The following is a 57,671-nucleotide window of genomic DNA, read 5'->3' as shown; positions in this document are numbered from 1 at the left end:
GGTTGAGCTATCCTGTGGCATAAGATTAAAAGTTGTAACTAAAGTTAATAATACCTTTAACATACCAGCCCCAGCAATTGCAGGAATAAGTGGTGCAAAAGATCCTGTTATTATATCTATTATTCTATTGCCTATGCTTTGCTTTTCACTATTTTCTTTATTTATAGAAGCTTTTGATAAATCACCTAATTTTATCATTTCATTGTAAACATTACCTACTTCACTTCCAATAACAACTTGAAACTGACCACCTTTATTTATTGATCCCATAACACCATCAATTTTTTTTAGTCCTTCTTCATCTACATTTTTAGCATCTACTAAGGAAAATCTTAATCTAGTTACACAATGTGTTACATCCTTAACATTAGCTTTTCCACCAACTTTAGCTAAAACTTCAGTTGCTACATTTTTATAATTCATTTGTTTGTTCCTCCGTTTCTTTTTATTGATATTTTTATTTCGCTAGCTACTTTTTTCTCTATCATGGTTATATTATATAATTGTAAGCGTTTTAGTAAATCTCATGCTTTTATCCAAATTATTTATTTATTTTAACTAACTATATAACTGTTAGATTAAAAAATATATAAAGATATTAAAATTAATACTGTTAATTTTAATATAAAGAATAAATAGCAAGTAATTTCATATTTTAAAATTACTTGCTAACTCTAAATTTTATTAAAACACATATTTTCATCTAAATATGTATATCTTTTAAAGAAATTTTATTCAGTTACAATTTCTTCATCATTTTCACAAACAGTTTTTCCCATTTCAGGAATTGGTAATACTGTTAAAGCTGCTAAAACTGTAGTTGCTGCAAGAATAAAGAAGTAAACAGCATATCCATCTCCACCCATTAGAGAAATCCCTATTGATAAAACTACTGGTGTTGCAAAACTAACAATTGCTGAACCTAATTGTGTTGTTGTATTTATAATAGCTATATCTTTACCAGCATCTTCTTTTGAAGGAAGAACTCTATTTACAAGTGCATTATCAACTGCTCCAAAAATTCCATATACAAAATTAAACATAAAATAAGCAGCTATTACAAATGGTATACTCTGTGTAATTCCAAAACCTATTAAGCATGAACCAGATAATAATGCTGATCCTATTACAAATATTTTTTGTTTCTTTAATTTATCTGATAAGAATCCACCCAATATTCCAGATCCCACCATTAATAATATTGCTGATGAAGTAGTTGCATTAAGCTTCATAATTTCAACTTCCCCTAGTTGAAATCTTGCTATATAGTAAAGTGTTAAAATATTTAAACTTGAATTTGCCATCGCCATTAATAATTTAGTAAGTAATGCCCATGTAAAGTTTGGATATTTCTTTACACTTGGATAGAAATTCTTTAAACCTTTAACAAAATTCTTGTTTTGTTTGTCTAAGTTGTTACCTTGATAACAGCTATCTTTAAGAAATAATACTGAAACAAGTGAAACTATAAGTTGTACTGCTGCTATTACCATAAGCTTTTTCTCAACAGGCACTTCTGCATATGCCCCTACTAACATAAAACCAACCATAATTCCCAAAGGTCCTGCTGCACCAAAAATTCCTGATATTTTTCCAAATCTACTTGGATCAACTTGTTCTGGCACCATTGCATAGCATGATAAAAATACCATTCCATAAAAAAATTGTATTAAAATATATGCTAAAATCAAAATCGGTACTGAAGGAGCATAAGCAAGCATAATCATTGATAATCCGCCAAATATACTTCCACCAACTATCCAAGTTTTTCTTCTTCCAAATTTAAAACGAGTTTTATCTGCCAAAAATCCACCAATTGGATTCAATACTACTATTGCTACTCCACTAATACCAGCTGCCAAACCATAAATCGCTGTAACATTTTGAGGTCCGACTAATTTAATTATAGTAAATTGAATAAGTCCTGCGTTTACTAAAATAATAGCTGGTAGAGATGTAAATAAAATTATTGATGCTACTATAATCAATCTTATAAAAGGCGTTTTTTGTTGTGTACAATTTTCCATATTTATTATCCCCTTTGTATTAATTTTTTTAATGTTTAGCGCCAAAAACGTTTTCAATTTATTTTTTAATCCACTTCACCCCTTTCATAATAAAATTATTAATTAACCAGTGTTATGATATTGCAGCTTCGAATGCTTTAGCTATCTCATCCATGCAGTCTTGAGCTTGAGGATATACCCCGAACTTATCAATAAAGGCGTGATCAACACCATTATATCTAATTACTTTTGTTTCCACTCCATCTCTTATTAGCTTTCTTGCATAGGCTTCAGCCTCTAGTGTTAAATAATCATATTCTGCAGTTACTATAAGAGTTTTTGGCATATCTCTCAAATTTTCAGCCAAAAGCGGAGATACATATTTATTTTCAGTTTCTTTCACTTCATCTACATAAACTGCTGAAATTGGCGGGAAATTTGTTATCATCATTATTGCATTTTTCACCAATTCATAATCATACTTTATGTTATATAGATTTAAATCAAATTTGTAATCTTCAACTTCATTTTCTGTTAAGAACACTCCTGGATAAAGCAATGCTTGGAATTTTATCATTTTAGTTCCTAAATCTCTGTCCATTAAGGCACATACTGTTGAAAGATTACCTCCAGCACTATCACCTGAAATACCAATCTTTTCATTATCAACATTTAATTCCTCAGAATTTTCATAAAGCCATTTCACCGTATCTAAGCAATCATGAAATCCTTGTGGAAACTTATGTTCTGGGCATAACCTATAATCAACTGAAACTACAACTCCCTGTATCTTTTCCGCTAAATATTTACAAGGATTTTCTACAGTCTTTGTACTTCCCCCACAAAAAGCTCCACCATGTATAAATACTATTGCAGGCATTTTATCTGATTTATTAGTTGTATAAACCTTTACATTGATGGTGCCATTTCTTCCTTCTACAACCTTATCGCTTATACCAATCCCATTTGATATATCAAGATTTGTATATCCCATACCTTGTCTCATTATTTCTATAGGCATATTTTCAAATAGCCTTTTAACCTCTATGGATTGATCCTCCATTTCTTTTGCCATTTCTTCAATTTCTGCCTTTACTCTAGGGTCAAATCCGCCTTCTATGTCAAGGTCAGGGATATGTTTTATCAACATATCCAAGCCATGAACATTTCTTAATTCAGCTTTCTTTTCTAAAAGAGATACTAATTTGTCTTGTTCAGCTTTATTATAATTTTCCATATACACCTCACTATAACTAGTTTAATAACCACTTAATAGCTTTCTCTATATATTCATCCCAGAACTTCCAATCATGAACACCTGGACCTTCTTCATAAGTATGAGCAACTTTTTCAGATGTTAGAAAATCTCTAAATTTATGATTATTTGGTAATAAGGAATCTTCTGTACCACAAACTAGATATAATCTTGGCATATCTCCATTCTCAATATTAATCTTCTTAACTAGAGCTTCAAGGTCCTTATCACTACCTTTTATATTTTCTACTTTACCGAATACAGCTTCATAATAACTTTTCCTTCCAAATTCAAAAGGATGCTCCTCTGTTGAAGTTACTGCATCATCTATTATAAGTGCAGATGATAAAGCTGCTATTGCACTAAAATTGGTATAATATTTTAACCCATTTCTAAGGGCACCATACCCTCCCATAGAAAGACCTGCAATGAAAGTATCTTGTCTCTTATGAGATAAGTTAAATAGTTTTCTAGTTTCTTCTACTAGTTCTTTACCAATATACTCTCCATAATAACTTCTTAATGCTTCATGATCTACATAAAATCCATTTTCACCAGAAGGCATTATAACTGCTATATTATGTTCTTCAGCATATAAAGCAATTCTGCTCTTTACAAGCCAGTCTGTAAAATCTCCAAAGATTCCATGTAATAAATACAAGGTTTTAAAGGGTTTAACTTCCTTTGCAGGTCTACCTGGAAATACAGCTCCATCTACAGGTATTATTGCTTTATATGAAATCTGCCTTGCAAGTGCATTTGAAAAAAAATTAACATCTATTATAGCCATAATTATCTCCTATCTCCTAACTGATTAGTTGTTTTATCTATTCTATAACTGTAAATTCGCCCTCAAGACCTTCTTTTGAATTTGGTCCTACGCAAATTTTAAACAAACCTGGCTCAACAACATAGTTCATATTATTATCATGGAATCCAAGCTCATTAACATCGATATCTATGTTTACAGTTTCACATTGACCTGGTTTAAGCATTACTTTATTGAATCCTTTTAATTCCTTAACTGGTCTTACTCTGCTACCAACAACATCTGAAACATAAAGCTGAACTATTTCTTCTCCTAGTACACTTCCAGTATTAGTCACATCAACACTAACAACTAATTTATCATCTTTTGAAACTTCACTAGAGGATAAAACTAAGTTTTCATAATTGAAAGTTGTATAGCTCAATCCAAATCCAAAAGGATATAATGGTTCATGTGGCCCATCTATATATTTTGAAGTAAATTTAATTTGTCCTGCTGGTCTTCCAGTCATTGTGTGATTATAATAAACAGGTACTTGCCCAACTGAATTAGGGAAGGTAGCAACTAATTTTCCACTTGGATTGTAATCACCAAATAACACATCTGCTATAGCATTTCCACTTTGTATTCCAAGTTGCCATGCTTCTAAAATAGAGGTTGCATTTTCTGATACCCAAGGTAATGATAAAGGTCTACCATTAATTAAGATTACAATCATTGGCTTTCCAGTCTTACTTAATTCTCTTAATAATTCTTCTTGTCTTCCAGGTAAAGTCAAATCTATTCTACTAGCGGCTTCTCCACTCATACTACAGCTTTCACCAACAACAGCTATAATTACATCACTTCCGCTTGCTGCCTCTATTGCATCTGCAAAATATTCTTTATCTCCATCCAAATCACAGCCTTTAGAATATACAACTTCTGTTCCACTGCTTACTGCAGCTTTGATCCCAGTAACCACTGGCACCGCATCTTCAGCTCTTCCTACTATTGCCCATGTTCCTAACATTTCTTCTGCACTGTCTGCAAGCGGTCCAACAACTGCAATTTTCTTTAAGTTTTTCTTTAGAGGCAGCATGTTACTATCATTCTTTAAAAGAACAATTGAACGACATGCCATATCTCTTGCAACTTTTATATGTTCTGCACAAAGAATTGTTTTTTCTTCTTTTTCTTTATCTGTTCTATATGGATTATCAAAAAGACCCATAACAAATTTTACTCTTAACACTCTTCTAACAGCTTCATTTAACACTTCTTCTGATATTTTTCTGTCTTTGAATTGCTCTGGTAAATCTTCTCTAAATGTTCCATGACTCATATCCATATCAAGTCCAGCTTCAATTGCTTTTCTACTAGCTTCTTTTCTATCAGCTGCATGTCCATGAGTTGCACATTCAGCAACAGAATTGGCATCACTAACAACAAATCCATTAAATCCAAACTTTTCTCTTAAAACATCTGTAAGTAGATATTTATTGGTTGTACAAGGAACTCCATTTATATCATTAAAGGCACTCATAAAAGTTGCTGCCCCAGCTTCAGCTGCTGCTTTAAATGGAGACAAATAAACATCATGTAAATTTTGAAGTGACATATCTACTGTGTTATAATCCCTTCCACCTTCTGGTGCACCATAAGCTGCAAAATGTTTTGCACATGCTAAAATACTTTCAGCACTTGATAAATCTCCTCCCTGGAAGCCCTCAACTCTTGCTGCTGCTATAACACTTCCAAGATACGGATCTTCTCCTGCTCCTTCAGCTACTCTTCCCCATCTTGGATCTCTTGATATATCCACCATTGGTGCAAAAGTCCAGTGAACACCTGCTGCTGATGCCTCTTTTGCTGCTATTCTAGCTGTTTCTTTCATTAATTCTGGCTCCCAGCTACAAGCTTCTGCTAATGGAATTGGAAATACCGTTCTATATCCATGAACAACATCTAAACCAAATATTACAGGTATTCCAAGTCTTGATTCTTCAACTGCAATCTTCTGTAATTCATTTGATTTTTCAGCACCAGTTACTCCTCCCATTGAACCAATCAAACCTTGTCTTATTTCATCTTCATGATAATTTCTCTCTAATTGTTCAAATTGTTCTGGAGTCATTTCACCATTGACTAACTTTTCAATGATTTCATCAGGTGTCATTCCAAATGCTCCAAAAAGCGATGGAGATATTTGTATTACCTGCCCAATTTTTTCTTCTAACGTCATTTTGCCGATGAGTTCATCTATTTTTTTTTCATAATCTTTATTTATAAATTCTTCTTGTTTATTCTTATTAAACATTAAAATTTCTCCTTTTATTAAAATTCTCATGAAACGTTTACTACTTCCTAAGTATATATCTGTAACCGTTTTTTCAAATCTCATATTTTTATTTAATTTTATTACTGATTTTAAGTATTTGTATAATTTAAAATTTTGCAAACAAAAAAGATTAAAATCATTAACACTGATTTTAATCTTTTTAGCTTCTTAATTAATCATAATCAATCTCAAAAGTTAATAATCTAACTTCATGAGGTTGTAACTCCAAACCATAGCTAAGTTTTGATTCAGTAACATCCAGATATTTTATATCTAATTCTGGTATACTAACATCTTTTAAATAAGATATTTCATCACTTCTTAAGCGACTATCTGCATTTAACTTCATCCACTTATTTAATATACTTCCATATAACTCATTTACCGTATAACTTTTCAATCTATATCTCCCATTTGGGACATTTTTAATTAAAAAGGAAATATTGAGTTCATTTTGATTTTCATAAATAGTCATAATTTTTTCCAATTCAATATTTTCTTGGTAATCTAGAAAATATGAATTATTAAAATGTTTGTAATTGTGACATATGATTGTAAATATATTATCACTATTTTTGGTTATTATATAATTCTTACCTTTTTGAACCATAGTTTCACTAAGTTTCTCTAAAAAAGAAAATGCATAAAAAGATGGCTTTTTCATACCATTTTTACTTACAAGGCCAGTTCCTCCTTGTAATAATAAATTTACATCTAAATATTCCTCTGATATATCTGATGCCATCAAATAACATACTGAGTCAACCTGATCAACACAATCAATTATATTCTTGATTACATATGCTGCTTTAAAGCAACTATCATTTATATAATTACGACTTGATACAGTTAAACTCCACTCACTAATTATAATCTCTTTACATGGAAATCCTAGATTTCTAATAGTTTCTTTTATACAATAAAGGTTATTAATCAGAAAATCTTTATCATTAGAATGATATATTTCTTCTTTACCATTTTTTATAATAGTGGAATATGGATATATATACATTGAAATAAAATCTGGCTCCGCATTTAAGTTTAACCATTGCTCAAAAAATTCAGCCGGATTTGATCTTCCAAAATGATCCCCTGGACCTCCAACTTTTGCATTAGGAGTAATTTTCTTTATAGTTTTATAAGTAATCTCAAAAATCCTAAAATACTTTAAATAGTAATTTTCATCTTCAATATTTGGTTCAATAATTTTATATGTTGATACTTCAAAATACCACTTTTCAACTTCTTCTATTCCATATCTACTAACACAATGAATAATAAAATTATTTAATAACTTTTCCCACTGCTCAATACTTCTGTACTTTACAGCATTGATTTCCAAACTAATAATTTCTAAAACATTTTTGGAAATACTCTTTGCTTTTGGACTTAAATCTATAAAAGGTTTAATTTTATTATTAACAAAAAAATCTAGTACCCTATCTATTTTAAAGAAATTATACTTTTGCCCTCCACTTTCTACCTTCATATCTTCATTAAAAATCCCGAAGAATCGAGCATATTCAAATTTTAATTCATTTCTTATCATTAAAATATGTTCTTGTAGGATTGATTGTAAAATATCATTAGCATATCCAACATTTAAAAATTTATTATAATGCTTTTTAAATTTTTTTTCTTTATTAATATCTATTGTTACCTTAACTTCTTCTTTCGATGAGACAATTTCTAATTTATTACTATCATTTTCATTTGAAGATATATCAGTATCTTTTATAATTTCATTATTAATTTTATCTTCTATTTTGTTCTCACGTTTAAATTGTTTCCTATATTCATTAGGTGTAATTTTATATACATCTTTAAAATATTTGTTGAATAAAAAGGTTGTTGAAAAACCATTTTCTAGTGCTATCCTTGTTATTGGTTTATCTGTATTAATTAATTCTTCTAATGCATAATTTAATCTTACACTATTTAAGTATTCAGTAAATGTCATTTCTAAATACTTTTTTATAAATTTAGATAAATAAGGTATTGATAATAACTCCTTATCTGCAAAATCGTTTAAAGTTATTGGTTTTCTATAATTTCCATTAATATACTCTTTTATTTTATCTATTCTTTCAACATATTTGTTTTTAGGTATCTCATCTTTATCCACAATATATCATCACCTTTTCCCATGTACTACTTATACCTGGCCGATATTTTAAATATTGAAAGAAGTACTCCAACCTAATTATAATCAATCTCTAAAGTTATTACACGTACTTCATGTGGTAATAACTTCAAACTATAATTTAAGATTTCTTTAGAAACCTCTACATATTCAAGCTTAAGCTTTGGTATGCTAATTCCTTTTAAATAATCTATTTCATCTGTTTTTAAATGATTATCTGTATCTAATTTCATCCATTCATTAAGCACACTTCCATATTCTTCATTTAATATATAACTCTTAACTCTATACTTTCCATTTTGAATATTAGAAATACTGAATGTTACCAATTGTTCATTTTCATCTTCATAAAAATTTTCTAACTCACTTAAAATAATATTTTCTTCCGAATTCAATAAATAAGAATTATTAAAATGCTTGTAATTATGACATATCATAGTAAAAGAATTATTTCCATTACTTGTAATAATATAATTATCACCTTTTTGCACTATATTTTCACTAAGCTTTTCTAAAAAATAAAATGCATAAAATGAAGGTTTTTTTATACCATTTCTACTTATTAGACCACTTCCACCTTGCAATAGTAAATCTGTATCCAAGTATTCACCAGATATGTCTGACGCCATCCAATAACCTAATTTATCAACTTTACCTATGCTATCCAATACATTCTTTATTATATATGCTGCTTTAGAACAACTGTCGTTAGTATAATTTCTATTAGATACAGTTGAATTCCATTCACTAACAATTATTTCATCAGGCAAATAACCTAAATTGCCAATATTTTTTTCTATGCTCTTTAATTTATTTAAAAAATAATTTTTCTCACTAGAGGTCTGTACTCCTGTTGCACCGCTTTTTATAAGCGTTGTATATGGATATATAAAAATTGATATAAAATCAGGTTTGGCTTTAAAGTTTTGCCAATCTCTAAAGAAAGCTAAAGCATTTGATTTAGTGAAATTGCCTCCTGGCCCCCCTACCTTTGTATTAGGTAGCATTTCTTTTATTTTATTATAAATAACATTAAATATTTCAAAATATGTTACGTTTTCATCTTTGTCAGTGCCAGCAATACTTATATTTTCATTTCTAGAAACTTCAAAATACCACTTTTCTACTTCTTCTTTTCCATATTTGTTAATACAATGAACAATAAATTTATGTATTAATCTTTGCCATTCTTCCAAGTTTCTAAATTTAATAACTTCTATTTCAAGACTTAGATCTTCTTCTGGATTCTTAGAGATCTTTTTTGCCTTAGGCATTAAATCTATAAATGGCTTCATTCCAGTACTCATTATAAAATCTAATATTTTATCAATTTTATAAAAATTATAATCATTTTTTTTACTTTCAATATTCATATCTTCATTAAAAATACCCCAAAAACGTGCATATTCAAATTTTATCTCATTTCTTAATATTAATATATGCTCTTGCAATAATGATTGCAAAATATCACTTGCATATCCAATATTTATTATTTTGTTGTAATGTTTTTTCATCACTATCTTACTATTACTATTAATTTCAAGTTTTAATTCATTTGTTGATTCATTGTTTAAATTTTTTTCAGCATCAATTTGAGCTAAATAGGATTCTATTTCTTCTTTTACTTCTATAATATTTTTATCATTTATTTTATTAGTCTTTTTAAATTTCTTTCTATATTCACTTGGGGTCATATTAAAAGTTTCTTTAAAACATTTATTAAATATAAAAGTTGTAGCAAATCCATTCTCAAGTGCAACTCGTGTTAATGGTAAATCAGTATTTATTACATCCTCTAAGGCATAATTTAACCTTATACTATTTAAATATTCCGTGAAAGTGATTCCTAATTGTTCCTTTATAAATTTAGATAAATACGGTACTGATAAAAATTCTTTATTGGCCAAATCATTTAAAGTAATTTGTTTATTATAATTCTTATATATATAATTTGTTATTTCATTCAATCTATCTGAATGTTTATTTTTGTTACTACTTGCTGTATTATCATCAGTAATAGAAAATTGATTTATTAATTTATCAATTAATTCAAACTGTAAACTTATTAATGTTAACTTTTTTTCATTTTTCAACATACAGTCTAATATATCATTTATGTTTTTTCTTAATTTTGTAAAATCATTCTCATGATCAATTACAGAATTACAGTTAAATTTCACTGCTCTATATTCTATAACTTTACATAATTCAATATAAGAAATATTTATACAAATTAAAATAGCATCATCCAAAGTTTTATATTTATATCTATTATTTTCATTTATTAATAATAGATCATCTTTTTTCATTATATATTCGTTAGACTCAACTTTAACAAATACCTCCCCTTTTATGACATATAATAATTCCAAAAAATTATGAAGATGTTTTTCCTTTTCTATTGATTTAAATATATCTATTTTCATGATTGATTCATTAAACATTGTATAAACCACCTTCTTATTTTTTAATAATATAGAAACAGTTTTGCTTTAAATCTATCCTTCACCTTTACAATATCATAACATTTAAAAGGAGTAAATTTCTCTAATAGATCTACTCCTTCTAATTTTAAGACTTACTTTACTATAGCGTTAGTGTAATCAACTATATTTTTTTCATACTCTTCATCCATAAAACTCGAATTCAATAAGAAGTCTGCTGATGACTGATTCATTGCCACAGGAATATCAAATAAAACTGCTATTCTCAATAGAGCCTTTACATCTGGATCATGAGGCTGAGATGTTAATGGATCCCAGAAAAAAATCATAAAATCAACTTCTCCATCAACTATTGCTGCCCCTATTTGTTGATCTCCACCCAAAGGTCCGCTTCTATATGATTTAACAGGTAATGATGTTTCTTCTGAAATAAGCTTTGATGTAGTTCCTGTTCCACATAGAAAGTGCTTTCCTAAAATAATACTATTTTTTTTGACCCAGCTTATTAAATCAGTTTTTCTATTATCATGTGCTATTAATGCTATTTTCTTTTGCTTTTTAATTTTGTTATTCACAATATCTCTCCTTTAAGTAATTATTGTAGCAATTATTTATTAGCTTTGATATGCTCTACTAAAACTTCTGAATTTGCTGAAATTTCTTCAACTGTAGCAGATAATTCTTCTAAGCCTGCAGCTTGATTAGTAGAAATCCCCCCTAATTCATTTATTGTTTTAATAATAACTTTCATGCTCTGACTCATTTGATTTAGCGCTTCTGAAATTTTTTTAGAAGATTCAGCACTATTTAGTGCTAATTTTCTCATTTCACCAGCTACCACCGAAAAGCCTTTTCCATATTCTCCAGCCCTTGAAGATTCAATTGCTGCATTAAGCCCAAGAAGATTAGACTGCCTTGCAATATTTTCAATTAACTTTATGGCTTCGCTGCCTTCATCAATTAATTTTTCTGTATTTTCTGTATTTTCAATTAAGAAATTTACTTTCTCTGACAAATTAACTGCTGAGTTTGCTATATCTGTTGTTGTTATTTTTGTTTCATCTAATGAAAGCTTTAGATGTTCTGTAGCAGTTACAATTTCATCGTATTCCTTCATATCCATGCTTACACCAAACCAGCCAACAACCTCTTTTTCTTCATTAAAGATTGGAGTTGCAATAGCCTTAAATGAAAATCCATAATGAGCCTTATCATATATGCTTGTAATGCTTTTTTTCCTTTTGTATATGTTTTCATTGATGCCATTTTTATTCATAACTTCATTATCTATAACTTGCCCCACATACATAGGTGATTTTGCTTTTGTTCCATCCAAAGCATATATACATTGTTCTTTATCACAAATATTTATTGCTGCATTTCCTTCAAATAACTCACTAATCACTGATGCCGCATAAATCATTTTTTCGAATGCCTTTTCCATTTTAATTAACCTTCCCTTCGTAATCCATATAGATTGAAACTTTCCTTAAGTACACTTTATCCAATCAAAAAATTAAACCAAACAAACTGAGCATATTTGTTACAACAGCTCAGTTTTAAGTAATTTTATTCAAGTATTATTAATCTATAAGCCTCTAAAACATACCATTATTATGAAAAACTTCATCTGGTATAATTTGTCTACTTATTCTCCATAACCTTTATATTTTTCAAGTAATTCTTTCTTATTGGGAATTTGTCCTGGTCCAACTGCTTTTGTTGAGATTTCAACTTGGTGCTCTAATTTACCAGCATAGAATAATCTTGAACGTTTTTGCTGAGCCTCACTAAAGTTTACTTTAATTTCACCATCAACTAAAGCTAAATCTCCGCTGATTCCACAAACTGGACATTCTACTACATTTTTATTATGAATTACAGTAAGCATATCACAGTGACATACTGGACATACTCCTTCGTCAGCACCTCTCCATTTGTTTCTTTCTTCTTCTGTTTCACACTTTATAGCATCTGCTATATTTTGTCCCATTACTACCATACGGTTCATTACTTCAGTGTTTCCAACAACATGTTCATGAGCCATAGCACCAAAATATTCATATTTATCTACAACATTAGTTCCCATTGATATTGTAAATTCATACATAGATGGCATAGCAAATGATAACCAGTTTTGTGTCATTGCTCCACCAACAGTAATTAATGCACCTACTCTTGGCTTAAATGATCTTTCATCAGGTAATTTTTCTGCTGGCCTTCCAGCTGCTATTCCAGCTTTTTTGGCTTCTGTTCTAAATGCAAGGTCATGAGAAGGCCCTAGTCTATCACATACAGTTTTGAATTTACCTGTTGGCGCTAATACATATGTAGGTGATCCAACTATAACTGCATCACATTCCATTAATGCTTCATCTATAATGTGCATATCATCCTTTAAAACACAATTTCCATTTCCACCTTGTAATAAACTCATTACACAAGCAATACAACCTGTACAATCTGCAATATTTAAATCGTCAGCACGAATGAATTGTATATCTGCTCCAGCTTTTTCACATTCCATTAATGCAGTTTTAATCATAACTTCAGTATTCCCCATTTTTCTTCCAAATGAAATACCTAATACTTTCTTTTTAGACATATATTATATTCTCCCTTTTCACTTAATATTAATTTTTTTCAAACATTATTTTAATTAACCATCAATGCTCAATGGTCAAGATTAGTGATCTAAAATCTGATCATTGAGCATTAACATCTGTCATATTAGATCTATTCTATAACAATTTTTCTAATTTTTGTCCCTTCAAATGGTACTGGTATATATGCTACTCTTAACACTGTTGTTAATTTAACATCATGTTCACCTTTAGAAAGTCCGCCTTCTCTTTCGACAAAAACGGTAGCTTCTTCTCCATATTCCCATCTATATGTAGTAACTGTTTCCATTTCATCTAAAGTGAAATAATCTTCTCCATTTGGACTAAATTTAATGTTTTCTCTTGGAACTTCAACACCATCTACTTCTACTCTTACATCATGTACCATAGATACTGGTACTCCTCTGTAGTAAGTAATTAATGTCTTCATTTCAAAACCATCAATTTTCCCATCTTTATTTAATACGTTTTTACAGCTATTTTCACTAAATACGTAATTATCAAACATGCTGCTTTCCTCCTATCTTCCTAGCTCTTCAATATATTTCTTTAACATTTCTTGATGCATTTTTACTTGTTCAAGTTCTTTAACTTCTGCACCTTCAAGAGTAAATCTATTACCTTCATATTCAGTTGAAATATATCCATCATATCCTTTTTCATCTAAATATTTAATAAATTCATCATATGGAATTGAATATTCTACGCCTTCTTCAGTCATTTCATATACTTTTCCATGAATGTGTTTTACATATGGCATATGTTCATCTAAAATGCTGAAGTCACTTGATTCATATCCATCACAGAACAATGTATACATATGATCAAGTTCTGTTTTACATAAACCTAATAATTCTTTAGGTCTTCCACCATGTTTTGTAAAGAATTGCTTTGGATCAGTTCCTTGTGCAAAAATATCATCAACATATTTAATTACTTCTTCATTTACACCTAAGCTTCTAAAATACTCTGTTGCTACTCTTGGATGTCTTCTACAGAAGATTCCTGCATCAACAACTATTCCTAAGTATGGTGATTTTGTTTTATGAATTACATCAATAAATGCTTTAGTCATAGGATTATCAAAACTCATACCACCATGAATTTCTAAAGCTAAAGTTACATCATACTTTTCTGCATAAGGTAATGCTGGTTCTATGATTTCTGGAGGTGTTTTTGATACAAGTCTAACTAACTTAAAACCTAAACGATGAGCTAATTTTATTTCTTCAATTAAAGCATCTGTTGATTCCTTAGTAGTTAAAGTTCTATTTTTATATAAACAAGTATTTATAAAGATATCATTACAAACTGGTTTAACTTTATATTCAGCCATAAGCCTATCCCATTCTTTTAATGTTTCTTCTGATGGATGAGGAGTTCCTTTAAGCATTTGATCACTTATGAATTCCATTTCAGCTCCCATTTCTTTTAAGAATTTGAATATATCTCCTAACTTCATTTTTCCTCTAGCATATTGATCTTGTAAGCTATAAAAACTTACTGAACGTTTAATATTTGACATAAACTATCTTCCTTTCTTTTATCTATTTCATTTTCTAATGTTTAAACACTGTAATATATAAAATCTAATGATTTTGTTATCAAACTGAAATTTTTCAATCAATTAAGAGTTCAAGGTTAAGAGTTAAGATTTCTTGACTCTTAACTTATCAGCTATAAATGCAATTAATTGGAAATCATATCCTTAATTATTAAATATACTATTACTCAAAGTCTATTGATCTGCCTGTTGCTGCTGATTCTCTAACTGCTTCCATTACAGCAAGTACTCTTCTTACTTCTGGTATCTTAACTAATAACTCTTCTTTTCCTTCAAGTGCCTTTAAGTAGTTTTCGAAGAACATAATATGAGCAACATCTACTTTTGGTAATTCTTCTGTAACTAATAATCCTTCTGGTGGTGGTCCAAAAGAACGAGTAGGACCTGAAGCTGTCATAGTTGTTTTCCCTGGAACATTTGTAAGAAGTCTTGTTGTTCTTGCAATTTTCCCTTCTGGCTCAAAACCATCACAGTACATACTGCCTGTATCTCCACCAATAAACCAATGTCTTTCAAACCACTTTGGCTTATCAGCTAAGAAATAAGTTCCAAGTTCAACTTCTCCAGTTATTCCATTTTCAAATCTAAATAAAATTTTAAAGTAATCATCTACCTCTTCATTTATAACATTTCTTAAATCAGCATATATTGTCTTTATTGGACTATCCACCATATAAAGCATTTGGTCTATTAAATGAACTCCCCAGTCATATAACATTCCGCCCCCATATTTTTTGAATACATGCCAATCATGCATGTTTCCATTAATTCCATATAACATTGATTGAATTGTAAATACTTTTCCTAATGCTTTTTGATCATATACTTCTTTTGCAGTTCTAAAATCTTCGTCAAATCTACGTTGTTGATGTACTGTAAATAATACTCCCGCATCTTTTACAACTGCTATCATTTCATCATATTCTGCTACACTCATAGCTGCTGGTTTTTCACAAATTATGTTTTTACCTGCTTTTGCTGCTTTTATTACAGCTTCTTTATGCACATGATTACTTATTGAAATTACCACAGTGTTTATTTCTTTAATTTCCAATAATTCGTCAACGCTAGTAGTCTTTATGACTCCTTCAGTAATTGCATCTGACATTTTTTCTTCATCTATATCACAAATTGCTACTACCTTTATATCTTCCATAGAATCAAACATTTTTTCATGAATATGCCCCATAAATCCAAAGCCTATTATTCCAAAATTAACTTTCATTTTTAATTCCATCCTTTCTTTAAATAAAAATACTTTTGCAGAATTCTCTTTAAATCTGCTTTGTTTAGATTACAAAATTTCTTAAATATCTTGCTGATAAAATTGCTGACTTCTTGCATTCTTCTATTGAACCTTCAAAGGCTTTATCTTCAACTTCTATACATGTGTAACCTTTGTAACCTATGTCTGTTAGAGCAGAAACATATTTACCCCAATCTATGTCTCCAAGCCCTGGTAATTTAGGTGACATATATTGAAGTGGTGTAGCCATTATTCCTACATCATCTAATTTATCCTTGAAGATTTTTATATCCTTATAATGAACATGGAAGATTTTATCCTTAAATTCATATATTGGCTTAATATAATTAATGTGTTGCCATACAAAGTGAGATGGATCATAATTTAATCCAAAGTTATCACTATTAAGTATTTCAAATACTTTTCTCCAAATAGCTGGTGTTGTCATTAAGTTTTGTCCCCCTGGCCACTCATCATTAGTAAATAACATTGGACAATTTTCAATTGCTATCTTCACACCTTTTTCTTCAGCATATTTTACAATTGGAGGCCATACTTCTTTTACTACTTCTAAATTTTCTTCAACAGTTTTCTTTGGATCTCTTCCTAAGAATGTTGTTATCATACTTACGCCAAGCTTATTGCTTCCATCTATTAATTTGTAAAGATGTTCAACATATACTTTTCTTTTTTCTAAATCTGGGTCCATTGTATTTGGATAATATCCAAGAGCTGATATTTCAATGCCTTTTTCTTTACAATAATTTTTAATATATGTGACTTTATCTTCGCTTAAATCTGCTACATCAATATGAGATACCCCAGCATATCTTCTTTCCGCTTTACCTTTTGGCCAACAGCAAACTTCTAGACATTCTAAATTATTTTCAGCTGCAAAATCAACTAATTCTTCAAAGGTTAAATCTCCTAAAATAGCACTGTTTAATCCTAATTTCATAATATACATCTCCTTTAACTTAATTTATATAAATCTACATATCTTTTAGAAATTTTTTAATACATATTCTTTTCACATGCTTATTGTACCTTTTTTAATATTGTAAACGCATTCTTTTAATTATCCATTTCTATCTTTAATGTTGTTTAAATCAATTATTTTTTTTTAAAAGAAAAGAAAAGTTAAAAAATCGAATTAATTTTTTAATCTTTTCTTACTTATCATGAATTTCAACCTTGTATACTAAACAATAAAAAAATAAGCTGATGCAATACTAACTCTGTCAGTTTTGCATCAGCCTCAACTTATTTATACTTATTCTACTTTAAGTGAAACATTGTCAATACACACTTTTGTTAATGCAGGATTGCTTGTGTTCCCAAAACAAAATTTCAGTTGAGCAACGTCATCCTTAGGCATTGTAAATTTTATAATTACATGTTTCTTATCTGGTGTAAGGGACACTGTTTCTTCCGCATATGAATGATACGTAGCATTTTCCTGAATCTCAGCTACTATATCTCTAGCTTCATCAGACCAAGCATCAAATTCTAAAACATACTTTTCACCATTGAATAAACTTATATCATTACTAAATAACATCACATCCCAAGCCGCTGATGTACCTAATGCTGTTACATCAATAGCTGCTGCTTTATCTGCATCTTCTGTTATACTAAAAGTTGCTGCAGCTGGAGTTGTAGCAAAATGTCCCCAATTGCCGAATTCTGAAGTAAAATCTCCGTTGGTAATGAGATTATCATGATTTATTGTTCCTGCTGCTGCTTTTATAGTTTGACTTACTTTTATATCATCAAAACCATTGGCCTTTACAACAATATTATAATCACCTTTTTCAGTAAATACACTCTTATCCAAGGTTATTTTACCATCTGCTACTGTATATAAGCTTTTATCAACATCATTTCCATTTTCACTTATTTTGCTGATTGAGTCTTTCCAGCCATTGTCTCCACCTGCATAAGCAATATTAATATCATTTCCAATTGTATTGTTTGTATTGTCTGGTACTAATGTTGCTGGCATTTTAACCAGTGCATCTTTTACTTTAAGTGAGACATTATCAACATATACTTTTGTTAATTTAGGATTACTTGTATTACCAAATAAGAATTTCAATTGTGTCGTATCATCTTTAGGCATTGTAAAATTTAAAATTACATGCTGTTTATCCGGTTTAAGTGCTAAGGTTTTTGAAGCATAAGAAGTATAATTAGCATTTTCCTCAATCTTTGCTACAATATCTCTAGTTTCATCAGCCCAAACATCAAATTCTAAAGTATAGTTTACTCCTTTTGATAATTTCATATCATCACTATATAACATTACATTCCAATTTTCTGTGCCCAAAGCTTTAACATCAATAGCTGCTGCTTTATCTGCATCATCTGTTATGCTAAAATCTGCTTTTGAACCAGCTTGATTATCAAGAGTTTGCCAATAATTATATCCTAAACTAAAATCTCCATTTTTAATTGGATATAAATCCACACCATCGTAATTTACATTGTTATTTGTTGTTCTTATAAGTTTAATATCATCAATAAAAACTTTACCATCAGCATTTCCCATTAAAAATTCTGTAATCGAATTTGTATCAGTTTTTCCTTCTGGCATAGTAAATTCATATTCATATTCTTGATCTGTAGTTGTTAAATTAAATGTATTTTGTGAATATGTTTGTCCATCTTTTGATACAAATTTTACATCCATTGTTCTGTCTTTAGATGCATGCGCTTTAAATGTAAGTTTATATACATCGCTTTGTAGCAAGTTAGTTCCTGTTTGAGATAATATAACACCATTTTTATCTCCTGCAACTGGTATTGTTACTTCAGCTTGTTCTTTATCCTTTTCGCTTTTAAAGGTAGCACCTTCACCTTTAAAATCCCAGAAACCTACTCTATTATCTCCTAAATTAAAGCTTCCATTATAAATATGATTTCCATTTTCTAATGGCTCTTTTGCTGTACTTGCATTATCCTCTACATCTGCATCGGTTTCTGTTACTTCTACATCATTAAGATGAATATTAATATCATTAGTTAATCCAAGATTGAATTCTAGTCTACCATGTACATTAGGAGTATCTTTCATTACAAATGAGTATTCATATTCTTTTTCTTCATTTGTAAGATTAACTTTAAATGCATCTGAATATTTCTTCCAACCTCTATCTGAACCACCACCAAATTGTGCTTCTACGGTTGCTGCTTTATCTGCTTTTGCTTTAAATTTTAATGTATATTTTTTATTAAGCCTTAATGGAACATGATCAATTAGCTGTACCGAGTAATTTTTATCTCCTCCATTATCTATATTCAAATCTAATCCATCACCTGAATTATTAAATGTAGCTTTTCCTACACCAGCAGTTAAGAAGTTCCAATTATCAAAAGAAAGTTCCCCATCTGTAGAATTTTTTATATTTTTGAACTTAGGATCAATAATGTAGCTTCCATTACTTAAAGGAGTTCTTGCACCTTTTATTGGTCCAGCATAAGTTGCTGGATTATCATGTACTGGATATTCACCATTCAAATCATATACTCTTACATAATCTACTTTCATTTGTGCAGATTTAAAGGAATCATCTGGTTGTAAACCACCATCATAATCTCCTCCTACTGCCATATTTAAAATAATATGAAAATTTCTATCAAATGGAGCTGGGTAAGCATATGGAGCTGGTTCATTAGCTCCTTGACTAAACCAATTATTAGCAGTGTAATATAATTCTCCATCAACATACCATCTAATTTCTCCTGGATCCCACTCTACAGAATAAATATGCTTACCAGTAATATCTTTTCCTGCTGGGAATGTATAATGACTACCACTAGATGTGTTATTAGGCCATTCCTTACCAAAATGAATTGTTCCCCAAACATTATTAAGAACTCTTCCTTTTGCCTCCATAATATCTATTTCTCCACCGGCAGCCCATCTACCATATATATTATTATCATCTGGTAACATCCAAAATGCTGGCCATAGTCCTTGACCTTCTGGCATAGTAATAGCAGCTTCTATTTTTCCATAAGTCTTACTATATTTACCTAAGGTTCTGATTCTGGCTGACGAATATTTATATTCTTTATCACCATATTTAATTGGCGTTTCTTCTTTTCTTGCTTCTATAATAAGGTTTCCATCTTCAACTTTCGTATTCTTATCAGTATAGAATTCTTTTTCATTATTTCCCCAATCTACTGCATTATATTCAGTTCCATTTCCATATTGATAACTCCATTTATTAGGGTCTAAGCTATTCCAATTAAACTCATCACTCCACACTAACTTCCACTTATCCTGTTCTTGATTAGTATTTATAATATTTGATCCTGGATTACCAGATGAGGATTTATTTGACGATGATTTTTTAGATGCTGTAAGAGTTGGTAAATTCTCAGTATTTGCTGGTTCATCAGCTTGTTTCGTAACACTAACTCCTTTACCATCAAATGTTTTAGACACCTTTGGTATTTCTCCAACTGCATCTCCATTATTGCTAAAGTTATATTCCTTATTATCTATCATAACTTTACCTGTTTGCATTGCTCCTGATGCTGCAAGGGAGTATACTTTTCCATTAACTTCAACTATACCAGTTTGCATTGCTCCTGATGCATCTGTATAATACCACGTTCCTTTATCATTTATCCAACCAGTTTTCATTGCACCTGACCCATCTGCAAAATACCAAGCCCCCTTGTCATTTATCCAGCCTGTTTTCATTGCTCCTGTTGCATCTGCAAAGTACCAAGTTCCATTATCGTTTATCCAACCAGTTCTCATTACTCCTGCTGAATCGAAATTATACCAAATTCCATCTATTAACTTCCAATTTGTAGCCAATTCATTATTATCTATATAACTCCACGTACCATTTTCTGACGACTTCTTCCATTCAGCACTTGCACCGCTTGATAAGATTGCTGGGATTATGCTTGTTGCAACTACTGCAGCTATAACTTTTCTCAATTTAACTTTCTTCATCTATGGTAAATTCTCCTTCGTACTATTTTTTGTGTTTTCATTAATTGCTTATGATTACTCGCTTATAAATTTTAATTTAAAATTTCACAATTTGTCATACTTCAAAGCCAACTTTCTATAGCTAACCATATATTTCTACTGAGGATCATACGCTGCCCAATCATAATATGCATTAATTGGGGTTACTCCATTATAGGCACCTAACCATGAATCTACACCTTTTCCAGGCCATAAATTCATCATGATTTTACCAGCATGTGTTGGAATATTTTTAGTTGCTCTATAAACTTCTTTTCCATCTACTAACCACGCAATATACGTTGGCTGCCAGTTAAACGCATAAGTATGAAAACTAGAAGATGCATCAAAACCTAAATTATAAAGATACTCATGATTGCCTACACCATTTGTATAATAGTTGAATTGTACCTTTGTAGTATCTTTACCTAAAAATTCAATATCAATTTCATCCCAAGGAGTACCGTCTGTTGGTCCGGTATAGGTGAAGAATGAGGAAACTATGCCAGTATTTTTCGCTGGTTTCATTCTTACTTGGTAAAGCCCATAGCTATAGGTATCCTTTGAACGATATTCTCCACCTGCATATGGCTTAGCTCCCCCTTGGGTATCTTTATTAAGGGTAAGATTCATAACTCCATTGCTAAAATTAATATTACTAGCTCTCCAAGTACAATTAAACATGTCCTCATTTGACCAGCCATCTGATTTTGACCAAGCTGTTGTATTGTAAGAATTAAAAGCCTCACCAAAGTGTGTTGTAGTCAATGCATAAGCTGTTGTTTGACTTACAGCTCCTACTAAGAAAGTACCTACTAGAATTCCTAATGCTGCAATTTTTAATTTTTTCATTTTCATACATTTTTCCTCCTAAAAATCAAATTACTAACAAAATTTGTATTTAAGTATCATTTATCCTTTAACAGCTCCTGCAGTCATACCGCTAATAAACTTCTTTTGAGATAATATTTTTTCTTCACTTTTTTACCCCCTTATTTCTTTTGACACCTTTATGATATATTAAAATAATGTTTACTAGAATGGTACAAAATTACGATAACCTATTAAAAAATTACTAACTTTAAACATTTACATAAAAAACAAAAAAGAAGAGATCCTTATTAAGAATCTCTCCTTTATTTTAAATATTACATTTTTTATATTCAACTGGAGTGTAACCGGTATACTTTTTAAAGAGCTTACCAAAATATGCTGTTTCCTTATATCCAAGCATATCACTAACCTCGTAAACTTTATAATCATACTTCTTTAATAATATTTTGGCTCGTTCCATCTTTGCTCTTGTTGTATATTCTAAAAAATTTTCTCCTGTTTGCTGTTTGAATATTGAACATAAATAATTCTTACTTATATTAAAATTATTTGCTATAGCTGTTAATGTAATATCCTCATCTATATGATTAAGTACATATTCACAAGCTCTTTGAACTATATTATCACCCTGATTTAGGTTGTATTCCTTTATAATCAATATTAGTTTATTTATATTATCAATTAATTGTTTCTCAATATTCTCCAGTGTTTCAACTCCTAAAAATCCAATGTTTGTTATTTGGCTTAAATCATATATATCTTCTAAAAAACTATATTTTTTAAGCACATTATTATAAATATTGTACACTACTTGAGTAAACGCAATATTTATGCTAAAAATATCAAAATTCAACATACTTGCTATTTCACCAACTAGTTCTCGAAGCATATTTAAAGAATCATCTCTCCCTATAAGTATTGAATTTATTAATGCCTTTTCCTTTTCAATTGGATAAACAAAATTTTTCTTTCTTATTTCTGCTAATTCGGTTAATTGAATTAGTTTATTAGTTCCAAGCACATATTTGTATTTTAATGCCTCTTTAGCATTTAAATAACTTTTGTAAATACTATATAATTGATCATAAGCATTTCCAACCCCAATATTTAATTTTATCTGGTAGTTTTCACTGCTAATTTTAAGTATGTTCTTTAAAACTGCAACAAACTTTTGATTAAAATCGGATAGCTCAATATCTTTTTCCATTTGTACAAGAATGATTTTTTTACCAAAATCTCCATCTAACACAGAAAAATATTCTATATCACTCTTTTTCAATTCTTTCTCTATTAAATCATTAACCTTATTATTTAAATAACTCCATTCGTCGTTTTCAGTTAAATCTTCACTGCTTATAATAATTTCATTAATCTCAACAATTGCAACTTGAACTTTACCTTTAACTAAAGGAAGATTATACTGCGAAATATATTCATCAATAAGCATTAAATTTTTTCCCCTTAATAAGTCATATAAAATTTTTTCTCCCGAAATAATTTTATTTACATTATATTCATGATCCTTTTTTTCTTTCATTGCCAATTTATCATAAGCATTAATTAATATGTTTTTCAGTTTTTGAGCATCTAATGGTTTTAATATATAATCAAAGGCCCCAAGTCTTATCCCCTCTTGTGCATATGAAAATTCATCATAGCCACTTAATAATAGTACTAAAGTATCTAATCCATTTTCTCTAATTTTTCTTAATAACTCAATTCCTGTTATTTTATGCATCTTTATATCTGATATAATAAAATCTATGTTATATTCTTTAATTAGCTCAAGTGCATCTTCTCCATCTCGTGCTTCACAAGCTATCTTAAAACCATATTCCTCCCAGTTGATTATTTTTTTTAATCCTTTTCTGATAATTGGTTCATCATCTACTATCATTACCGAATACAAACTTTTCCCCCCTTTAAAATTCTTATTTACTTAATACTTCTAATGGATTATCTATAGAATTTGGCAGCTTAAGTGTTATTTGTGTATAACCCCCTTCGTGAGCTTCAATCATAATACCATATTGTTTACCGTAAAAAAGCTTTATTCTATCACTAACATTTTTAAGTCCAAGACCATATTTTTTATCTATATTTTCGTTTATATGATTCTGTAACTCCTGAACTTTGTTTATATCCATTCCCTTTCCATCATCTTTCACATTTAAATATAAATATTCTTCATCAATAGCAACAGATATGGAAATAATACCATTTTCACTCATTAATTTTTCTGAAATACCATGCTTCACTGCATTTTCCACTAAGGGTTGAATAGTCAATTTTAATATTTTTCTGTCTAGAAATTCCGGCTCAATATTAATATTTAAAATTATTTCAAAATCATATCTTAGAGTCATTAATGATATATAATTTTTAATATGACTTATTTCTTCACTCAGTGGCACAAACTCACTATTCCATTTCATGTTATATCTCATCATATCACCTAAAGCCGCTAAACAATCAGATACCATGTAATTTTCTTCAACTAATGCCATCATCCTAATATTCTCAAGAGTATTATATAGAAAATGTGAATCTATTTGAGTTTTTAATGCTTTTAGTTCTGCTTCTTTGGTTATTATTTCTTTATTCACGCTCTCCTTAATCAATATATCTATAGTTTTCATCATTTGTCTAAAATTATGGGCAAGCACTCCAACTTCATCATTACCATAAACCTCTATGCTTGGCATTAAATCTCCAGTTCTTACCTGTTTAACTGCAGAAATTATTTTGTATAATCTTTTTAGAATAGTTTTAGTTGCGAAAAATACTACTACTGATAGAAATATCAGCAAAAAAATTGAACTCCAAATAGCAAGATATTTAGAATTTTTAATTTCTTGAGAAATGTTATTTAATGGGATAACACTTATTAAGTAATTGTTTGGAATAGGTGACTCTTTGTATAGTATAATATAATCTTCACTACCTTGATTATAATTCACTTCTCCTTTTTCATGTTCCAATTTATCTTTAATAAATTCCTGAAACTTTTTTTTATCGAAATTAAATTTTTTAAGCAGTGTACTATTTTCATTTGTTTTCATATCCATATTTTCTTTATTTACTAATAATATTTGTCCACTTTTCAACTCATCTTTTTCGTACATTTTTTGAAAAAAATCCTTGGAATCCATAGTTACCCTGCAAATACCATAATACTTATCACTTGAATAAGTAATCCTTTTATTAATAGAAACTACTACATCTTTTGATTCATCATTTAAAGTTGATTTAACCACAATATCATTATCATAATGATTAATATTCCAATATTCTGAACCATTTTTTTTAATAACTTTTTTATACCATTCATTATCCATAATTCTGTCTATTTTATAAAAAGTAGGCCAAATTTCACTTATATTAGAATTGCTAGTAAATATATTTATTTGTTTAATTGTTGGATTACTATTTTGCAGATTAATTAATTGCTTATAGGTTGTTTCTTTAAACTCAATTAGTTCTTTTGCTTCTTGATTATCAACTCCCTGTAAATATCCTATTACTTGATTATCAGATTCTATAGTCTTAATTATATTTCTCATTATATAAACATTCTTTTCAACACTATCATATTCAGTGCTGATATCATAATTAGCTCTATTTACTGCATCATGTTTTGCATTCTCTGAAAGAGAACTAAATATATATAAAGAAAATATTACTATCGGAATACCAATAATGAATATATACATGGTAATTAATTTTTTTATTAAACTTTGATCACTTAATGTTTGCTTAATTTTTTCCCACGAAATAACAGCTTTATTTTTCATTTAAGCAACTCCTATTTTAATTCATCTAATTACATTTAGCTTCTTCTTATTTTCCTCATATTTTTGTTGAGCATATTTTTGTATCTTATCCCAACCTTGTTCTTTTCTATATGAGATAAATTCATTTAGTAGTTTATCAAATTCATTCTCGTTCTTAGCAATAAGCAGATTCTTTAATGTATTTCCCCATTTTTTGTTTATTCTCACAAAAGCTATTCCTTCCTCATTATCTCCATACGGATAAATGTTATCAAATAAGGAATAATTATACGTCTTCCCCTTAGCCCAGTCACTTATTATACTTAGTGGCTTCTCTTTTTCTGGCATCCATTTCTGTATTAAGTCACCATCTGACAGCATCCAATAGGTATTTGCCGCACCATATTTATTATCAAAAGCTATTCTATCTTTGTTTAGCAAATCTACCACTTCTGGTTTAAACTGTTCCTTTCCATTAATTACATCCCAAGTTAATCCTTTTATTCCCAAATACAAATCTTTATTTCCTTCTTCACTAATTAAATAACTTAAAAAATTTATAGCTCTCTTTGGATCTTTACAGGTCTTTGAAATCAAGGTAACTGTCCATCCAGAAATACTATCTCCTGCTAGTTTAGGCTGATCTAACCTAGAGTTTGAAGGCCCATCTATAGCCATATATACTTTATTCTTATCTCTAGAGTATAATTCCAGTTGCTGAGCTGACATGTCAGAGCTTTGATAGAGCATTGCAAAATATCTTCCTTCTGTTATCTTTTCTTCTATCTGAGCTCTTTTATCAACAAAAATTTCCTTCGATAGCAATCCTCTTTCATTAGCTTCTCTTAAAGTTTTTAACCATCCTATATATTCTTTATCTATATTTTTATCATATACTTTTCCATTCTCTTCTCTAGGAACATCTAAAAAATTAGGCAAAATACTATCTAAAGAAAGATTTCCATAATCATTGAACTCATGAAAGCCTATAGGTATCAATTCATGGCCATCAACTTTCGAAAATTCTTTTTTTGCCCTTTCAAGGGCACTTAAAAAACCTTGTGGTGTTCTCATATCAGGTTTTCCTAAAGCTTCATATATATCTTTCCTAACTAAAAATGTTTGATTTGATGGCTTTTCTTCTTTGTAATCGCTAAAATCAGTTACTGGACTTGAAAAGTTTGGATAGCAATATACATTTCCATCGCTTTCTCTATACCATTCCAATTTTTGTTTATCTGCAACTCTCATAAAATATGCATCATATTGTTCTGATATCTTATCAAGCGGTAATGCTAAACCACTCTGAATTATCCTTTTATATCCATAATCTTGTGAACTTAATGTAATAAGATCTGGCAATTTACCAGTTTCAATCATAGAATTTAATTTTTCTGTCTCATCACCGCTTGGAGTTATTAAGTTTAAACTAACACCAGTTTTCTCAGAAACATATTTTGAAACAGGATTTGTCCCCCATTTAGTTTGAAACCAAGAAAAATCAATATACCAATCAAAAGTTATGGGTGTTATATCCATATTTTTTCCTTCTTCACCATAGGTCTTATTAACTACACTCTCTATTTTTTTATCAAATAAAAAACATGCTGTAAGAAGCATAGACATTGCAGCTAAGGCTATAATACCTCTATAAACCTTTACATTTTGTTTTCTCATATATACTCCCCCCCTTTTGCAGTATAAAAATATTGCTAAACGGTAATTTAAAACTTTATTTTAAAATTATACTTTTTAAAAAATTATAAGTCAATTGCTTAATATCCTATTAAATCCTCTATATTATTTCCATAAAAAAATCGCAGGCGACTGTGGAGCCGGAGATTTTTTTTACGCATCTGCCTTTTCGAACGCATGTGAGAAAAATCTGGCAGGCGAATAAGATTTATTTTTTATTCTTTTTTACACACAAAACCTACTTAATTGGCCTTTTCAATAAGTTATCCACAGATTTAACTTTATTATAAATTCCTAAAGAATAAAAAATAATAAAACCACTATTAGCAATTTATGATTACTTATGGTGATTTTATTATTTTAAACTAAATATCTTCTATAACTATTAAATTACTTTAAATCCATCTATTTTATCTACTAGTGTTTCTACTGATTTATCTAATTGAACAGCTACACCTGAAACCTCTTCTATTGAAGCAACCATTTCTTCTGCGGATGCCGATATTTCTTCTGTTGAAGCAGAAACCTCTTCTGCAACAGATGCCACTCCTTCAACTTTACCTACAACTATATCTTTTGCTTTAATTGCATTTTTAACCGAATTATATGTTTCATTAACAACAGGAGTAATATCTTGAACAGACTTTAATATATTATCAAAGGATTCAATTGTTTTTTCAATAACTTGAGCCTGCTCACTAATTAGCTCATTCATTCCATTCGAAGTAACAATAACTTCTTTTGTTTCTCCACTAACTAAATTTATTAGATTCATTATTTCGGAAGCTGATTTGCTGGATTCTTCAGCTAATTTTCTGACTTCATCTGCAACTACTGCAAAGCCTTTTCCTTGTTCCCCTGCTCTTGCTGCTTCAATAGCTGCGTTCAAAGCTAAAAGATTAGTTTGTTCTGAAATCTCATTAATAGAATCCGTTATTTTCCCTATTTCACTTACAGTACTACCTAAACCATTAATCTTATTAGTAACAAGTGTAAATGACTGCTTAACATCATTAACTGATTTAGTTAATGATCCAATAAAATTTTTTCCTAAAACAGCTTTGTCTTCAGCTTTTTTGCTACTTATATTAACGTTCGAAATTTTATCATGAATATCATTTAATTCATCATTAAACATATCTAATTGTTTAGTTATATCCAATAGCTGGCGAGTTTGATCCATTGCTCCATTAGCTATTTCTCCAATAGCTGCAGAAACTTCATTTGCAGCTACTGACATTTCTTTAGAATTATTTGTTAAGGTATTTGATAAATTACTAACGTCTCCACTGCTTTCTTTAACTCCAGATATTGAAAATCTCAATTTTTCCATAGTATTATTTATTTTAGTTCCCATGATGCCAACTTCATCATTGCTTTTAACTTCAATCTTAGTTGTAAAATCACCTTCATCAATAAATCCCATAGCCTTAACAACGCTATTAATGCTATTTGTAAATCTTCTCGACATTATTACTGCAAAAATAATTGAAATAATCAAAGCTATTAAAACTATAATTCCCATTAAACTAATAACTTCTTTTGATGTTCCCATAAGTTCAGCTGTTGGTATAACAGATAAATAAATTAATCCTATATCATTATTATTGTCGTATGCGACTATTTTTTTTACTCCATTATATTCATATTCACCAATTCCAGATTTTTTGCTTAATACTTCCTTGGAAATACCTATATCTAAAAAATTCTTTTGAAATATTTCATCTTTATTAGGATGTAAAGCAGTTGTTCCATCTTCTTGTATAGCAAAAATATATCCTGATGATCCAATCTTAATATTAGTAACATATTTATCTGATATCTTTTCTAAATCCACCGAATATATTACATATCCAATTATTTGCTTATCATTATTTAGAATTGGAACACAAATTGCAACTATTGCTCTTCCTGTACTATTACTTGCTCTAACACTAGAAACTACTAATTTTTTTGTTTCTTTAACTTTTGCCAAATAATCAGGCATTGGTGATTTATCTTTGTCAACTCCTTTTTTCAAAGCATCTGTTAAACGTCTTTCGTCTCCACTAATTACTATTATGTTTGCAAAAACTCCATATCTCTTTAACTGATCTCCAAAACTATTTGATACTTGTTCCTTCAACTCTTCAGATGTAGTGTTATTAAAATACTGTATTAGGGTAGGATCTTTTTGGGAATCCAAAGCTAAATTTTTCAACATTTCTATGGTACCATTCATAGATTGTTCTGAAACTAACAATTCTTCATTTAGCCTAGAGTAAGCTTCCTTTTTATTTGAGTTTTGAACAATTGAACTAACTATGACTCCTGAGATAACTAATGGTATTATTGCAAAAATTGTAAATAAAATAATAAATTTGTTTTTTAATTGCATATTTCCCCTCCTGCTTCTTTTTTCCTTTTATACCTTTATTACAATTGTACTACACGTATGTATACGCTATCAACAATATTAATTATTTACTAATTTTATTTGATTAAATTTTAATAAAATTAAATTTTAGCAAAAAAACACTTATATGAATTTATTTTAATGAATATTATAAATTCACATAAGTATTATCTTAACTATTGCTTAAATTTTAAAAGATAGACTAATATAATAATGCAATTAGAAATCACTATTCCTCACCATATTATAAAGCATTCCTTCTTTTAAAACATTGCTATTACCACCTACCAATGCATAAGCAAAAGGTAAGGTTGTAGCTGGTCCCCTGCTAGTGATTAAATGATCATCTATTGCAACTATATCTTCAACATAGTTTGCTTCCTTAAACAAAGCAGTATATTTTTCACCAGGGTATGAAGTTATTGTACGACCTTTTACAATTCCTGCTTTCTCCAAAACCATTGGTGCTGCACAAATAGCTGCAACAAACTTTTCAGGTACTTTATCAAAATATTTAACTAATTCAATTACGCTTTCATCATCTTTCATATTTCTAAATATCATTATAACAAAGGAATATTAATATAAAAAATATCTATATACTATTACATATATACATATTTATGTATATATAATTTGAGGTAATATATCCTATGGACTTGAAACAACTAACCTGCTTTCTTGAAATAATAAAGGAAGAAAATATAACAAAAGCTGCTGAAAAACTTCATATAACCCAACCACACTTAAGCCAACAACTAAAACTATTAGAAGATGAATTAAATACTCAATTAATTCAAAGAACTACCCGAAAATTTCAAATTACAGAATCAGGTAAACTTTTACAAAAGCGTAGTGAACAAATGATAAATCTATTAGAAACTACAATAAAAAGTATTTAGAGGCCACTTTAAAATGGCCTCTAAATACTTTTTATTTTATTGTACTAAGATTAATTTTCTATTATGTGGTGCACTGCTAAGAAGCGTGTCCATAGCTGGTGGAAAATATGAAGAACTATATTGATAAGTTAATTCAATATCATGAGTTCCTGGCTTTAAACCGCCTTCTTTTCTAGCTGTAAGGGTTGCTGGTTCTAAAAGCCCCCAATGAACATCTCCTAATTTAAGCATTTCCTCTTGCTCATAAGTTACGCCACTTATAGTCCATGTAATTTGATCTCCTGAAAAAGTTTCTCCATCTACTGTAATAGTAGCGGAACGTAACTGCGAAAGCCAAAGTCCTCTGTAATATAGTGATCTAATATTAAATTGAAAACCAGTAATTTTTCCTTGATTCTCAACATTTCTAAAACCTCTTGATTGTATACATTCTCTATCTAGCATGCTTTTTCTCCTTTCCCTATTCTCCTAGTAATTTTTTCATCATTATATGTTGTCTTCTTACCTGTATAGAAGGATATCCAGCCTTTTTTGCATATGGTCCTTCGTACTCACTTAACATATACCCATCCCATTTTTGTTCTATTAAAGTATTTATGATTTTTTCATAAGGTATTACAACTTCCTCACACTCTTCTGACATCTTTACAAATTTTGCATGACAGCAATATACATATGGAAGTAATGGAATAATTTCTTCTACTTCACTATGATTACCTGGTGGTTGTACCCAATCCCCTGGTCCATATTCACTTGCATCTAAATACTTAGTTTGGAATACACCAAAATCAATGTTCAAACCAAAATATTTAGTACCTGTTTCCTTAATAAATTCAACAAATTCTTTAACCATTTTAGAATTTAAAAGAGTAGGAGCATGAATTTCAGGACACATACGAACATTATATTTTTCAGCTAAAGGCAACGCCATTTTTATAAACTCTCTCCAATTTGTTACTGGTGTTAAATCATCATCAATAACCCCTAACTTAGTACGAAGAACAGTGAATCCTAATCTATTAGCAATTTTAAAATCTCGTTCTAACATAACAAGAGATTCCTCAGATGTAAGTTCTCTACCCATATACAAACGAGAATCTACCCAATGCCCGTATTCAACAGGTACAATATCATATTCTATAATAAGTCTATCCCATTTTTGAAACCAATCCTCACTAGGGTTTGGGTAACCTTCTATATAAGAATTTGCTAAAATTTCTAATCCTCTTGCACCCATATCCTTCATTTCAACAAACATATCTTCTAAATTCATAGAAACACCATAATCTCCATTATAGCTATACAATGATACGCCTCTTTTTGGTCTTCCTTGTTTTTCAAGCTTATTATCCATATTATAAAATTCCTCCTTTTTGTAATCTCTTATTTTAAACTTCTATTAATCAATTATTAAAGTTAAATATAATTGACTTTTGTTATAATTTATAATTTTTAGCACACCCTTATTCTACTCTTTTCAACATTGTAAACGCATTCTATTATTTATTCACTTCTATTAGCAAACCCGATTATTTTTCATCTTCTATCATACAAATTTAAATAATATTAAGATTTCAATGTGAAATCCTAATCACTTTTATTAATAGTTAACTAAAGTTCTTATAAATTATCCAGCCGCATTTAAAGAATTTAAAATTTAAAAATTAGCTATTTAGCAAATATTTTAACAAATAGTAATTTGCTTAATTCCTAAGGCATATAGAATAAAATATCACATATATATCTGTTTAAAATAAATGTTGGTAATGTTTAGAAACTTAATATTTAGGCAATTATTAAGAGGATTTGAATATTTAATTTATATTTTAACAATGAATTGAGGTAATTTTCTTGATAAAAACTGATACCAATTTTAATTTATTAAATTCTCATATTACTGCATTGATAAAAAATGATATCTATTTAAATAGAATTGTTGAAAAATGTCCTACTTGTGAGTGAAAACACTACATCAAATATGGATCATTTAAAGGAATTCAAAGATATAATTGTAAAGAATGCGGCAAAACCTTTTCTAATGTAACAAAGTCCTTATGGAGTTATTCAAAAAAGGACTCTAGCAAATGGATCAGATTTACTGAATACGTGCTTGAAAGAAAATCTTTAAGATTTTGCGCAGAAAAATTAGAAATAAGCTTAGTTACAGCTTTTTATTGGAGACATAAAGTATTGCAGGGACTTAACAATGAGAGCGTTCCATCAAATTTAAGTGGAGATGTACATATTGCTAAGAAATTAATTCCCGAGAATTTTAAAGGAAGCAAAAATATTACTATAAATGTGCGCCACAATATATGGGTCGTAGCTGCAAAAAGCGGTGAAAATTCTATTATAGCTAAACCAATTTCAAGATGCCATTGGCATTTACCTAGCTTTAATAAAAAAATTTATTATTTAATTGATGAGAAAGCTTATATAGTGCCATATGGTGATCGATATATTTCTTTAGTAGCAAAAGCACATAATAAAAAGCGTACAAAAGAAGTTCAGAATGATAAAATAATATGGTCATTCCAAATTATTTTAGAGAAATGGTTAAAAAGATATCATGGTGTTGCTTCAAAATATTTAGAAAAATACCTTTCACTTTTTATATTATTTCTTACAAAAAAAGAAATAAATTATATGGAAATATTCAAAAAATTATCTCTAAAAAACAGATTTATTAAGACACATGATATAGGAATATCCAATATAAACCCAATTGGCGTAGTGCTATAATTCATATGCCTTATGTTAACAACAATTATTTTAAACATTTTCACATATAAAATAAAAGTTAATATCTTATTTCTTATTATTTTTTATTTTATATTATTTGACCTTATTGAGTTATTATTATACATGTTAGAATACTTCATAATTAAAATGTTAAAATCTGTTGATGACATTTAAAAATTTTGTAAAGAAACAATAATGGCGTTTGCTAATCAAAACACCTATTTTTTATTATTTAAATCTTAAATTCTTAAACCAAAGATATCTTATTATATTCAACATCATTTACAGTAATTCTTTGTGACCGTACTTAATGCGTTGTTATTTCACAGGGCAATTGTTTTCACTTTGTGTATTTCTGCTGAACTAATTATCCACTACGATTTGCTATATTCAAATGTAATATCATACAAATTAACTTCATGTGGTGAAAGACAGCTTTCCACTATTAATTCTTCTATACTTTCCACATAGAAAACTTTCTGTTTAGGCACACAAATTTGTTTTAAGTAATCAATTTCATCTTTTTTAATATTGTAAACAGAATTCATATTTAGCCATTCATCAAAAATACTCCCATGCTCTCTATTTAAAATATATTTCTTTATACGATATCTTCCTTTTTTTACTCCGCTTAAAGTTATATTTATATTTAATTTTTGTTCATTCTCAAAAATATTATAATATTGATCTAAATTTACTAATGCTTCCTCACTTAAACAATAAAAATAACTAAAATGTTTATAATTATAAGTAATAATTTGATAACTATAAGAAGATTCTTTTGTTATAACATATCCATCACCCTTTTTTATCAAACTATTTCCTAGTTTCGCCAACATTTCATAAGCATAAAAACCTGGTTTACTTATTCCATTAGCACTTATTATTCCCATATCTCCATATAATAGATTTTTTGAATCATTTAATTCTCCAGATATATCAGAGCAAAACCAATATCCAAAACTATCTGTTTCATCTAAAGTATCTATTATATTTTTAGTAATATAAGCGGCTTTAAATATTGTGTCATTAGCTGGATGGCGATGAGATATACTAGAATTATATTCAGTAACATGAATTTCTTGGATTTCAATTCCTGCATCTTTAATCATTTTTCCAATTTTTGTAAGCTGTACTTTTGAATAATTTCGATCTTTTGAAGGAAATAATCGAGTTTTATATTCATGTTCTTCACTTATCCTATTATTTATCTTCTCAATTTCTTCAATTTTATTATCTTCTACAAGTTCATATGGATATAATGATACTGATAAAAAGTCCAGTCTAGTATTTGTTCTTTTTAACTGATTTAAAAACTCGCCAAACCATTTTTTATTTACCTCTGTATTAAAACCTGGTCCTCCTACTTTAGCCTCTGGTACTATTTTTTTAATTGTATCATGATAACACTTAAATTCTTCTATATACTTATGAAAATTTCCATTCCAGAAAACATAATCAATTTCTCCTTCTTTCCAAAATTCAAAATACCATTGTGATACCTCAGTTATTCCATATCTATTAATACAATGTACAATAAATTTTTCTAACAACTCTAAAGATTTCTTGAAATGTTTTTCTTGTTTTGAAGAATTTCTAAAATACATAGCTTTATTCGAAGTAATACTTAGAACTTTAGCCTTATTTCCCAACTCAATAAACGGTTTTAAATTTATGCTATACAAGAAATCAATCAACTTATCTATTTTTGTAAAGTTATAATTTACTTCCTCCAAAGTCTCTTCTCCATAACTAAGCATTTCATCACTGAAAATGCCTTGGAATCTGGCATACTTAAATTTTATTTTATTTTGTATATGCATTAACTGCTGCTGAAGATCTGATCTAAGACCATCTTGAGCATAGCCAAGATTAATTAAGTTTCTCCATGAATGTGTAACTTGTTTTATCTTGTCTACATCAGCATTTACTGTAACACTTTTCACTAAATCATCTTGTGGAAATTTATTATAGTTTTCCACTTCATAAGCTACATATTGAGTCAACTTTTCTAACGCTTGATTATAATCAACTTTAGTTATTTCTAATTCTATTTTTTCATCTTTGTTACTTATTTCTTGTTTTTTTCTAATTTGAGTACGATATTCAGCTGGAGTAGTATCATATACTTCCTTAAATATTTTATTAAATGCGGCCAAATTAGGGAATCCATTATTCATTGCAACTACAGTTACTGAATTATCTGTTCGAATAAGTTCCTTTACTGCTTGAGACAATCTATATTCATTTAAATATTTTAATAAAGTCATATTCATATGACTTTTAAAAAACTTAGATAAATATTCAGGAGTTAAATATTGAGCATCAGCTACATCCTGCAAGGAAATTTGTTTATAATAATTTTGTTTAATATAAGTTAATATACTATTTATTCGTTCAATATGCTTACTATTTTTAATTTCTAAAGTTTGCATTTTATACTCTTCTACAATCGTAAAATTCATATCTAATAAATAAATTAAATCATATAATAAAGACATCACTTTAAAGTCATACCTGTTCTTCTTAATAGAATATTCGTACATTATCTTGGATAATATTTTTCTAATATTATTGTAATTTTCATTTGCATCAATAGAAGAATTGCATAAAAATAGACTTTGCTCACCTCTCATAACATTATTGGCGAAATCATTGTCAATTTGCATTGATAAAACAATATTTTCCTCTTCACCATAAATCTCATATATATCCCCATTATTAATTAACAACACATCAGATTCTGATAATTTATAGTTTTTATTATTTATAATAGCCTTCAGCTCGCCTTTAAGAACAAATAAAAATTCCATATTCTTTTGAACATTTGAAAAAATTCTTTTAACTTTATTTAATGTAATTACTATTGGTATACTATTTTCATTAACATTTTTACTTGCATTCCCCACATTAAACGCTCCTTTTTAACTCTGTTACTACACCTTCTCCATGCTTTCTAATCAAAATATTAATTTCCATCTTTCTTCCTTGCATCTTTTTTGATTAACTACATCACCAAGCAGCATTCTAATTTCATCGTTTAGATAGTTATGTATAAAATATGTATCCAAACTCATATTAAATTTATTAATATTATAGCTATTTCCATCAGTTCTATCCTAAAATGGTGCAATTGTAAGCATAATAAACATTGCTATAATTTTCTCATAAAAATAATATAATAAACTATAATAAAACCACTATTAGCAATTTATTAATTACTTATAGTGGTTTTCTAATTTTTATATATCTAATACTAATTTTACTCCACCATAAATCCCAGCATCATTTCCAAGCTTTGCAAGTTCAAATTTTGTACCTTCACATGCATGGAAAGCTTTTTCAATAAAGTGCTTTCTTATAACATTTATAAGAATCATTCCTGCCTTTGATACTCCTCCTCCAATTACAAAAACTTCTGGATCACATACACATGAAACATTAGCTAGTGTTCCACCTAATTTTTCACCCAAATCTTCAACTAATATGTTAGCTAATTCATCTCCTTCTTTTGCTGCATCAAATATTAATTTTGCTGTGATTTCACTATAATTTCTTAGTAACGAAGGTCTTTCTTTACTATTTAAAAGTTTTTTTGCTTCTTTTACAATTCCTGTAGCTGAAGCATATTGTTCAAGACATCCTTTTTTTCCGCATCCACAGGTTTCAGTTTCGTTTTTAACCACTTTAATATGTCCTATTTCTCCACCAGCACCATTTGTTCCTGAAATAATATTTCCATCAATAATAATTCCACCACCAACACCTGTTCCAAGTGTCACCATTACTACATTTTTATAACCTTTTCCCCCGCCTTGCCACATTTCACCTAATGCAGCCACATTAGCATCATTACCAGCTTTTACTGGAAGATCGATAAGTTCACTTAAAGTTTCTTCAACATTAAATATTCCCCATCCTAAATTAACACATTTTAAAACAGTTCCATCACTGCCTACTGGTCCAGGAACTCCAAGTCCAACCCCAACCACATCATTTTTTTGTATTCCTTTTTCCTCTAACTTATCATTTATTTCTTTAGCAATATCAATTAAAATATACTTGCCATTTTCCTCTCTTCTTGTATCCACTTCCCACTTTTCTATCAAGGATCCATCCACTTTAAATAGTCCCATTTTTATTGTTGTTCCACCTATATCTATTCCAAATCCATAATTTCTCACTTTATTTTCTCCTCACATGTATCCATTTATAATAATTATTAATTTAAAAGCTCAAATTTGATCTTATTTATTGACAAAGGGAACTGATTTATTAAGATATCTTATCAGTTCCCTTTCCTTATGTTATAAATTTAATTTAAATTTTTGTGGGCTAATAGTTAAATTTTATAGTTCTACTGGTTTACCAGTTTCAGCTGATTTATAAATTGCTTCTAATATTTGTGTTACTACAAATGCTTGTTCAGGTTTAACTAATGGTTCTGTATCATTTAAGATAGCATCTATCCATTGAATAGCTTCTGCATCACGTTGTTCTAATTGCCCTGCTCCTTCAAATCCAAATACTCCGCCTGCATCTGAAGGTTGAGTTTGTACTAATTTACCATGTGCAGCTTTATTAAATATAGTATATCCTTGATCAGCAAAGGCTAAACCAAACATTTCAGCTCCGGCATCTGTTCCACATAATGTTACTTGTGCTTCTTTTGGGTTAATCATGTTTAATGCCCAAGCAGCTTCTAAGTATATAGTTGCACCATTTTCCATTTTAATAAATCCAAAAGCTGAATCTTCTACTTCATAAGTTTTTGGATCCCATGGTCCAAACATGTTTCCTTCTGGTCCATGTTCTAATGTTCCTAATTTTTGATAAACTGATCCAAATACAGTTTTTGGTTTGTAATTATCCATGAACCATAATGTTAAGTCTAAAGCATGAGTTCCGATATCTATTAATGGACCTCCACCTTGCTTAGATTTATCTGGGAATACTCCCCATGTAGGAACTCCTCTACGTCTTATAGCATGAGCTTTTGCCATGTATATGTCACCTAATTCACCATTTGCACAAGCTTCCTTTGTTTCAAGTGAATCAGAACGGAAACGATTTTGATATCCAATAGTTAATTTCTTTCCTGTTCTCTTAGCAGCATCTAACATCAATTGTGCTTCAGCACTGTTAATTGCCATTGGTTTTTCACACATAACATGTTTTCCAGCTTCTAAAGAAGCAACTGTAATTTCTGAGTGTGATACATTTGGAGTTAATACATGAATGACATCAATACTTTCATCTTTTATTAACTCTTTATAATCAGTATAAACTTTAGCATCAGCTGTACCATATTTCTTTGCAGCTTCTGCTGCTCTTTCTTCAATAATATCACAAAAAGCAACTAATTCTACCTTATCTGTTAACTTTGATAATGCTGGAAAATGCTTTCCATTTGCAATTCCACCACAGCCAATAAAACCAATTTTTAATTTTTTCATTTCTATCTACCTCTCTTTTTAAATTTATAATAATTTCAGTTTTTAGTTAAATTAATTTATTTTTGATTTAATTATTATCATGGAATAATTAATCTTTTAATATTTATAATTTATTCTTTATTACATATTTATTGTACCTTTTTAGACTCTGTAAACGCATTCTTTTAATTGTTCACTTTTGTTAATAATATTGTTAAAATAATATATTTTTTTAATCAACAAAAAAAATATTAACAAATCGATTTAAAATATTAATATTTATTATTTCTAGTTAAATATTTTATATTTACATAACCTATTATATACCCATAATCTCGTTCAAAATTAATAAAGAAGCTATAGCACTTATTAAAAATAAGATAATCTATAGCTTCTTCATTTTTATATATTATTAACTTTATTTAATATTCATTTGATAAAATACAAAATTACAAAGTGAATTTTTCAACAGAGGTTTCTAACCTATTTGCTAAGCTAACTTGATTTTCCATGGAATCCTTAGCTTCATTCATTATATTACTTATTTCTGATAAACTAGAATTAATTTCACCTGTAGAATCAGAAGTTTTCCCAGATATCTCAACAACCTTATCTATTACTTTACTAATTTCTTCAATTGATGTATTCATAAGTTTAGCAGAAGAGGTTACTTCTGTTGATATGCTGTTTATAAGCTTCGCATCATTTTGATATTGATCTCCTGTTTCTAGCAACAACTCATAGTCAGCCTTAACATTATTATCTATATAAGCAAGAATATCTTGTGAACTCACTGAAAGGTTATCAAAAACTGCTCTTACTTGAGAAACCAAATTTTCTACATTTGAAATAGCTTCTGAAGATTGCTCTGCTAAAGTTCTTACTTCTTCTGCTACAACTGCGAAACCTTTACCTTGTTCACCTGCCCTTGACGCTTCAATAGATGCATTTAAAGCAAGAAGATTTGTTTGTTCCGCTATGCCTTTTATAGTATCTGACATAAGTCTAATTTCTTCTACTATTTTACCAGCTTCAATTGCTTTAAGAATTTTTTCTTGTTTTTCACTATAAGTCAAATTTGCTTTTTCAAGAGAGTTAGAAACTTTTTGCTTCATTTGTGAAGCCCTTAATTCCATCTCTTCTGATGAAATTAATCCTGCTTTTACTTTAGATAAAAGTAAATCATTTGTTTTTATAATTTCTTCAATAGACATATTTGCTTTTTCAGTTGTAGCTATTAAAGTCGAAGCATCAGTTGATAACACAGATGATGTTGAATTAATAGCATTTATATTTGAATATGAGCTTTTTGTTGATTTTAATAAATCATTACTTGAAGTATTAATATTTTTAGAAATATCAATTATATCTGATAACAATACTTTCATATTTGAACTAGCTTTATTTAAACTATCACCCAATTTGCTTATATCATCATTTCCTTTAAAATTAAGTTCCTCAGATAAATCCCCATTTCCTAGTTTTTTAGTAAAATCCAATACTTTTTTAAGCCTCTTTAAAACTAAATTATCATAAATATATACTATTATAAATACTGATATTATTATGCTTATAGTTGCAGACACAAAAATACCAATATCTCCATCTAAAAAGAAAGTAGGGACTCCAACTCCTTGCAATGCTTCCTTTCCTCTTGCTATAAGAAAATTTACAGCTTGTCCTATGTAAGAGCTAAAGAATTGAACAATTACAATAGCAATTATCAATTTAAATTTAATAGATTCCAATGTTGAATTTACTATTTTCCCTTTTACGCTCATATTTTTTCCTCCTCATATAGTAATACAATAATATTATAATACCAATTAATATTATAATATCAGTGTATTTTATTTAAGGCACTATTGTCAATGCGTAAAATGGACTGTGCATCTATATAGAATCATATTTATTTATCAATTTTTTATTACGATCTGGTGCTTGAGCAATCACTACAGCTATAAGCATAAATACACAACCTATAATTTCTCTAAAGGACATTTTCTCATTAAGTATAATAACTCCGCTAGTTATTTGTAACCTAAAAATTTGAAATAGCTATACAATCCAAGCTCCATTAGCTCCTAGTACATAACCATCTATAGTTGTATTAGCAAGCATTGCTCCTGAGGCATTACAGTAATACCAAATACCATTATCATTAATCCAGCCAGTTTGCATTACCCCTGCTGTATTTAAGTAATACCAAGTAGCGCCATCTTGTAACCAGCCTGTAGCTTTAGTTCCATCAGTTTTAACATAATTCCAAGTTCCATCTGCCGCCTTTACCCATCCAGTAGCTACTACTGCTGGAGTTGTTGTTTTTGTTGTATCAGTATTTTCTGAAGGTTTGTTAAATATTAATGAATAAACTTTATCATTTTCATTCCAAGCAACTACACTAGCATCATAAGCAACATTGAATTTATCAAATGATCCATCCACTTTATATAGCTTATCAAATTTACTATCTTTGTTATTCCACTTTTTAACATATCCACTTCCTACAGAATAAAGATTTCCTCCACCTATTCCCCAAGCATCAGCACTAGTATCATCATAATCACTTACATCTGTATAGTAATACCCATTTTCTGCTTTAAAGTTTATAGTTTGAGCATAATATTTTTTCTCAACAGGATCAAAACAATGACTTGCAATACCATCAGGGCTTCCTGTTATTAATCCAAAAGGAATATTTCCAGGTGAAGGTAATTTACTAAAATCAAATAAACCAAATATATGTGCTTGATTTCCTTTATCATCTGTCACAAAATAAGTTCCAACATTCTTAGCATATTTAATACCATCTACATCCCCTGATGCTTGAGCTTTTGAAATTCTTTGTAAAACTGTTACACTATTATCACTAGAATTAATAACTGGAGCTTTATAATGCTTTGCTTTTGATCCAAAGAACACTTGATCTGTCACATTAGTATACGAAGCATCTACATCTGGATCAGTTTTTAACTTTTTCCATATTGTTAATTTTGCACTTCTAGTTATGTAATCAGCATCTTCATCTCTTGTTGCATCATTAATAATTTGAGCTTTTAATGTATAGTCAACGCCTCCAACTGTAACATCATAAGTATCTTTAGTATTTTTAATTGTAACACCAGCAGCAGTTGTGAAATATACTCCAACATTCCCCACATTATAATCAGCATCTACATAGTTTCCGCTTTCATCTGTGTAAATTATATCTTTTAGTTTACCTTGAAACTGATTTTTTGTGTTTAAATCATATTGGAATTCTCTCCATTTACCTGTAGCTCCCCATATATCAGTCTTATCATTTCCTTTTATCTTATCTGGTTGTATATGATTTCCTTCATAGCTACTTTCTAGAAATCTCCCATCATTATCTTTCTTAATTTTCTTTCTCAAGGCATCAGCTACATCACTATTTATGTCATCTAATACCTTATCATCTATCTTCTTACCTGTTGTTATATCTATATAATAATCCCCATTATTAAAATCTAAATATTTATCTTTATAAATATCTCCTATTTCATCGCCTGCACCAGCATCCTCTAATTGTGTATACTTTCCATCTGCCAAGTAATAAACAGCGTCATCTTTACCGTTTATTTCTCCATCAATTATATAGCTACCTCTCCCCAAAGACTTAGCACCATAAATAGTTCCTTCTTCAGTATCATATTTTTTCACATCTGCTGCATAAACTGGAACCATTGATATAACTGCAGCTGCCGTCACTAAAAGACTAGTAACCTTTGTAATTCTTTTTAACATATTGTCTTTCCCCCTACTTTTTATCATTTTTTTCTTTTTCATAAACTTTCTTACAAATAATATTTTCTATACGTTTACAATAAGTGTAACTTCTTTAACTCATAAGAAATCTATACCATTTATTATAATTTGAAAGACTTTATTAAGCATTGATTTATCTTACTTTTCTTGCAACTTTTACGACTTTATAAATATTAATTTTACTAATTTCAACTATTATATAGTAAATCTGCTTCACAGACTGTGTGTTTCTGCTACTTCAAAGGTTATCTATAATTCTAAATTTATTTTAAGTTCCTTATAGTGAAAAGAAATATAACCTCTTATAAACAAACGCTTAAAGAGGTTATATCAAAAACTTCAATTGATCTATATTACATTTTTAACTTTATTTCTCCATACATTCCTGTTGGGTCAATTGAATCATGCCATAAAATAAATGGTGGTTCTGGCATCGTGAAACGATCTCTATCTAAAGTCGTTGCAACTTCAGTGCGAATTGTATTTTTGCCTTTCTCTAAATATTTACCTATATTATAAATATAAGGTGGACAAATCTTCATTCCTACATATTTCTCATTAATCCATAACTCCATTGCTTCATATACATATTCAAAGCTTAAATATGCATCTGTTTTTACTTCGTCAATTTCTATAGTTTTTTCATATCTTATTAATCCTGCAAATAGTGGATCTTCATTAGAAATCGGAGCTAACTTATCCATTTTATTCATTTCACCGAAATTATGATATTCTTTATTTTTAACCATTGAATAGTTCCAATCTCTTGATAAATCAATACTGTTCTTACAATTGCTTAGTTTATCTGACACAGGTAAGTATTCCTCAGTAATTTCATTATATCCATCTGTATTTTCTAGTATTATACAAGATTCACAAGGTTTTAATTCTATGAAAATACTGCTCTTTCTATTTTCAGTACTGATAGTTAATTTTTTAAATTCATTTTCTAATCCATTATATATAACTGCATTTTGTCCAAGAGTTAACTCAATTTCTTCTTTAAAAGTTTCATGAGCTGATTCATTTTGGAACATATATATGTTTCCATCTTTAAAATAATGATAATATGTTAAATCAGAAAATTTATTCTTTAACTTAACTTCCTTAAAGCCTTTTTGTTGTAATACTCCTGCAAGTTCCTCTAATTTTACTACAGTACAGCTTTCACAACTTTTCATTAATTCCACTTCTTCTGTTTCACTAGTTTCATTTGTAATTCCTTGTGGCATAGCATCTACAAATATAATTTCTACTCCTTTAGCATTTTTAATAAAGTTAGCTAATTCTTTAGTTATATATTTAGTATAAGGAATTACTAAACACTTAAATTCAACACCATTAATATTTAATATACCATTTTCTATTTTTCCATTATAATCTTCAAGATTATTAAGCATATCCATAGAAACGAAATCAAATTCAATTTGATTTTCAGTTAATTCTCTTGCTGGTTTTTGCATCTTCATAAAATCCCCAGCCCATTCGTTTTCACCATGATATAAAATAGCAGTTTGTGCTACATGTTTTCCTTCATTTAATATATGACACATACGATTAGCATACTTCATTAAATTACCAAAGTGCCTAAACTGTGGGTTATTTCCTCTAGCATAAAAATGTGGTGGACAATCATGATCTGGATATTCAGCCATTGAAAATGCATGTGGAACAAGATAATTTATACCTCTAACAAGTAGATGATCTGTAATATATCTCATATCCCTAACACCAAGCTTCCAGCCATATGCGCCAAAAAGTTCACACATAGTTCTTCCCTTTTTCTTTGGATCAAGATGTCCACTAGAAGCTCCTAATTTTCCTAAAGCATAATGATAGAATTCACCATCACCTTTTGTTAGTGAAATTCTTTCAAGTCCTGCTCCACCTGGTATGATTTGACCTCCAATAACATCAATTCCTGCCATATGCTGCCCTTCAATTGCTCTAAAGAAATGTCCAGCTCCACTTCCAAGTTTACTATGCTGATTACTATCTTCAACAACATGTCCTATATATTCTACCCCATGCTTTTCACACCATTTACCTAATTGACTGCTAAAATTCCTTTCATATAAACGTGTAATAATATCCATATATGTATATCTTGTATTAACACAATCATTCATTTCAATTGTACCAATCCATAAGTATGGTAAGTATAAATTCCACTCACTGCCTAAGGCTTCTTTAAGCATAACTTTAACTTCTTCACTCCATGGAAGAGGCATGTCTCGTCTTCCAATTGATTCATCAAAATCAAATCCAACTACATTACCAAAGGCTGGTTCATCTGAAAAGAACCCTGCAAAAGTTTTTCCAAAGTCTTCTTTATAATGTTCAAAATGTGGCTCATATACAGCCTCTAATTGAGTACTTACAGATTCTTTATCAACCATATTGATATATCTATTGTCCCCACCATCAGTTTTTGTTTCATAAACAACATAAATTCTCCAAGCACCTGCTGGTAATTTACATGTTAAAAAATTCCCAACTACATTATTTGTTAAATCAACTAATTCCTCATGAATCATTCCATCTTTGATTAATCTAGCTGCAACTACACTAACTAATTTATTCTTTTTTTGCTCTTCAACATCTTTTTGTTTTCCAAAATCTAAAAATGAAGTTCTTGGTTTAAGCATTGGTGTAAAATGAAAACTTATTTCATCTTGAGCACCGATTACATCCACTACATTATAATTAATATAAGTTTTTCTTCTTTCAGGATATTTTTTCTCAATTAATCCATTAGCATAGCCTGTTGGAAAATGTGCATCATCTAAAACCCAAACCCTCATATTTCTTTTTTTTGCTTCTTCCATAACTATATCTAAATCATGCCACCATTTAGGTCCTGCAAAATCTGGATGTGGTCTAGCTTCAACACATACTGCTCCAATACCACTTTCATATATCTTCTCCATTTCTTCACGGATCACATGTTCTTCTTCTCCACGCATCCATAAAAAAGGTAGAATATAATTATCACCTTTACCGTTTTTTAATTCTTCAATTGTCTTTTTCATAATCGACCTCCATAATTCATAGTTAAATGCAAAATCCTCATTAAGGTTTAATTCATAATCATAGCTATAAAACAATATCTATATAAATAAACTTAATATTTAATTTTTCAATTTAATTGTAATACTTCGCAACATCGTTTTCATTAATAAATCAGACATTAATCATAACTTTTACGACTATTAAACAAAAATAGTGTATCTCAAAATTAATAGTAAAAATTTTAAGATACACTTTACTAATAGATACTTTTCGCTATATTGATTAGTTATTTCAATTTGCTATTTTATACTTTATTTATGATTAATCTTATTTGGCCCCTTTCATTTGAAACCAGTCAAATTCTGCAACATTATCACTTTCTTTACCATTGGCAGTTGCAAACATGCCAATTATGGTACCTGCCATACAGCCAACATATTCTGGATTGATTCTTCCACAGTCCACATTTTCTGCAAGACATTTCATGTTTTCTAAATCTGTTCCGTATACAAAGTCATAACTTTCATGCTTTGCATTAAACCCTAAAATAAGTTCATTATCATCACATGGTACACATGCAATTATTTCTTCCTTATGCTCATATGAAAAGCCTGGGAAATACGGTGGTCTATCATAGTCTGTTGTAGAAATTATCAATTTCAAAAGTTGCTTCCCATTTTCACAAGTACGTTCTACACGTAAATGATGATGCATAGCCTGCATTATAGCCAAACCTGCTGACTCTCCTTCTTGAGGATTAAAACTCATCTTAGTAAACAATGAAAAATCAATATGAATTTGTCTCTTGCCTACAAAGCTTATAATTCGGTCTTTACATATTTCAGGATTAAATGAAAGTGGTTTGATTACTGGTGTCATATTTTCTTTCAAGCATTTTAAAGATAATTTCGAGTCATATATCTTATAAAATGGTTCATATGGAGTTCCAAGTAATACCCATGTCATTCCAAGGTCTCTTTCCTCATCAAAGTCTTCCATGTCTTTTTCTTTCTTTTCAAATTCTGTCCATGGCAATGAAGCTGCTGTATATTCCCATTCTAATTTTCCTGTTCCTGGACTGAATATTGGCCATTCTCTTTCCCACATTACTGGGCAAATAAAAGTTTCTCTTCCTAAATTCTTATATTCACCATCAATCAGTCTAGAAGCAAGCATTACAGCATACCATTCTCCATTTTGCGTTTCCACAAAATCTGCATGTCCTACGTTGATAATTGGAGCTTTAAATCCAAAATGTCTATGGGTCATTACAGGATTTGCAGTACATCCCTCATACCATCCGAACAATTCCTTACTTCTTGCCACCATTACTGCATGATAATGCTCAGTTCCACCCTCAGCAATCATTAGATAATAGTAATCTCCAATATGATAAATATGTGGAGCTTCTGGTGCTGAACCGCCTCTTAGTGCACTATTAAAAATCGTTACTGGCTCTCCTGCTAATTTAAAGTTTTCCATATCATATGGTGCAAGCCATATTCCTCTTTCCTTTACACCAGCACCATTATCCCATACATCTCCTGTACCCATAACGTAAGCTTTTCCATCATTATCAAAGAAAAATGAAGCATCAATCCCTGGAACATCTGTTAACCAATGAGGCTCTGACCATGTGCCCTTTGGATCTTTAGCTGTAATAATAAAATTACCTTTATCACAAAAGTTTGCATTTATTATATAAAATGTGCCGTTATTATAACGAATTGTAGGTGCCATAACACCACCAACCATTGAATTAAATTCCACATGAAAGCCATTATCTTTAGTCAAAGCATTCCCTATCTGCTCCCAGTTTGCTAAATCCTTGCTATGAAAAATCGGAATTCCAGGATACATTTCAAAACTGGAACATATTAAATAATAATCCTCTCCTACTCTGCAAATTGATGGATCTGGATAAAATCCTGATATAATAGGATTTTTAATTTTTCTTTCTGTCATATAGTTTTAATCCTTTCTCTTTTCTATTTATACAAAATATAAAATTTTTACTACTCTCGTTTGCAATACATATAATTACAAAACTACACATTCATATGCTATGGGGATTCATCAATAATTTCACGAACCCTATTCTTCACTTATTCTTTTAATGTGCCAACTTAAAAATTAATCAAGTGATACAATAGTAAATTCACCTTCAAGACATTCCTTAGAATTTGTACCAACATATACTTTAAACAAGCCTGGTTCAACAATATAATTCATATTTTCATCATGGAATCCAAGATCTTTTGTATTAAGTTTAAATCTTATAGTTTTACATTCATTAGGTTGCAATAATACTTTTTCAAAACCTTTTAATTCTTTAACAGGTCTTACTCTGCTTGCAACAACATCTGATACATAAAGTTGTACAACTTCTTCCCCAGCTACTTCTCCTGTATTAGTTACATCAACATTAACAACTACAGTTTCACCAATTTTATTTTCTGATGATATTATAGATAGATTTTCATATTTGAAAGTTGTATAACTTAGTCCAAATCCAAAAGGATATAGTGGCTCCACTGGACCATCTATATATTTTGAAGTGAATTTTATTTTGCCTGCTGGTCTGCCTGTCATTGGATGATTATAGTAAATTGGTACTTGTCCTACTGAATATGGGAATGTGGATACTAACTTCCCACTTGGATTATAATCACCAAATAAAACATCAGCTATAGCATTACCGCTTTGAGTCCCTAACTGCCATGCTTCTACTAATGCATCTACATTTTCAGCTTCCCAAGGTATAGTTAATGGTCTTCCATTTATCAATACAACAATTAATGTCTTACCAGTATTACGTAATTCCTTTAATAATTCTTCTTGTTTTCCAGGTAAGTTAATATCAATACGACTTGCAGCTTCTCCACTCATATCTGAATTTTCACCAACAACTGCTATAATTACATCTGATTCCTTTGCTACTTTAACAGCACCTTCAAAGTCCATACCTTCTTCTCCAGTAATCTTGCAACCTTCAGTATATAAAATTTCTGTTTCACTGCTAACAGCAGCTTTTATTCCTGAAAGAACAGTAACTACATCTGATGGATTTCCTGTATGTGACCAAGTTCCAAGCATTTCTGCAGCATTTTCAGCAAGCGGACCCACTACTGCAATCTTTTTTAAGTTCTTCTTAAGTGGAAGAACATTATTTTCATTTTTCAAAAGTACTATAGATCTGCAGGAAATATCTCTTGCAGCCTCCAGATGTTCCTTACAAAGAAGTGTTTTTTCTTCTTTTTTAGCATCTGTTCTATATGGATTATCAAATAATCCTAATAAGAATTTCACTCTAAGTACTCTTCTTACAGCTTCATCTAATATTTCTTCTAATATAGCTCCTTCTTTCACAAGTTCAGGCAATTCATTTCTATAAGTGCCTTGACTCATATCCATATCTAATCCAGCATTCAATGCTTTTTTGCTTGCAGCTTTATTATCTTCTGCACATCCATGAACAACAACTTCTGGAATTGAGTTAGCATCACTTACAACAAAGCCATTAAACCCAAATTCTCCTCGTAAAATATCTGTTAATAAATATTTATTAGCAGTACAAGGAATTCCATTTAAATCATTAAAGGCACTCATAAAAGTTCCAACCCCAGCTTCTGCTGCTGCTTTAAATGGTGGTAGATATACATCATGCAAAGTTTGAAGTGACATATCTACTGTATTATAATCTCTTCCACCATCTGGTGCCCCATAGCCTACAAAATGCTTAGCACATGCAAGTATACTTTCTGGATTATCTAAACTCTCCCCTTGAAACCCTTCTACTCTAGCTTTAGCAATAACACTTCCTAAGTACGGATCTTCACCTGCTCCTTCTGCAACTCTTCCCCAACGTGGATCTCTTGATATATCAACCATTGGTGCAAAAGTCCAGTGAAGTCCTGCTGCTGAAGCTTCTTTAGCAGCTATTCTTGCAGATTCTTTAATTTTTTCGATATCAAAGCTACAAGCTTCTGCAAGAGGTATTGGAAATATTGTTCTATATCCATGTATTACATCAAGTCCAAAAAGTATAGGAATTCCAAGTCTTGATTCTTCAACTGCAATTTTTTGAAGTTCATTTGACTTTTCTGCCCCGTGTACTCCACCCATACAACCAAGTGTACCTTGTCTAATTTCATCTTTACGATAATTTCTTTCAAGTGCTTCAAACTCAGCCGGAGTAATCTCCCCATTAATTAATTTTTCAATTGTTTCATCAAAGGTTAATCCAAAGGCTCCAAAAATTGAAGGGGAAATCTGCACTAACTGTCCAACTTTCTCTTCTAATGTCATTTTACCTATAAGATTATCTATTCTTTTTTCATAATATTCTTTAATAAATTCCTTTTGTTTACTTTCTCTATTAATCATACTAAACCTCCAAATATTTTTTAATAACTTAAACTTTCAAGATTGCGCACAAACATTTATCCTTTGCAAAAATCCTAATCAACTATTATAAAAATTTCATATGTAATATGCTTTTCTATCTACTGAAATATTCAACGAAAATCAATAATACCATCTCCTGCTACCTCATAAAAAACAAGAGATAATAAGGTAACATACCTTATTATCCCTTGTAATTATTACCTATTATTCAGAGATACTCTTTCCTTGTCTTTCAAGAAGTATTCTTGTATTTTCATTAGCTTTTGCTTTTGATAATGTATAGAATACTAATGGAATTGTCGCAACAAAATATATTATTCCAGGTACTAAATTTACTAACATGTTTATGCTGTTAGCTACTTCTGGAGTTTGTGGTTGATTAGCAACATAACCTATTGCTCCTAAAACTGCAACGCTTACAGATCCAACAATTGCATTAACAACTTTAGTTGTTAAACTTGTAAATGAATAGATAGCACCATCAGCTCTTGTACCAGTTTTTACTTGATAATCATCTATGCAGTCACCAACCATACTAAATATCATCGATGAGAAGCCCATTGATAAACATGCAACAAATGTTATAGCTATTATAGCTGTAGTATTTGAAACCGGTGTAAAATAAAGAGCTATAAATCCAATTCCCGATACAACATTTCCACCACCTAAAACTGTTTTCTTTTCAAAGTGTTTTGCAATGAAAGGAAGGCAAGAAGCACCAATAACACCAGCAATAGATAATGTTGTAAACATTACTGCTATTAAATCAGGACGTCCTACAACATATATTGCATAATAAACTACAAGTCCTATTCTTCCAAATACAGCAATTAGTGATATTAATAAGCACAATAACATTAATAATAATGGTTTATTCTTAACTGAAGCCAATAAAGATTCCTTAATAGTTGGTCTTTCTTCTTTCATAGGCTCAACAATTTCTTTACAATTTTTAAAAGTTAATAATAGCATAGGCATTGCAATTAAAGTCAAAACTATTGCAGCATAGAAATATCCATTTTGATTATTTCCTTTACCTAAAATTGTTATTAAAGGCATTACTGTAGCTCCAGTAACAATACCAGCTACTTGTCCAAAAACTCCTCTAAAGGCATTTAATCTAGTTCTTTCTTCAGTATCTCTTGTCATTACTGTTGCAAGAGCACCATATGGAACATTAACTACTGAGTGAAAAGTACCAAGTAATAAATAAGTGACACATGCATATATTGCTTTTCCAGTACCACTAAATTGTGGTGTATAGAAAGTTAATATGTTAAATAAGCCAAGTGATACTGATCCAAATAAGATATATGGTCTAAAACGTCCAAATCTACTCTTAGTACGTTCCATAATCAATCCTAGAATTGGGTCTACAAAACAATCCCATACTCTAGCTACAAGTAATAATATTGCTATAATTCCGCCAGCTAAACCAAATACATCTGTATAAAAGAATAAAAGATATGATGACACTAAACTCCAAACAACGCTACAAGCAAACTCCCCTAATCCATAACTAAATTTTGTCATAAAACTAAGCTTTGCTTGACTTACATCTTGATTAACGATTGAATCTTGTTTATCGATTACATTTTGCATTATAAATTCCTCCTAATGATTAATAGATCCTTTTCTTTTAATTTCCAAAAGAACTCTTCTTGTAAATTTCACTTAAAAATAATATAATATGTTTATAATTTCAATTAACATGCTGATTAGCTTTATTTAATGTTGGTGTGGTAACTTACCATTAAATAAGCTGTATCGGTGTGTTTTTATTTTTTTCATAAAACATCCTATAATTTCTAAGCTTTCCTTATATTCTTTTGGATAAATTTCAATACTATAACTTATAAGCCATTCTCCTCTCCAGTTAAGTATTCTTAATTATTAACCCTTTTTTCTGTAAAGGTTTAACTTTATGTTATTATTTTAATACATACTTTCTTTTCTTTCATTAACTAATCAGACTTTTACTGCAACTTTTGTGACATTGTCAATTTCAAAAGTCATTATACCACTCATCTCTAGCACTTCTAAATTCTATAAGCTTCTCAGAGTTATGGAATTCTATAATTTCCTCAACATAAAAAAATGGATTCCACATATTTAAATCCATGGAATCCATCTTAGCTAAATTCTATTTTGACTCTTTTTTCTATATTCTATTGGAGTTGTCCCCGTAATCTTTTTGAATATTTTAGAAAAATAGTTCATATTATTGTATCCCACCTCATCTGAAATGCTGCTAATTTGAATATTAGTCGTTGAAAGAAGCTGCATTGATTTTTCTATTCTCTGTTCTGTGAGATACTCCGTTAAGGATAACCCTGTAGCTTTCTTAAAAATTCTTGATAAATAATCTGGATTAAGAAAAACATAGCTTGCTATATCATCCCTTGTAATATCTTTATTATAATTTTCCTTAATATATGTTTTTACCTTTTCAATTACTGTTTGTGATTTAGTAACTTCATCAACATAGCTTACAGCTTTATTGAACACATAAATTACCCATTTTATCATATAATCTATTGAATTTGTTGCATTAATATATAATTTTTCAGATTTTTCATCATCAAAAAGCTGATGTGCTTGTATTCCTTTTTGCTCTAGGAAAGAATACAGCATCTGTAAAATATCTTGATGAAAAATATTTAAAATCCTTCTATTAATTCTTTCAGTTTTTACAAGTTCATCAATATATTTTTTTACTTCTTTAACGGCATTTTCACTGTCACCATTATAAAGCATTAAAGACCATTCACTAATATTAGGTAATAAAATTTCTTGTTCATTGCTATCATTTAATGTACTACTATTTAAGTCAATTATCTTACTGACAAAAGACACATTATTTTTATCTAAGTCTTGAAGTTCACTAAATTCATCTGCTAAATTATCACCATTTACATATCTTCCTATATAACCTGTCATGCTGCAACCTAAATATCTGTTACAATCAATTATATAATTGACACAACTTTTCCCTATGTTTTCCAAGCTCGTTTCCTTATCACCTATCTCTGGCACGATAATTATTATCTCCTCTTCCCCTACCGTCATACTACTTGAAGGTATCTCATTTAATATTGTCTCTTTAGCAATATTCTCTAGTGCAAATGATAAGGAATTTTCATTCCATTCCTCTAGCCTGCTAATTACACGCTTCTTAGTAAGTAAAACCAAAAGATATTTAAAATCTTTATTAAAACTAACATTCTTCTTCTTTGCGTAGGTTTCAATTTCCTCGCAATTTCCTGTTATTTTTCCTGCTATTAATTCATACCAAAAGAAGCCTTCAATTTGCTTTTGATTATTATCCCAATATTCACTATGCTTTTTTAATTTGCTGCTTGCTTTAATTTTATCTATTAATTGTGAGATCTTATTTTCTAATTCTTTAAAAGGAATTGGTTTTACTAAATAATCAAAGCTTCCAAGTTCAATTGCTCGCTTTGCATACTCAAATTCTGCATGACAGGTTAATAAAATATTTTCTGTTTGAGGCGAGTTTATCTTTACCCATTCTATTAAGTCTAATCCACTTCCTTGAGGCATTTCAATATCACAAATTATAATCTGTATATCATTATTTTCTATGATTTCTTTAGCTTGAGAAATATTATAGGCAGTATGTACTTTTGCTATCCCAAGCTTTTCCCATTCAATTGAAGTAGATATGGCTCTTACGTTTTGTATTGAATCATCTACAACCATTATATTCATATTTATTTCACCTCTTTTTTTACTGGTATATATATATCAATACATGCACCCATATTGTCATTATTACTTGCTATTATTTGTGCCCTATCTCCATATATAAGCTTTAGTCTTTGCTTAACATTCCATATACCAATTTTTTCTCCTGTATTATTATTGTAAGTTGAATTATTTATTTTATTTATTGCTTCATCTGAAAAACCTTTACCATTATCTTGTATTGTTATATGTGCATATTCTTCATCATGCTTTTTGATTAAGGATATTTTAATAATTACATTAATTACTTCAAAAGATTTCATTGCATGTTTAATTATATTTTCAATAAAAGTTTGCAAAACTAATGGAGGTATCTGAACTGCCATTAAATGTTCTTCTGCATCCACATTACATATTAACGTTTCCCCAGAATGAATCTTTTCTATCTGCAGAAAATTCTTCACATGCTTTAACTCACTTTCAAGTGATACCAATAAAAAACTACTTCTAAATAAATACCTTAAATAATCTGATAAATATAACACCATATCTTGAATTAATTGAAACTCTTTCATTTGAGCCATACTATATATATTATTAAGTGCATTTATATAAAAATGTGGTCTTATCTGCATTTGAAGGTAATCAAGCTCAGATTTCTGCTTTTGTAACTGTTCCTCATATACTTCTATTTTTAATTGTTTTATTTGAGAAACCATATTGTTAAAGGCTTTATTCACTACTAAAAATTCATTTGAAAAGGACTTATCTTCTATGCGATAATCTAAATTCCCATTTTCAATCATGTTAATTGCATATTTTAAAGTTTTAACAGGTTTAAATATCAATCTATGCAAAATATACAAAGTACTAGGTATTAAAAGAAAAGACATTATTGCTATAAAAAATATTATTGTCTGGATTAAATCAAGACCTTGCAGCATATTTTTTTCATTTGTTACAGCAATTAAACTAAATTTACCAACTTCTGAGGGTTTACCGATAACCATATGACTATTTCCTTCTCCAGAAAAATAATAATGTGTTAAATCCCCTAATAAATTAATATGATTATCATTAACAAATCCTTGATTTATCATAGGCTTTCCTTCTGACGTAGCAAATAAAATACTGCCTTCTCTTTGTAAATTTATTTTTAAGAGAGGACTCATTAAGGTTTCTACTTTTATCCATGCACCTAAATATATATTATTATCTACTGATATAATCCTAAAAATGTAATTTGAACCATCCATTGATATTGGTATCCATCCTTTAGAATTAAAATTTATATTATCTCTTGATACTTTTGAAATAAAATTTGATATATTTAAAGTTTCCTTATAATTTACTCTGCTGCTGTAAGAATCAAAATACTGATTACCAAACCTTGAATAAACAAAAAAGACATCAGCTAATTTATATAAAGCTCTTGCATTAGTAAGCTCATTTTGAAGTTTTACCTTTGATAATACACTTAAATCTTTATCATTACTATTTAAGTTCAATATGTCTGTATTAAAGGAAATCACATTAAAAATATAACTGTCAATACTTTTCAAATCAGAATCAATTTGGTTCATATAAAGATTAACTGTATTACTATTATATTCTGCAACCTTATTATGTAAGGTTCTTATTGAATAATAGCTATTAAATATAAGAAAAAAGACCATTGGAATTGTTAAAATTAACGTTCCTGCTATGAGCTTAAAAATCAAAGAATTATGCATTGATTTGTTTATTTTTATATCCATAATATTTCACCTGCTACATATATATGTTGCAATTCAAATTTTACATTTCTAGTAATTAATTTTTAAGAAATTCCGAAGGAAAAGTGAGAATCAAAAAGGGAATAAGTTCTTGGTTGCAGAGAAGTTCTGTATTGTGGCATAGCCACTCTTTTTATATAAGATCCGTATTGTGGCATAGCCACTCTTTTTATAGGTGTATCTTTTGCCCATCTATCAAGCTGCTTTTGTTTCTCCGCAACTATTTTGTCAATTCCTGCTACTTTGAGCCTACTTATAAATTCTGGCAATACTTTATCTGGATCTACTGCTCCATTTTCTAAAGCAGGTTTATACTCAGAAACAATTCTAGATACTTCCGTATATTCCACCATAACTGGTGTTGCATCAAATAAAAAACCAGTGGCTTTAGATTTTTCAGCATTTTTATTGAAGAAATCAATTTGTCCCCAAATATCTTTAGGATTTCCATCCCATATATGAGACAAAAACTCATTGCCAAACATGTATTCTTGATCTAAATTGTATCCATTTTCTCCAGTACTATTATCTGAGATACGCTCTATTATTTCTTCTGAGTCTTTCACTTTTTTGTAATGTGTTCCTTCAATACCATAATCAAGTAAATTAATTAGATCTTTATCTGTATACATTAGATTTAAAAATTCCATAGCTTTTTCTGTATTCTTAGAATAACTAGGAATTGCCCACATAAAATTCGTAATAGTCGATGTTCTCTTAATTGCTGGATAAATAGTGACAACTTCAACTGGAAATCCAACTGATTTTTTTTGTAAGTATTTAGTTATTGGATTTATATAGGCAGTAGCTCCATAAAGCTTATTTTCTCTCATAAGCAATACATCATTTTCTTTATTTGTTACTATATCAGGATAAATATAGCCAAGCTCATACCATCTCCTTATTTTTTTAAGTAAATCAGCATATTCTTTAGTTTCATAATAGTCCACTACTTTTAATTCATTAGGATTCATAAGCACACCATAGCCATCAACTAAATTATCTCCAAAAGCTGCTACTCCCAAGGAATCAACTATTGATGTCCCCCCCATTATTCCAAAATATTTATTAGGTTCATTATCATGTATGATTTTCATAGCTCCTTCTAAATCCTCAAGATTTTTTATTTTTTGAGCATCAATTTTATATTTGTCTAATAACTCTTTTTCTATTTTCACTCCATGCTCTGTAGCCATATCTTTAATTGTTGGAATTCCATAGATCTTACCATGAATTTTACTTGAATTTAAATATTCGTTTCCTAATGCTGAATTAATACCTTCCCCTTTATTTTTTATTAAATCATCCAAAGGATAAAGCTTTCCCTTTGATGCAAGAATTGGATAATCGAATAATCCCGATAAGGTTCCTGTTAGAAAAATATCTAAATTTTCATTGCTGTTAAGTTTTAAATTTATCTGCTGAGAGTATTCTGAGGAAATTATAGGCTCTAATTTTATCGTAGCATTAATCTTTTCTTTTGTTATTTTATTTATTTCAGCATTAACTAAATCCAAATCTTTAGGTATTGATGAAAATGTAATAAACGACAACTTCAATTCTGTAGTGGTTTCATTGTTTTTATTAGTCTTTTCATTTATTACATTACTGCAGGATTGAAATAAAATTAATGACAATAATACTGATGCAAATAAAGGTGTTTTTCTATACATAGTATCCTCCTCATCCTAAGTATTTGTTTCTAATAAATTAACTTTAACCTATTAAAACCTTTTCAATAATAAAGATATCCAAAGCGAGAATTATACTTATGCAACAATTACCAAAATCAGATACATTTATCTTCCACAGGACTAGTGAAATTTTCGCTGGAAGGTTC

General features: G+C 29.4%; 37 protein-coding genes (1 of these 37 running past the window's edge). 2 read left to right on the top strand and 35 right to left on the bottom strand.

Annotated features, from left to right (window positions below; translation table 11 throughout):
• The 21 genes from L3B98_RS14090 to L3B98_RS13990 form a co-directional block, all read right to left on the bottom strand.
• Positions 1 to 423, bottom strand: partial view of a beta-glucoside-specific PTS transporter subunit IIABC gene (locus tag L3B98_RS14090; protein ID WP_238917186.1) — the 5' end (the start) only. Its footprint begins 1,458 nt before the window's first position; only the first 423 of its 1,881 coding nucleotides appear in the window; the start codon lies at positions 421 to 423; the stop codon falls past the left edge of the window.
• Positions 424 to 731: 308 nt separating this feature from the next.
• Positions 732 to 2,027: an MFS transporter gene (locus tag L3B98_RS14085; RefSeq protein ID WP_238917185.1), complete on the bottom strand. Its 1,296-nt coding sequence runs from the start codon at positions 2,025 to 2,027 to the stop codon at positions 732 to 734.
• A gap of 112 nt (positions 2,028 to 2,139) precedes the next feature.
• A complete protein-coding gene (locus L3B98_RS14080; protein WP_238917184.1) occupies positions 2,140 to 3,243 on the bottom strand; it encodes an alpha/beta hydrolase in 1,104 nt (367 codons plus the stop codon).
• Positions 3,244 to 3,259: 16 nt separating this feature from the next.
• Positions 3,260 to 4,051 (bottom strand): alpha/beta hydrolase family protein, encoded by a 792-nt coding sequence (locus L3B98_RS14075; RefSeq protein ID WP_238917183.1) that lies wholly within the window; start codon positions 4,049 to 4,051, stop codon positions 3,260 to 3,262.
• A gap of 37 nt (positions 4,052 to 4,088) precedes the next feature.
• Complete coding sequence (gene bglX, locus L3B98_RS14070) at positions 4,089 to 6,329, bottom strand: beta-glucosidase BglX (RefSeq protein WP_238917182.1); 2,241 nt, start codon at positions 6,327 to 6,329, stop codon at positions 4,089 to 4,091.
• A 193-nt stretch (positions 6,330 to 6,522) separates the two neighbouring features.
• Positions 6,523 to 8,475 carry a helix-turn-helix domain-containing protein gene (locus tag L3B98_RS14065; RefSeq protein ID WP_238917181.1) on the bottom strand — a complete coding sequence of 651 codons (1,953 nt, stop codon included), beginning with the start codon at positions 8,473 to 8,475 and terminating at the stop codon, positions 6,523 to 6,525.
• A 74-nt stretch (positions 8,476 to 8,549) separates the two neighbouring features.
• Positions 8,550 to 10,937, bottom strand: a complete 2,388-nt coding sequence (locus L3B98_RS14060) for a helix-turn-helix domain-containing protein (protein WP_238917180.1) — start codon at positions 10,935 to 10,937, stop codon at positions 8,550 to 8,552.
• Between the two features lie 134 nt (positions 10,938 to 11,071).
• A complete protein-coding gene (locus L3B98_RS14055) occupies positions 11,072 to 11,515 on the bottom strand; it encodes a methylglyoxal synthase (protein ID WP_238917286.1) in 444 nt (147 codons plus the stop codon).
• A gap of 29 nt (positions 11,516 to 11,544) precedes the next feature.
• Complete coding sequence (locus L3B98_RS14050; protein ID WP_238917179.1) at positions 11,545 to 12,381, bottom strand: methyl-accepting chemotaxis protein; 837 nt, start codon at positions 12,379 to 12,381, stop codon at positions 11,545 to 11,547.
• Between the two features lie 204 nt (positions 12,382 to 12,585).
• Entirely contained in the window at positions 12,586 to 13,542 is a 957-nt protein-coding gene (locus L3B98_RS14045; RefSeq protein ID WP_238917178.1) for a flavodoxin family protein, read from the bottom strand.
• A gap of 131 nt (positions 13,543 to 13,673) precedes the next feature.
• A complete protein-coding gene (locus tag L3B98_RS14040) occupies positions 13,674 to 14,069 on the bottom strand; it encodes a DUF6379 domain-containing protein (protein WP_238917177.1) in 396 nt (131 codons plus the stop codon).
• A gap of 12 nt (positions 14,070 to 14,081) precedes the next feature.
• Complete coding sequence (locus L3B98_RS14035; protein WP_238917176.1) at positions 14,082 to 15,086, bottom strand: TIM barrel protein; 1,005 nt, start codon at positions 15,084 to 15,086, stop codon at positions 14,082 to 14,084.
• A 202-nt stretch (positions 15,087 to 15,288) separates the two neighbouring features.
• Complete coding sequence (locus L3B98_RS14030; RefSeq protein ID WP_238917175.1) at positions 15,289 to 16,350, bottom strand: Gfo/Idh/MocA family oxidoreductase; 1,062 nt, start codon at positions 16,348 to 16,350, stop codon at positions 15,289 to 15,291.
• A 64-nt stretch (positions 16,351 to 16,414) separates the two neighbouring features.
• Complete coding sequence (locus tag L3B98_RS14025; protein ID WP_015394354.1) at positions 16,415 to 17,329, bottom strand: sugar phosphate isomerase/epimerase family protein; 915 nt, start codon at positions 17,327 to 17,329, stop codon at positions 16,415 to 16,417.
• Between the two features lie 315 nt (positions 17,330 to 17,644).
• Complete coding sequence (locus tag L3B98_RS14020) at positions 17,645 to 21,349, bottom strand: carbohydrate binding domain-containing protein (RefSeq protein WP_238917174.1); 3,705 nt, start codon at positions 21,347 to 21,349, stop codon at positions 17,645 to 17,647.
• Positions 21,350 to 21,484: 135 nt separating this feature from the next.
• A complete protein-coding gene (locus tag L3B98_RS14015; RefSeq protein WP_238917173.1) occupies positions 21,485 to 22,225 on the bottom strand; it encodes a glycoside hydrolase family 16 protein in 741 nt (246 codons plus the stop codon).
• A gap of 283 nt (positions 22,226 to 22,508) precedes the next feature.
• Complete coding sequence (locus L3B98_RS14010; protein WP_238917172.1) at positions 22,509 to 24,110, bottom strand: response regulator; 1,602 nt, start codon at positions 24,108 to 24,110, stop codon at positions 22,509 to 22,511.
• 22 nt (positions 24,111 to 24,132) lie between these two features.
• Positions 24,133 to 25,995 (bottom strand): sensor histidine kinase, encoded by a 1,863-nt coding sequence (locus tag L3B98_RS14005; protein WP_238917171.1) that lies wholly within the window; start codon positions 25,993 to 25,995, stop codon positions 24,133 to 24,135.
• Between the two features lie 21 nt (positions 25,996 to 26,016).
• Positions 26,017 to 27,651: an extracellular solute-binding protein gene (locus L3B98_RS14000; RefSeq protein ID WP_238917170.1), complete on the bottom strand. Its 1,635-nt coding sequence runs from the start codon at positions 27,649 to 27,651 to the stop codon at positions 26,017 to 26,019.
• 403 nt (positions 27,652 to 28,054) lie between these two features.
• A complete protein-coding gene (locus tag L3B98_RS13995) occupies positions 28,055 to 30,046 on the bottom strand; it encodes a methyl-accepting chemotaxis protein (RefSeq protein WP_238917169.1) in 1,992 nt (663 codons plus the stop codon).
• 237 nt (positions 30,047 to 30,283) lie between these two features.
• Positions 30,284 to 30,613, bottom strand: coding sequence for a DJ-1/PfpI family protein (locus L3B98_RS13990; RefSeq protein ID WP_238917168.1), 330 nt, complete (start codon positions 30,611 to 30,613; stop codon positions 30,284 to 30,286).
• Between the two features lie 104 nt (positions 30,614 to 30,717).
• On the opposite strand from L3B98_RS13990, the gene L3B98_RS13985 reads away from it, so the two are divergent.
• Positions 30,718 to 30,966 (top strand): LysR family transcriptional regulator, encoded by a 249-nt coding sequence (locus L3B98_RS13985; RefSeq protein ID WP_238917167.1) that lies wholly within the window; start codon positions 30,718 to 30,720, stop codon positions 30,964 to 30,966.
• Positions 30,967 to 31,002: 36 nt separating this feature from the next.
• Here L3B98_RS13985 and L3B98_RS13980 read toward each other — a convergent pair whose 3' ends face one another.
• Positions 31,003 to 31,410: a DUF6379 domain-containing protein gene (locus L3B98_RS13980; protein ID WP_238917166.1), complete on the bottom strand. Its 408-nt coding sequence runs from the start codon at positions 31,408 to 31,410 to the stop codon at positions 31,003 to 31,005.
• Positions 31,411 to 31,426: 16 nt separating this feature from the next.
• Positions 31,427 to 32,320, bottom strand: a complete 894-nt coding sequence (locus L3B98_RS13975) for a TIM barrel protein (protein WP_238917165.1) — start codon at positions 32,318 to 32,320, stop codon at positions 31,427 to 31,429.
• A gap of 752 nt (positions 32,321 to 33,072) precedes the next feature.
• Between L3B98_RS13975 and L3B98_RS13970 the strand changes: the two genes are divergently transcribed.
• Positions 33,073 to 33,708, top strand: coding sequence for a hypothetical protein (locus L3B98_RS13970; protein ID WP_238917164.1), 636 nt, complete (start codon positions 33,073 to 33,075; stop codon positions 33,706 to 33,708).
• A gap of 374 nt (positions 33,709 to 34,082) precedes the next feature.
• Here the strand turns inward: L3B98_RS13970 and L3B98_RS13965 are convergent, their stop codons facing one another.
• The 12 genes from L3B98_RS13965 to L3B98_RS13910 all read right to left on the bottom strand — a co-directional run bounded on the left by L3B98_RS13965 (position 34,083) and on the right by L3B98_RS13910 (position 57,504).
• A complete protein-coding gene (locus L3B98_RS13965; protein WP_238917163.1) occupies positions 34,083 to 36,617 on the bottom strand; it encodes a helix-turn-helix domain-containing protein in 2,535 nt (844 codons plus the stop codon).
• Positions 36,618 to 36,950: 333 nt separating this feature from the next.
• On the bottom strand, positions 36,951 to 37,892 hold the full coding sequence (locus tag L3B98_RS13960) for an ROK family glucokinase (protein ID WP_238917162.1): 942 nt from the start codon (positions 37,890 to 37,892) through the stop codon (positions 36,951 to 36,953).
• Positions 37,893 to 38,057: 165 nt separating this feature from the next.
• On the bottom strand, positions 38,058 to 39,164 hold the full coding sequence (locus L3B98_RS13955; protein WP_238917161.1) for a Gfo/Idh/MocA family oxidoreductase: 1,107 nt from the start codon (positions 39,162 to 39,164) through the stop codon (positions 38,058 to 38,060).
• A gap of 428 nt (positions 39,165 to 39,592) precedes the next feature.
• Positions 39,593 to 40,924 carry a methyl-accepting chemotaxis protein gene (locus tag L3B98_RS13950; RefSeq protein ID WP_238917160.1) on the bottom strand — a complete coding sequence of 444 codons (1,332 nt, stop codon included), beginning with the start codon at positions 40,922 to 40,924 and terminating at the stop codon, positions 39,593 to 39,595.
• Between the two features lie 277 nt (positions 40,925 to 41,201).
• Positions 41,202 to 42,908 carry a hypothetical protein gene (locus tag L3B98_RS13945; protein ID WP_238917159.1) on the bottom strand — a complete coding sequence of 569 codons (1,707 nt, stop codon included), beginning with the start codon at positions 42,906 to 42,908 and terminating at the stop codon, positions 41,202 to 41,204.
• A 374-nt stretch (positions 42,909 to 43,282) separates the two neighbouring features.
• Complete coding sequence (locus L3B98_RS13940; RefSeq protein ID WP_238917158.1) at positions 43,283 to 45,961, bottom strand: glycosyl hydrolase; 2,679 nt, start codon at positions 45,959 to 45,961, stop codon at positions 43,283 to 43,285.
• Positions 45,962 to 46,268: 307 nt separating this feature from the next.
• Complete coding sequence (locus L3B98_RS13935) at positions 46,269 to 47,906, bottom strand: glycoside hydrolase family 43 protein (RefSeq protein WP_238917157.1); 1,638 nt, start codon at positions 47,904 to 47,906, stop codon at positions 46,269 to 46,271.
• Positions 47,907 to 48,074: 168 nt separating this feature from the next.
• Positions 48,075 to 50,327: a glycoside hydrolase family 3 N-terminal domain-containing protein gene (locus L3B98_RS13930; RefSeq protein ID WP_238917156.1), complete on the bottom strand. Its 2,253-nt coding sequence runs from the start codon at positions 50,325 to 50,327 to the stop codon at positions 48,075 to 48,077.
• Between the two features lie 225 nt (positions 50,328 to 50,552).
• Positions 50,553 to 51,950: an MFS transporter gene (locus L3B98_RS13925; RefSeq protein ID WP_238917155.1), complete on the bottom strand. Its 1,398-nt coding sequence runs from the start codon at positions 51,948 to 51,950 to the stop codon at positions 50,553 to 50,555.
• Positions 51,951 to 52,484: 534 nt separating this feature from the next.
• On the bottom strand, positions 52,485 to 54,080 hold the full coding sequence (locus tag L3B98_RS13920) for a response regulator (RefSeq protein ID WP_238917154.1): 1,596 nt from the start codon (positions 54,078 to 54,080) through the stop codon (positions 52,485 to 52,487).
• A 2-nt stretch (positions 54,081 to 54,082) separates the two neighbouring features.
• Complete coding sequence (locus L3B98_RS13915) at positions 54,083 to 55,813, bottom strand: histidine kinase (protein WP_238917153.1); 1,731 nt, start codon at positions 55,811 to 55,813, stop codon at positions 54,083 to 54,085.
• 62 nt (positions 55,814 to 55,875) lie between these two features.
• Entirely contained in the window at positions 55,876 to 57,504 is a 1,629-nt protein-coding gene (locus L3B98_RS13910) for an ABC transporter substrate-binding protein (RefSeq protein WP_238917152.1), read from the bottom strand.
• Positions 57,505 to 57,671: the final 167 nt, after the last annotated feature.

The organism is Clostridium sp. YIM B02555 (assembly GCF_022320955.1).
GTDB lineage: Bacteria > Bacillota > Clostridia > Clostridiales > Clostridiaceae > Clostridium > Clostridium saccharoperbutylacetonicum.
The sequence above is the reverse complement of the archived record's forward strand: the minus strand, read 5'-3'. Positions and strand labels throughout refer to the sequence as shown.

What these genes read in the sequence shown, in the direction of transcription:
- L3B98_RS13945 (WP_238917159.1), bottom strand. Translation starts at nt 42,908, where the DNA reads ATGTTAAAAAGAATTACAAAGGTTACTAGTCTTTTAGTGACGGCAGCT.
- L3B98_RS14085 (WP_238917185.1), bottom strand. Translation starts at nt 2,027, where the DNA reads ATGGAAAATTGTACACAACAAAAAACGCCTTTTATAAGATTGATTATA.
- L3B98_RS13910 (WP_238917152.1), bottom strand. Translation starts at nt 57,504, where the DNA reads ATGTATAGAAAAACACCTTTATTTGCATCAGTATTATTGTCATTAATT.
- L3B98_RS14025 (WP_015394354.1), bottom strand. Translation starts at nt 17,329, where the DNA reads ATGAAATTAGGATTAAACAGTGCTATTTTAGGAGATTTAACCTTTGAA.
- L3B98_RS14035 (WP_238917176.1), bottom strand. Translation starts at nt 15,086, where the DNA reads ATGTCAAATATTAAACGTTCAGTAAGTTTTTATAGCTTACAAGATCAA.
- L3B98_RS13985 (WP_238917167.1), top strand. Translation starts at nt 30,718, where the DNA reads ATGGACTTGAAACAACTAACCTGCTTTCTTGAAATAATAAAGGAAGAA.
- L3B98_RS13930 (WP_238917156.1), bottom strand. Translation starts at nt 50,327, where the DNA reads ATGATTAATAGAGAAAGTAAACAAAAGGAATTTATTAAAGAATATTAT.
- L3B98_RS13940 (WP_238917158.1), bottom strand. Translation starts at nt 45,961, where the DNA reads ATGAAAAAGACAATTGAAGAATTAAAAAACGGTAAAGGTGATAATTAT.
- L3B98_RS13950 (WP_238917160.1), bottom strand. Translation starts at nt 40,924, where the DNA reads ATGAGCGTAAAAGGGAAAATAGTAAATTCAACATTGGAATCTATTAAA.
- L3B98_RS14060 (WP_238917180.1), bottom strand. Translation starts at nt 10,937, where the DNA reads ATGTTTAATGAATCAATCATGAAAATAGATATATTTAAATCAATAGAA.
- L3B98_RS13980 (WP_238917166.1), bottom strand. Translation starts at nt 31,410, where the DNA reads ATGCTAGATAGAGAATGTATACAATCAAGAGGTTTTAGAAATGTTGAG.
- L3B98_RS14015 (WP_238917173.1), bottom strand. Translation starts at nt 22,225, where the DNA reads ATGAAAATGAAAAAATTAAAAATTGCAGCATTAGGAATTCTAGTAGGT.
- L3B98_RS14030 (WP_238917175.1), bottom strand. Translation starts at nt 16,350, where the DNA reads ATGAAAGTTAATTTTGGAATAATAGGCTTTGGATTTATGGGGCATATT.
- L3B98_RS13975 (WP_238917165.1), bottom strand. Translation starts at nt 32,320, where the DNA reads ATGGATAATAAGCTTGAAAAACAAGGAAGACCAAAAAGAGGCGTATCA.
- L3B98_RS14040 (WP_238917177.1), bottom strand. Translation starts at nt 14,069, where the DNA reads ATGTTTGATAATTACGTATTTAGTGAAAATAGCTGTAAAAACGTATTA.
- L3B98_RS14005 (WP_238917171.1), bottom strand. Translation starts at nt 25,995, where the DNA reads ATGAAAAATAAAGCTGTTATTTCGTGGGAAAAAATTAAGCAAACATTA.
- L3B98_RS14020 (WP_238917174.1), bottom strand. Translation starts at nt 21,349, where the DNA reads ATGAAGAAAGTTAAATTGAGAAAAGTTATAGCTGCAGTAGTTGCAACA.
- L3B98_RS14050 (WP_238917179.1), bottom strand. Translation starts at nt 12,381, where the DNA reads ATGGAAAAGGCATTCGAAAAAATGATTTATGCGGCATCAGTGATTAGT.
- L3B98_RS13915 (WP_238917153.1), bottom strand. Translation starts at nt 55,813, where the DNA reads ATGGATATAAAAATAAACAAATCAATGCATAATTCTTTGATTTTTAAG.
- L3B98_RS13990 (WP_238917168.1), bottom strand. Translation starts at nt 30,613, where the DNA reads ATGAAAGATGATGAAAGCGTAATTGAATTAGTTAAATATTTTGATAAA.
- L3B98_RS13920 (WP_238917154.1), bottom strand. Translation starts at nt 54,080, where the DNA reads ATGAATATAATGGTTGTAGATGATTCAATACAAAACGTAAGAGCCATA.
- L3B98_RS13995 (WP_238917169.1), bottom strand. Translation starts at nt 30,046, where the DNA reads ATGCAATTAAAAAACAAATTTATTATTTTATTTACAATTTTTGCAATA.
- L3B98_RS14080 (WP_238917184.1), bottom strand. Translation starts at nt 3,243, where the DNA reads ATGGAAAATTATAATAAAGCTGAACAAGACAAATTAGTATCTCTTTTA.
- L3B98_RS14045 (WP_238917178.1), bottom strand. Translation starts at nt 13,542, where the DNA reads ATGTCTAAAAAGAAAGTATTAGGTATTTCATTTGGAAGAAAAATGGGG.
- bglX (WP_238917182.1), bottom strand. Translation starts at nt 6,329, where the DNA reads ATGTTTAATAAGAATAAACAAGAAGAATTTATAAATAAAGATTATGAA.
- L3B98_RS13925 (WP_238917155.1), bottom strand. Translation starts at nt 51,950, where the DNA reads ATGCAAAATGTAATCGATAAACAAGATTCAATCGTTAATCAAGATGTA.
- L3B98_RS14000 (WP_238917170.1), bottom strand. Translation starts at nt 27,651, where the DNA reads ATGAGAAAACAAAATGTAAAGGTTTATAGAGGTATTATAGCCTTAGCT.
- L3B98_RS14075 (WP_238917183.1), bottom strand. Translation starts at nt 4,051, where the DNA reads ATGGCTATAATAGATGTTAATTTTTTTTCAAATGCACTTGCAAGGCAG.
- L3B98_RS13955 (WP_238917161.1), bottom strand. Translation starts at nt 39,164, where the DNA reads ATGAAAAAATTAAAAATTGGTTTTATTGGCTGTGGTGGAATTGCAAAT.
- L3B98_RS13935 (WP_238917157.1), bottom strand. Translation starts at nt 47,906, where the DNA reads ATGACAGAAAGAAAAATTAAAAATCCTATTATATCAGGATTTTATCCA.